36 protein-coding genes and 2 pseudogenes (1 of these 38 cut by a window edge) are annotated in these 44,085 nt (G+C 64.0%); 25 read left to right on the top strand and 13 right to left on the bottom strand.

Annotated features, from left to right (window positions below; genetic code table 11):
• Positions 1–163: 163 nt before the first annotated feature.
• Both QRN70_RS21915 and aptA read right to left on the bottom strand, forming a co-directional pair.
• Complete coding sequence (locus tag QRN70_RS21915) at positions 164–1,657, bottom strand: CoA-acylating methylmalonate-semialdehyde dehydrogenase (protein WP_011332326.1); 1,494 nt, start codon at positions 1,655–1,657, stop codon at positions 164–166.
• 77 nt (positions 1,658–1,734) lie between these two features.
• Complete coding sequence (gene aptA / locus QRN70_RS21910) at positions 1,735–3,084, bottom strand: omega-aminotransferase AptA (RefSeq protein WP_285419977.1); 1,350 nt, start codon at positions 3,082–3,084, stop codon at positions 1,735–1,737.
• A 137-nt stretch (positions 3,085–3,221) separates the two neighbouring features.
• On the opposite strand from aptA, the gene QRN70_RS21905 reads away from it, so the two are divergent.
• The 7 genes and pseudogenes from QRN70_RS21905 (at position 3,222) to QRN70_RS21875 (ending at position 11,184) form a co-directional block, all read left to right on the top strand.
• The gene (locus QRN70_RS21905; RefSeq protein ID WP_285419976.1) at positions 3,222–4,142 is read left to right on the top strand and encodes a LysR family transcriptional regulator; all 921 of its coding nucleotides are present in this window, start codon (positions 3,222–3,224) and stop codon (positions 4,140–4,142) included.
• 122 nt (positions 4,143–4,264) lie between these two features.
• Positions 4,265–5,653: a uracil-xanthine permease family protein gene (locus tag QRN70_RS21900; protein ID WP_285419975.1), complete on the top strand. Its 1,389-nt coding sequence runs from the start codon at positions 4,265–4,267 to the stop codon at positions 5,651–5,653.
• Between the two features lie 88 nt (positions 5,654–5,741).
• Positions 5,742–6,392: a TetR/AcrR family transcriptional regulator gene (locus QRN70_RS21895; RefSeq protein ID WP_285419974.1), complete on the top strand. Its 651-nt coding sequence runs from the start codon at positions 5,742–5,744 to the stop codon at positions 6,390–6,392.
• A gap of 7 nt (positions 6,393–6,399) precedes the next feature.
• Positions 6,400–6,978 (top strand): annotated as a pseudogene (locus QRN70_RS21890) (IMPACT family protein); the annotation flags it as partial.
• Positions 6,979–7,589: 611 nt separating this feature from the next.
• Positions 7,590–9,140: an ABC transporter ATP-binding protein gene (locus tag QRN70_RS21885; protein WP_285419973.1), complete on the top strand. Its 1,551-nt coding sequence runs from the start codon at positions 7,590–7,592 to the stop codon at positions 9,138–9,140.
• Between the two features lie 11 nt (positions 9,141–9,151).
• Complete coding sequence (locus QRN70_RS21880) at positions 9,152–10,258, top strand: ABC transporter permease (RefSeq protein WP_285419972.1); 1,107 nt, start codon at positions 9,152–9,154, stop codon at positions 10,256–10,258.
• On the top strand, positions 10,258–11,184 hold the full coding sequence (locus QRN70_RS21875; protein ID WP_285419971.1) for an ABC transporter permease: 927 nt from the start codon (positions 10,258–10,260) through the stop codon (positions 11,182–11,184). The genes QRN70_RS21880 and QRN70_RS21875 overlap by 1 nt, the downstream gene beginning before the upstream one ends.
• A 64-nt stretch (positions 11,185–11,248) precedes the next feature.
• On the opposite strand, the gene QRN70_RS21870 is transcribed toward QRN70_RS21875, so the two are convergent.
• Positions 11,249–11,674, bottom strand: a complete 426-nt coding sequence (locus QRN70_RS21870) for a hypothetical protein (RefSeq protein WP_285419970.1) — start codon at positions 11,672–11,674, stop codon at positions 11,249–11,251.
• Between the two features lie 83 nt (positions 11,675–11,757).
• On the opposite strand from QRN70_RS21870, the gene QRN70_RS21865 reads away from it, so the two are divergent.
• The 3 genes from QRN70_RS21865 (at position 11,758) to QRN70_RS21855 (ending at position 14,434) form a co-directional block, all read left to right on the top strand.
• Entirely contained in the window at positions 11,758–12,108 is a 351-nt protein-coding gene (locus QRN70_RS21865) for a MerR family transcriptional regulator (protein WP_285419969.1), read from the top strand.
• Positions 12,109–12,133: 25 nt separating this feature from the next.
• Positions 12,134–12,820, top strand: a complete 687-nt coding sequence (locus QRN70_RS21860) for an SDR family oxidoreductase (RefSeq protein ID WP_285419968.1) — start codon at positions 12,134–12,136, stop codon at positions 12,818–12,820.
• 255 nt (positions 12,821–13,075) lie between these two features.
• On the top strand, positions 13,076–14,434 hold the full coding sequence (locus QRN70_RS21855; protein ID WP_285419967.1) for an 8-oxoguanine deaminase: 1,359 nt from the start codon (positions 13,076–13,078) through the stop codon (positions 14,432–14,434).
• Positions 14,435–14,669: 235 nt separating this feature from the next.
• On the opposite strand, the gene QRN70_RS21850 is transcribed toward QRN70_RS21855, so the two are convergent.
• Positions 14,670–15,761, bottom strand: coding sequence for a calcium:cation antiporter (locus QRN70_RS21850; RefSeq protein WP_285419966.1), 1,092 nt, complete (start codon positions 15,759–15,761; stop codon positions 14,670–14,672).
• A gap of 286 nt (positions 15,762–16,047) precedes the next feature.
• Between QRN70_RS21850 and QRN70_RS21845 the strand changes: the two genes are divergently transcribed.
• From QRN70_RS21845 to QRN70_RS21835, 3 genes are all read left to right on the top strand, one after another.
• Positions 16,048–17,121, top strand: a complete 1,074-nt coding sequence (locus tag QRN70_RS21845) for a BMP family ABC transporter substrate-binding protein (RefSeq protein ID WP_285419965.1) — start codon at positions 16,048–16,050, stop codon at positions 17,119–17,121.
• Positions 17,122–17,319: 198 nt separating this feature from the next.
• Complete coding sequence (locus QRN70_RS21840; protein WP_285419964.1) at positions 17,320–18,285, top strand: 2-oxoglutarate and iron-dependent oxygenase domain-containing protein; 966 nt, start codon at positions 17,320–17,322, stop codon at positions 18,283–18,285.
• An 80-nt stretch (positions 18,286–18,365) separates the two neighbouring features.
• On the top strand, positions 18,366–19,319 hold the full coding sequence (locus tag QRN70_RS21835; RefSeq protein ID WP_285419963.1) for an adenosine deaminase: 954 nt from the start codon (positions 18,366–18,368) through the stop codon (positions 19,317–19,319).
• A gap of 59 nt (positions 19,320–19,378) precedes the next feature.
• Here the strand turns inward: QRN70_RS21835 and QRN70_RS21830 are convergent, their stop codons facing one another.
• The 3 genes from QRN70_RS21830 to vimR form a co-directional block, all read right to left on the bottom strand.
• Positions 19,379–20,761: an MFS transporter gene (locus QRN70_RS21830; RefSeq protein ID WP_285419962.1), complete on the bottom strand. Its 1,383-nt coding sequence runs from the start codon at positions 20,759–20,761 to the stop codon at positions 19,379–19,381.
• Between the two features lie 128 nt (positions 20,762–20,889).
• A complete protein-coding gene (locus tag QRN70_RS21825) occupies positions 20,890–21,624 on the bottom strand; it encodes an ArsR/SmtB family transcription factor (RefSeq protein WP_285419961.1) in 735 nt (244 codons plus the stop codon).
• Positions 21,625–21,939: 315 nt separating this feature from the next.
• Positions 21,940–22,869: a transcription regulator VimR gene (gene vimR, locus QRN70_RS21820; protein WP_285419960.1), complete on the bottom strand. Its 930-nt coding sequence runs from the start codon at positions 22,867–22,869 to the stop codon at positions 21,940–21,942.
• A gap of 115 nt (positions 22,870–22,984) precedes the next feature.
• Here vimR and QRN70_RS21815 point away from each other — a divergent pair, with 115 nt between their 5' ends.
• From QRN70_RS21815 to QRN70_RS21805, 3 genes are all read left to right on the top strand, one after another.
• On the top strand, positions 22,985–23,278 hold the full coding sequence (locus QRN70_RS21815) for a putative quinol monooxygenase (RefSeq protein WP_285419959.1): 294 nt from the start codon (positions 22,985–22,987) through the stop codon (positions 23,276–23,278).
• A gap of 31 nt (positions 23,279–23,309) precedes the next feature.
• Entirely contained in the window at positions 23,310–24,323 is a 1,014-nt protein-coding gene (locus QRN70_RS21810) for a zinc-binding alcohol dehydrogenase family protein (protein ID WP_285419958.1), read from the top strand.
• A gap of 165 nt (positions 24,324–24,488) precedes the next feature.
• Positions 24,489–24,662 (top strand): hypothetical protein, encoded by a 174-nt coding sequence (locus QRN70_RS21805; protein ID WP_285419957.1) that lies wholly within the window; start codon positions 24,489–24,491, stop codon positions 24,660–24,662.
• Positions 24,663–24,673: 11 nt separating this feature from the next.
• Here the strand turns inward: QRN70_RS21805 and QRN70_RS21800 are convergent, their stop codons facing one another.
• Both QRN70_RS21800 and QRN70_RS21795 read right to left on the bottom strand, forming a co-directional pair.
• Positions 24,674–25,876 carry a multidrug effflux MFS transporter gene (locus QRN70_RS21800; RefSeq protein WP_285419956.1) on the bottom strand — a complete coding sequence of 401 codons (1,203 nt, stop codon included), beginning with the start codon at positions 25,874–25,876 and terminating at the stop codon, positions 24,674–24,676.
• Between the two features lie 106 nt (positions 25,877–25,982).
• Complete coding sequence (locus tag QRN70_RS21795) at positions 25,983–26,180, bottom strand: heavy-metal-associated domain-containing protein (protein WP_285419955.1); 198 nt, start codon at positions 26,178–26,180, stop codon at positions 25,983–25,985.
• A gap of 148 nt (positions 26,181–26,328) precedes the next feature.
• Here QRN70_RS21795 and QRN70_RS21790 point away from each other — a divergent pair, with 148 nt between their 5' ends.
• From QRN70_RS21790 to cueR, 3 genes are all read left to right on the top strand, one after another.
• Positions 26,329–26,712 (top strand): hypothetical protein, encoded by a 384-nt coding sequence (locus QRN70_RS21790; protein ID WP_285419954.1) that lies wholly within the window; start codon positions 26,329–26,331, stop codon positions 26,710–26,712.
• Positions 26,713–26,847: 135 nt separating this feature from the next.
• Positions 26,848–29,241: a heavy metal translocating P-type ATPase gene (locus QRN70_RS21785; protein ID WP_285419953.1), complete on the top strand. Its 2,394-nt coding sequence runs from the start codon at positions 26,848–26,850 to the stop codon at positions 29,239–29,241.
• Entirely contained in the window at positions 29,238–29,651 is a 414-nt protein-coding gene (gene cueR / locus QRN70_RS21780) for a Cu(I)-responsive transcriptional regulator (RefSeq protein WP_285419952.1), read from the top strand. The genes QRN70_RS21785 and cueR overlap by 4 nt, the downstream gene beginning before the upstream one ends.
• Here cueR and QRN70_RS21775 read toward each other — a convergent pair.
• Both QRN70_RS21775 and QRN70_RS21770 read right to left on the bottom strand, forming a co-directional pair.
• Positions 29,605–30,846 carry an MFS transporter gene (locus QRN70_RS21775; RefSeq protein WP_285419951.1) on the bottom strand — a complete coding sequence of 414 codons (1,242 nt, stop codon included), beginning with the start codon at positions 30,844–30,846 and terminating at the stop codon, positions 29,605–29,607. The two genes, cueR and QRN70_RS21775, sit on opposite strands and share 47 nt — an antisense overlap.
• Positions 30,847–31,033: 187 nt before the next feature.
• Positions 31,034–31,930 carry a PA4780 family RIO1-like protein kinase gene (locus QRN70_RS21770; protein WP_285419950.1) on the bottom strand — a complete coding sequence of 299 codons (897 nt, stop codon included), beginning with the start codon at positions 31,928–31,930 and terminating at the stop codon, positions 31,034–31,036.
• A 440-nt stretch (positions 31,931–32,370) separates the two neighbouring features.
• Here QRN70_RS21770 and QRN70_RS27870 point away from each other — a divergent pair.
• Positions 32,371–33,459, top strand: a pseudogene (locus tag QRN70_RS27870) (cache domain-containing protein); the annotation flags it as partial.
• 90 nt (positions 33,460–33,549) lie between these two features.
• On the top strand, positions 33,550–34,317 hold the full coding sequence (locus tag QRN70_RS27865; RefSeq protein ID WP_502941653.1) for a methyl-accepting chemotaxis protein: 768 nt from the start codon (positions 33,550–33,552) through the stop codon (positions 34,315–34,317).
• A 76-nt stretch (positions 34,318–34,393) separates the two neighbouring features.
• On the opposite strand, the gene QRN70_RS21760 is transcribed toward QRN70_RS27865, so the two are convergent.
• Positions 34,394–35,671, bottom strand: a complete 1,278-nt coding sequence (locus tag QRN70_RS21760; RefSeq protein WP_285419948.1) for an acetyl-CoA C-acetyltransferase — start codon at positions 35,669–35,671, stop codon at positions 34,394–34,396.
• A 182-nt stretch (positions 35,672–35,853) separates the two neighbouring features.
• On the opposite strand from QRN70_RS21760, the gene QRN70_RS21755 reads away from it, so the two are divergent.
• From QRN70_RS21755 to QRN70_RS21740, 4 genes are all read left to right on the top strand, one after another.
• Positions 35,854–37,206 carry a 3-oxoacyl-ACP reductase gene (locus QRN70_RS21755; RefSeq protein WP_285419947.1) on the top strand — a complete coding sequence of 451 codons (1,353 nt, stop codon included), beginning with the start codon at positions 35,854–35,856 and terminating at the stop codon, positions 37,204–37,206.
• A 2-nt stretch (positions 37,207–37,208) separates the two neighbouring features.
• The gene (locus QRN70_RS21750) at positions 37,209–38,063 is read left to right on the top strand and encodes a MaoC family dehydratase (protein WP_285419946.1); all 855 of its coding nucleotides are present in this window, start codon (positions 37,209–37,211) and stop codon (positions 38,061–38,063) included.
• 310 nt (positions 38,064–38,373) lie between these two features.
• Positions 38,374–40,041: a collagen-like triple helix repeat-containing protein gene (locus QRN70_RS21745; RefSeq protein ID WP_285419945.1), complete on the top strand. Its 1,668-nt coding sequence runs from the start codon at positions 38,374–38,376 to the stop codon at positions 40,039–40,041.
• A 132-nt stretch (positions 40,042–40,173) separates the two neighbouring features.
• Positions 40,174–41,841 carry a ShlB/FhaC/HecB family hemolysin secretion/activation protein gene (locus QRN70_RS21740; RefSeq protein ID WP_285419944.1) on the top strand — a complete coding sequence of 556 codons (1,668 nt, stop codon included), beginning with the start codon at positions 40,174–40,176 and terminating at the stop codon, positions 41,839–41,841.
• Between the two features lies 1 nt (position 41,842).
• On the opposite strand, the gene QRN70_RS21735 is transcribed toward QRN70_RS21740, so the two are convergent.
• Positions 41,843–44,085 carry the 3' portion of an autotransporter family protein gene (locus QRN70_RS21735; protein WP_285419943.1) on the bottom strand. 115 nt of this gene lie beyond the right edge of the window, so the window shows 2,243 of its 2,358 coding nt (coding positions 116–2,358); its start codon lies beyond the right edge, outside the window; its stop codon occupies positions 41,843–41,845.

The following is a 44,085-nucleotide window of genomic DNA, read 5'->3' as shown; positions in this document are numbered from 1 at the left end:
TCTCAAGGAGTTTTCCGTTTCGACTGCGCCGGAAGTGGGGCGAATTATAGACCTCCAGAATCTGCCGTCAACACCTTTTTTCATATTTCTGTCATATCGGTCAAAAACGCCCGAAAACAAGAAGGCCGACCTCAAGAGGTCGGCCTTCTGCACTCCCTGCTACTTACAAGCTGGGGAATGCGAACTGCGAAGCTTCATGGCTCGCACGCTGTGGCCAGCGCTGAGTGATCGCCTTGCGCCGGGTATAGAAGCGCACGCCATCCGGGCCATAGGCATGCAGGTCGCCGAACAGCGAACGCTTCCAGCCGCCGAAGCTGTGGTAGGCCACCGGCACCGGCAGCGGGACGTTGACGCCGACCATGCCGACTTCGATCTCGTCGCAGAACAGACGCGCCGCCTCACCATCACGGGTGAAGATGCAGGTGCCGTTGCCGTATTCGTGATCGTTGATCAACTGCATCGCCTCTTCCAGGCTGTTCACGCGCACCACGCACAGCACCGGGCCGAAGATCTCTTCTTTATAGATGCGCATTTCAGGGGTGACGTTGTCGAACAGGCAGCCACCGAGGAAGAAGCCCTCTTCGTGACCGGCAACGCTCAGCCCGCGACCGTCGACCACCAGGGTCGCGCCCGCGGCCACGCCGTCTTCGACATACCCGCTGACCTTGTCGCGCGCCTGACCGGTCACCAGCGGCCCCATGTCCAGGCCGCAGGAAGTGCCGGCACCGATTTTCAGTGCTTTGATCTGTGGTACCAGTTTGGCCACCAGCGCATCCGCCACCTGATCGCCGACGCACACCGCCACCGAGATCGCCATGCAGCGTTCGCCACAGGAACCGTAGGCCGCGCCCATCAAGGCGCTGACCGCGTTGTCCAGATCCGCATCCGGCATCAGCACGGCGTGGTTCTTCGCCCCGCCTAGTGCCTGGACGCGTTTGCCGCGCTTGGTGCCTTCGGCATAGATGTATTCGGCAATCGGCGTCGAACCGACGAAGCTCAGCGCTTTGACTTCCGGCGCTTCGATCAGCGCGTCCACTGCAGTCTTGTCGCCATGCACTACGCTCAGCACACCTTTGGGCAGGCCGGCTTCCAGCAGCAGTTGCGCGATCAGCAGAGTCGAGCTTGGATCACGCTCGGACGGCTTGAGGATGAAGCAGTTGCCGCAGACGATCGCCAGCGGATACATCCACAGCGGCACCATTGCCGGGAAGTTGAACGGGGTGATCCCGGCCACCACGCCCAGCGGCTGGAAATCCGACCAGGCATCGATGTTCGGGCCGACGTTGCGGCTGTACTCGCCCTTGAGAATTTCCGGGGCAGCGCAGGCGAACTCGACGTTCTCGATACCGCGCTTCAGCTCACCGGCGGCATCTTCCAGGGTCTTGCCGTGTTCTTCACTGATCAATTGCGCGATGCGTGCTTCGTTCTGCTCCAGCAACTGCTTGAAGCGGAACATCACCTGGGCACGTTTGGCCGGCGGCGTGTTGCGCCAGGCCGGGAAGGCAGCCTTGGCGGCGTCGATCGCGTGCTGGATGGTTTCGCGGCTGGCCAGCGGCAGCTTGTGGATCGCCTGGCCAGTGGACGGGTTGAACACATCGACCGCGCGACCGTTCTCGGTCACCAGTTCGCCGTTGATCAAATGCGGGATAACGCTCATCGAAAACTCCTGAATTCTTGTGCGCAGACGCCCGTCAGGGGGCGCCTGCTATTGGCGTATCTATATAGAAGGAAAAATCAGTCGAGCTTGTTCAGCACTTCGCCGACCGCGTCGAACAGACGATCGAGGTCCTGCGGCTTGCTGTTGAAGGTTGGGCCGAACTGCAGGGTGTCGCCACCGAAGCGCACATAGAAACCGGCCTTCCACAGAGCCATGCCGGCTTCGAACGGACGCACGATGGCGTCGCCGTCACGGGCGGCAATCTGGATCGCACCGGCCAGACCGTAGTTGCGGATGTCGATCACGTTCTTCGAGCCTTTCAGGCCGTGCAGCGCGTTTTCGAAGTGCGGCGCGACGTCGGCCACGCTCTGCACCAGGTTTTCCTTTTGCAGCAGGTCGAGGGCTGCCAGACCCGCGGCGCAAGCCACCGGGTGCGCCGAGTAGGTGTAGCCGTGGGGGAATTCCACGGCGTATTCCGGCGTCGGTTGATTCATGAAAGTCTGGTAGATCTCGGAGCTGGCAATCACCGCGCCCATCGGGATCGCGCCGTTGGTGACTTGCTTGGCGATGCACATCAGGTCCGGGGTCACGCCAAAGCTCTCGGCGCCGAACATCGAGCCCGTGCGGCCGAAACCGGTGATCACTTCGTCGAACACCAGGAGGATGTTGTGCTGGTCGCAGATTTCGCGCAGACGCTTCAGGTAACCCTGCGGCGGCACCAGGACACCGGCGGAACCGGCCATGGGCTCGACGAACACCGCGGCGATATTCGATGCGTCATGCAGCTCGATCAGCTTCAGCAGTTCATCGGCCAGAGCGATACCGCCCTGCTCCGGCATGCCGCGGGAGAAGGCGTTGCTGGCCAGCAGGGTGTGCGGCAGGTGATCGACATCCATCATCGCCTGACCGAACAGTTTGCGGTTGCCGTTGACGCCACCGAGGCTGGTGCCGGCAATGTTCACGCCGTGGTAGCCACGGGCACGGCCGATCATTTTGGTCTTGGTCGACTGACCCTTCAGGCGCCAGTAGGCACGGACCATTTTCACCGCGGTGTCGGCGCACTCGGAGCCGGAGTCGGTGAAGAACACGTGGTTCAGGTTGCCCGGGGTCAGCTCGGTGATTTTCTCGGCCAGCTGGAACGACAGCGGGTGACCGTACTGGAAACCCGGCGAGTAATCGAGGGTGCCCAGCTGCTTGGCCACCGCCTCCTGGATTTCCTTGCGGGTGTGGCCCGCGCCGCAGGTCCACAGACCGGACAGCGAATCGTAGATCTTGCGACCCTTGTCATCGAACAGCCAGCTGCCTTCGGCACCGACGATCAGCCGCGGATCGCGCTGGAAGTTGCGGTTGGCGGTGTACGGCATCCAGTGCGCGTCCAGCTTCAGTTGACTGGCCAGCGGCGACGGCGCGTTTTCAGGCATGTTCATCGACAAATCCTCGCAAAGCAAAAGCGGCAGGGAGATAAAAAGCGTTGTTGCAGCTAAGTTGCCACGCGAATAAAGTCGGTGAAATCCAACTCTTCTAACCTTCAGTTAGATCATTACTAAACTTTGAGCTGACCACCATGAGCACCCGCCGCCCCGATCCCCTGGCCCAGGTCAGCGACTTCGATATCCGCCTGCTACGGATCTTCCGCAGCGTGGTCGAGTGCGGCGGCTTTTCGGCCGCCGAAACCGTGCTCGGCATCGGCCGCTCGGCGATCAGCCAGCAGATGAGCGATCTGGAGCAACGCCTCGGTCTGCGTCTGTGCCAACGCGGGCGCGCCGGATTCTCCCTGACCGAAGAGGGCCGCGAGGTCTATCAGTCGGCACTGCAGCTGTTGAGTGCACTGGAAAGTTTCCGCACCGAGGTCAACGGTCTGCACCAGCATTTGCGCGGCGAGTTGATCATCGGCCTGACCGACAACCTGGTCACCCTGCCCCACATGCGCATCACCCACGCGCTGGCGCAATTGAAGGAACGCGGGCCGGACGTGCAGATCCAGATCCGCATGATCGCCCCCAACGAAGTCGAGCAAGGTGTGCTCGACGGGCGCCTGCATGTCGGCGTGGTGCCGCAGGCCAGCGCCCTGTCGGGGCTGGAATACCAGCCGCTGTACAGCGAGCGTTCGCTGCTTTATTGCGCGGTCGGTCATCCGCTGTTCTATGTCGATGACAAGCAGCTCGATGACGAACGCCTGAACAGCCAGGACGCCATCGCCCCGACCTTTCGGTTGCCGGCAGACATCCAGGCGCATTACCAGGCGCTCAACTGCACCGCCAGTGCTTCCGACCGCGAAGGTATGGCGTTTCTGATCCTGACCGGGCGCTACATCGGTTATCTGCCGGATCACTACGCCAGCCTTTGGGTACAGCAGGGGCGCCTGCGTGCGCTGAAATCGACGACGCGGTTCTACGACTTGAGCCTCGCATCGGTCACGCGCAAGGGGCGGCGCCCCCATTTGGTGCTGGAGAGCTTTCTGGAGAGCCTGGCGGCGACCCGTTGAAATAGCGCAAAAGCCCAGCCACGCTGGGCCTGAGCAAGAAAATCAGCGAATAACCTGAGCAAGTGGACAGCTTTTTGCAAAGCAGGGATCAACCTCGATCCTTCAAAAAGAAGCCTAAACCCATGCAGCCAGATTCTGAACCGTCCAGCGAACTGATCTACGGCCTCGACGACCGCCCCAAACCGCTCGCGGCCGTGCTTGCCGCACTGCAACACGTGCTCGCCAGTTTCGTCGGCATCATCACCCCGCCGCTGGTGATCGGCTCGGCCCTCGGCCTGACCGCGCACTTGCCGTACCTGATCAGCATGGCGCTGATGGTGTCCGGGGTCGGCACCTTTATTCAGGCGCGGCGGCCGTTCGGCATCGGTGCGGGGATGATCTGCCTGCAAGGCACCAGTTTCGCCTTTCTCGGCGCGGTGCTGTCGGCCGGATTTCTGGTCAAGCAACGCGGCGGCACGCCGGAGGAGATTCTGGCGATGATCTTCGGTGTGTGTTTTTTCGGTGCCGTGGTGCAGATCGTGCTCAGTCGCTGCATCGGTCAGTTGCGCCGGGTGGTGACGCCGCTGGTGACCGGCATCGTCATCACTCTGATCGGGGTGAGCCTGATCAAGGTCGGCATCACCGATCTGGGTGGCGGCTTCAACGCAGCGGACTTCGGCGCCCCGGGCAATCTGGCGCTGGGCCTGTTCGTGCTGCTGACGATCATCCTGCTCAACCGCTCGAACACACCGTGGATACGACTTTCGGCGATCATCATCGGTCTGCTGCTCGGCAGCCTGGCCGCCTGGTGCACTGGCAAACTGGTGCCGCAGGCCTTGCCTGACCTGCCGCTGGTGAGTCTTCCTACGCCATTCAAGTTCGGATTCAGTTTCGACTGGACGGCTTTCCTGCCGGTCGCGCTGATTTATCTGATCAGCACCATCGAAACCGTCGGCGACCTCACCGCCAACTGCATGCTCGCCCGCCAACCGATCACCGGCCCTTCCTATATAAGCCGGTTACGCGGCGGAGTATTGGGTGACGGCGTCAGCTGCATGATCGCGGCGACGTTCAGCGCCTTTCCCAACACCACTTTCGCGCAGAACAACGGGGTGATTCAGTTGACCGGCGTGGCCAGTCGCTACGTCGGCCTGTACATCGGCGTGATCCTGTTTGCGCTCGGCCTGTTTCCGCTGATCGGCGCGGTGCTGCAGCAGATCCCCAAACCGGTGCTCGGCGGCGCTACCCTGGTGATGTTCGGCAGCGTCGCGGCGGCCGGTGTGCGCATCCTTGCGCAGTCGCCCCTGGACCGGCGCAGCATGCTGATCATCGCCACCTCGTTCGGCGTCGGCCTGGGTATCGCCGCGCAACCGAACCTGCTGCACCTGCTGCCGAAACTGGTGCAGAACCTGTTCGACTCGGCCATCACCAGCGGTGGCCTGACCGCGATTATCCTGTGCCTGCTGCTGCCGGAGGCAAAAACCGCGAGCAGCACAGCCCACGCTCCACTGGACAAGATCGAACAGGCGTAACGGTTTTATTGTCGCGGGACTTGTCGGATGCCTGTGGGTGCGCTATCAACGCAACTGGTTGCACCCACAGACAAACCCGGAAGTGCCTATGACCTTTGAAGTCCCAGCCCATGGCGGCAAACCCGCCAGCCGCATTCGTCAGAAAAACGAAGAGACCATCATCAAAGCCGCCGAGGACGAGTTCGCCCGTCACGGGTACAAAGGCACCAGCATGAACACCATCGCCGTGAAGGCCGGGTTGCCCAAGGCGAACCTGCATTATTACTTCACCAACAAGCTCGGCCTGTACGTCGCGGTGCTGAGCAACATCATCGAGCTGTGGGACAGCACCTTCAATACGCTCACCGCCGAGGACGATCCGGCCGAAGCGTTGACCCGCTACATCCGCGCAAAAATGGAATTCTCCCGGCGCCAGCCACAGGCCTCGCGGATTTTCGCCATGGAAGTGATCAGCGGTGGCGAATGCCTCACCGAGTATTTCAACCAGGACTACCGTGCCTGGTTCCAGGGTCGGGCGGCGGTGTTCCAGGCGTGGATCGACGCCGGCAAGATGGACCCGGTGGATCCGGTGCACCTGATTTTCCTGCTGTGGGGCAGCACCCAGCACTACGCCGACTTCGCCACCCAGATCTGCCGGGTCAGCGGTCGCAGCAAATTGACCAAGCAGGACATGGAAGACGCCGGCAACAACCTGATCCGCATCATTCTCAAAGGCTGCGGCCTCACTCCGACTATTTAAGACGTTTATGCCCTTCACCCTCAGCGGTTTTTGCGAGTACCGCGAAGATATTCGCAAGAGCCGCTTCATCACGTTCGCCACGCCGATCAGCAGCCCCGCCGATGCGCAGGCGTTTTTCGCGCAGCACAGCGACTTGAATGCCTCGCACAATTGCTGGGCGTGGAAACTCGGCGATCAGTACCGCAGCAACGACGATGGCGAACCCGGCGGCACTGCCGGGCGGCCGATCCTGGCGGCCATCGAGGCCCAGCACTGCGATCAGGTCGCGGTGCTGGTGATCCGCTGGTACGGCGGCATTCAACTGGGCACCGGCGGCCTGGCCCGGGCCTATGGCGGTGGCGCCAACAAGTGCCTGCAGGCGGCAGCCAAAGTCGAATTGATCAGCCGCGTGCCGGTGCACTGTGCCTGCAGCTTCGCCGAACTGGCGCTGGTGAAGTTGCGGGTGGCGGATCTTGGCGGCCTGGTGGTGGACGAGCACTTCACGGCCAATGGTGTCGAGTTGCAGCTGGCGCTGGGTGCAGCGCAGATCGATCTGTTGCAGACGCAACTGGCGGATTTGAGCCGGGGACGGATTGTGTTGCAGCGTCAGACGGGCAAAAGCGCCCGAACACGTCCTGAGCCTTCTCCAGCCCCTGCGCCGCAACGCATCACCCGCTGCCGAGGGCTGCGATCTTTTAGGGCATTGGCCATTGCGCTTATTCCGCAGAGTTGCCCACACCGGCTGTGCACCCGACTGTGGATAACCTGAGCACATACCGCTGTAACCCTTCTGTCACGTGGCTTTGCGCGGTTTGTTCATTTTTCGTTCAATTTTCCCCAGCCAGCGAAAATTTCAAGCAGGAACAAGTAGTTAGCACGGTTTATCACCATTAGAAGAAAGCACGCGAGTGCTTATGCCCGCGATTGCCGCTTGCACACAAATACTGTGGAGCAACCTGTGGATAACCCGTTCATGGCTGGCGCAGTCGCAGGTGCTGCATAGCCCCCAGACATTTGCTCGTTTTTTGACCAATTGCCGACGGGCAAAACTGGAGCCTGATCAATGGCTTTGCTCTCTATTGGTGCCGCGCGCCAGGGCCAATTGCTCTGCGCGGCTCTGCGCCAGCGGCTGCTGCGTCGGGGCTGCAGCGGTTCCTGACTCAATGGCCAGGAAATTGCTTTATCCACAGGCACAACTCCAAGCCAGTCGAGCCTGTCATGCCCAGCCCAGATTCAACGCCGCGCCTGCAACTGCGCCATATCAGCAAACGCTACCCCGGTTGCCTGGCCAACGATGCCATCGACCTGAACATCGCCAGCGGGGAAATCCATGCCCTGCTCGGGGAAAACGGCGCTGGCAAAAGCACCCTGATGAAAATCATCTACGGCGTGACCCAGGCGGACGCGGGCGAAATCCTCTGGCAGGGGCAGCGCATTCATGTCCGCAGTCCGGCCCAGGCGCGGCAGTTGGGCATCGGCATGGTGTTCCAGCATTTCTCGCTGTTCGAAACCCTCAGCGTGGCGCAGAACATCGCCCTGGCCATGGGGGCGGGTGCCGGTACACCGAAACAGCTGGAACCGCGGATTCGCGAGGTCGCACAGCGCTATGGCATGGCGCTGGAACCGCAGCGACTGGTCCACAGTCTGTCGATGGGCGAGCGGCAACGGGTGGAAATCGTCCGCTGCCTGATGCAGGACATTCGCCTGCTGATCCTCGACGAGCCGACCTCGGTGCTCACCCCGCAGGAGGCCGACGACTTGTTCAGCACCCTGCGCCGCCTCGCTGCCGAGGGCTGCAGCATCCTCTTCATCAGCCACAAACTGGCGGAAGTCCGCGCCCTGTGCCACAGCGCCACCGTGTTGCGCGGCGGCCGCGTCGCCGGGCATTGCCGACCGGCAGAATGCTCCGACCCGCAACTGGCGCAATTGATGGTCGGCGAGGCTGCCGCGTTGATCGGCGAGTATCCCAAGGTCAGCGGCGGCGTTCCGTTCCTGCAGGTCCGCGACCTGAGCTGGCGCAACCCCGACCCGTTCGGCTGTTCGCTGAGCAGCATCGACTTGCAGGTACGCAGCGGTGAAATCGTCGGCATCGCCGGGGTCGCCGGCAACGGTCAGGATGAATTGCTGGCGCTGCTCAGCGGCGAACAACCGCTGCCCCGCGCGGACGCGGCAAGGATTGCCTTTGCCTCACGTGCCGTCGGCGATTTGCGTGCGGATGCACGGCGCAGACTCGGCCTGGCCTTCGTCCCGGCCGAACGCCTGGGCCACGGCGCAGTGCCGGAGCTGAGCCTGGCGGACAACGCGCTGCTCACGGCCTTTCAACACGGGCTGGTCCGCCATGGCCTGATCGAGCGCAGCAAAGTCCAGGCACTCGCCGAGGCCATCATCCAGCGCTTCGCGGTGAAAACCCCGGACACGCAAGCGGCCGCCCGCAGTCTGTCCGGCGGCAACCTGCAGAAATTCATCCTGGGCCGGGAGATCCTCCAGCAACCGAAACTGCTGGTGGCGGCGCACCCGACCTGGGGCGTCGACGTCGGCGCAGCGGCGATCATCCACCGCGCGCTGATCGCCCTGCGCGATGCCGGCGCGGCGATCCTGGTGATCAGCGAAGACCTCGACGAACTGTTCCAGATCAGCGACCGCCTCGGTGCGTTGTGCGGCGGCCGTCTCTCGGCACTGCACGCGACGGCGGACACCCGGCTCAGCGATGTCGGCGGCTGGATGGCCGGCCAGTTCGAACGCCCTCAACCTTCCCACGCCACGGTTTAACGGAGTTTTCCATGCTGCTTTCCCTCGAACCCCGTGGCCGCCAGTCGCGCCTGATGCTGTGGTGCTCGCCGCTGCTGGCGGCACTGCTGACCCTCGGCTGCGGCTCGCTGCTGTTCATCGCCCTCGGTCACGATCCGCTGCAAACCCTGCACACCTTGCTGATCGCCCCGGTCAGCGACCTGTACGGCGTGTCCGAGCTCCTGGTCAAGGCGTTGCCGATCCTGCTCTGCGCCCTGGGCCTGGCGGTGGCCTATCAGGCGCGGATCTGGAACATCGGCGCCGAAGGCCAGTTGCTCCTCGGCGCGCTGGCCGGCAGCGCGCTGGCGGTGCACATCATCGATATGCAGAGCCGCTGGGCGCTGGTGCTGATCCTGCTCACCGGCACCCTCGCCGGTGCCGCGTGGGCCGGGCTCACCGCGTGGCTGCGCACGCGCTTCAACGCCAATGAAATCCTCACCAGCATCATGCTCAATTACATTGCCCTGAACCTCTTGCTGTTCTGCGTCCACGGGCCGTTGAAGGACCCGGCCGGGTACAACTTTCCCGAGTCGGCGATGTTCGGCGACGCCAGCCGCCTGCCGTTGCTGCTGGAGGATGGCCGGGTACACGCCGGGGTGTATTTCGCCCTGCTCGCGCTGGTGGCGGTGTGGGTGTTGCTGCAGAAAAGTTTTATCGGCTTCCAGATCAAAGTGCTCGGGCTGGACAAGCGTGCGGCCGGTCTGGTCGGTTTTCGCGAGAAGCGCCTGATCTGGCTGGCGCTGCTGATCAGCGGCGCACTGGCGGGCCTGGCCGGGGTCTGCGAAGTCACCGGGCCGATCGGCCAACTGGTGCCGCAGGTCTCGCCGGGCTACGGCTACGCGGCGATCACCGTGGCGTTCCTCGGGCGCCTGAATCCGCTGGGGATTCTGTGCTCCAGCCTGCTGATGGCACTGCTCTACATCGGCGGCGAGAGCGCGCAGATGACCCTCAACCTGCCGCAGGCAATCAGCCAATTGTTCCAAGGGATGATGCTGTTTTTCCTGCTCGCCTGTGACGTGCTGATTCTCTATCGCCCGCGCCTGAACCTGCACTGGGCGCGGCGTACTTCAACCACCGCCGTAACCGCCGGAGCGCTGTGATGGATATCGATCTGCTGAGCAATATTCTCTACGCCATGGTGCGTTGCGGCACACCGCTGCTGCTGGTGGCACTGGGTGAACTGATCTGCGAAAAGAGCGGCGTGCTCAACCTTGGCCAGGAAGGCATGATGCTGTTTGGCGCGGTGATCGGGTTTATCGTCGCCTTCAGCAGCGGCAATCTGTGGCTCGGCGTGTTGCTGGCGATGCTCGCCGGGATGCTACTGTCGGCGCTGTTTGCCGTGGTCGCGCTGCTGTTCAATGCCAATCAGGTGGCGACCGGGCTGGCGCTGACGATTTTCGGCGTGGGCCTGTCGACCTTTGTCGGCGCGGCGTGGGTTGGCAAGCCCCTGGCCGGGTTCGAGCCGGTGGCGATTGCGTACTTGAGCGAGATTCCGCTGCTCGGGCGCATGCTGTTTGCTCAGGATCTGCTGGTGTATCTGTCGTTCGCCCTGTTTGCGCTGGTGGCATGGGTGATCGTCAAGAGTCGGATCGGCCTGATCATTCAAGCGGTCGGCGAGAACCCGGACGCGGCCAGTGCCATGGGCCTGCCGGTATTGACCGTGCGCACCCTGGCGGTGCTGTTCGGCGGGGCGATGGCCGGGCTGGCCGGGGCTTACCTGTCGCTGGCGTACACGCCGATGTGGGCGGAAAACATGACCGCCGGGCGTGGCTGGATCGCCCTGGCGCTGGTGGTGTTTGCCAGTTGGCGGGTGTGGCGCCTGTTGCTCGGGGCCTACCTGTTTGGCCTCGCCAGCATCCTGCACCTGGTGGCGCAGGGCCTGGGGCTGGCGATTCCGTCGAGCCTGCTGGCGATGCTGCCGTACGTCGCGACGATTGTGGTGCTGGTGCTGTTGTCGCGCGATGCCGTGCGGACTCGGTTGTATGCACCGGTGTCGTTGGGGCAGCCATGGCAGTCAGGGCATTGATTGGCGTTGGGGCGAGCCTTTTCGCGAGCAGGCTCGCTGCCACGGGTTCAGCGGCGGTACGTCATCAACACGGTGCGAGCGATCCAGCGCGCGAAGGCGTCCGCACAGGCAACAGCTGTGCAATGCCCCACGCCAACTCGAAGACCAGAAAAACCACCAGCAACGAACTGGCACCATGCACCAGGGCATACGCCTGCCAGGTCGCAAACAGAAACCGCGCCAGCGCGTCATACCGTCCATAACGCGCCTGCGGATGACGAATCCGCAGCAACGCCCACACGCACACCACCGAGCCCAACAGATTCGCCATGAGCATATGCACAGGCGCGAAGGGCGGCAGTTCACCGGGCAACGCCAGCGCCTGACTCAGCGCCGTCAACGCCGCATGCACCGCGGCGAAACTCCACGGCGTGGCAAACGCTGCCGTCACGATCAGGTCATACCAGGCGCTACCGCGCACCACGTTGCGATACTGCGTCGAAGTCCACATCGTCCAGGCTCCAGAAATTCGAGGAGCACGCACGGTAAAGCCTGGAGTATGCTCCAGGGTCAACAGCTCTCTTGAGATCCCACATGCGCATTGGTGAATTAGCCCGGGCCAGCGCCGTCAGCCGTGACACCCTGCGCTTCTACGAGCAGCGCGGGTTGATTGCGGCGCAACGCAGCGCCAATGGCTATCGCGACTATCCGCCGGAAATGCTGCAACTGGTGCTCTACATCAAGACTGCGCAGCGCCTGGGTTTTACCCTCGGCGAAATCGGCAACAGCGTCGCTGCATTGTGGAACGCGCCCGACCCGGAAAACGCCGTGGCGCAGTTGCTGCGCGACAAGCTGCAATTGATCGAAACCCGCATGAGCGAACTCGATGTGCTGCGACGAGAGTTGCAACAACGGCTCGGTCAGGCGTGTCCATTGAATCCGTGAACCGTAACTTTCAAGGAATCCCGTCATGTCCCAGGCAAAAAACGCACTGATCATCGGCGCCTCCCGTGGCTTGGGCCTCGGGTTGGTGAAAACCCTGCTGGCCGATGGCTGGCAGGTGACCGCCACCGTGCGCAATCCGCAGAAGGCTCAAGCGCTGCAGGCGCTGGGCAACGTGCGGATCGAGAAACTCGACATGGACGACCAACAGGCGGTGATCGCCCTGAGCCAGCAGCTCAAGAGCGAGACCTTCGACCTGCTGTTCGTCAACGCCGGAGTCAAAGGCCCCGAGGTGCAGACGCCAGGTGCGGCGACACTGGCCGAAGTCGGCCAGTTGTTCTTCACCAACGCCGTGGCCCCGATCAATCTGGCGCAACGCTTTGTCGGGCAGATCCGAGACGGCAGCGGTGTGCTGGCATTCATGAGTTCCGGTCTGGGCAGCGTCACCGTACCTGACGCCCCGGAACTGGCGCTGTACAAGGCGAGCAAGGCTGCGCTGAACTCGATGACCAACAGTTTCGTCACGCAGTTGGGCGAGCAGAAACTCACCGTGCTGTCGCTGCATCCGGGATGGGTGAAGACCGATATGGGCGGTGAAGGTGCCGACCTCGACGTAGACACCAGCACCCGCGGCCTGGTCGACCAGGTGAATGCCTATACCGGCAAGGGTGGCCATCACTTCATCAACTACAAGGGCGAAACCATTCCCTGGTAAGCACCACAATCCCCTGTGGCAGCGGGCTTGCTCGCGAAAGCTGTATGTCAGGTCACTGATCCATTGACTGACACGACGCTTTCACGAGCACGCCCGCTGCCACAGGAACAGTTATGTTGGCTGTCGGGTCGGGCTTGCCCGCCGCCGCAATTTGTTTGAAACTGCGCGCCTCGTCCTTCGCGGCGACCCTGGATCAGCAGACAGGGCAACACTGAGCTGGCAACCCTGAACCCACTTTCAGAGGAGCCGGCCACAATGCCTGCGACCCGTACCTGGTTGAAAAACCCCCTCGCCATTTTCACTGCCAATGCGCTCGATGCCCGTGGCGGCCTGGTCCTGCAAGACGGCGTGATCGTCGAAGTGCTCGCTGCCGGCCAGCAACCGTCCGCGCCGTGCACTGAAGTGTTCGATGCCCGTGAACATGTGATCCTGCCGGGCCTGATCAACACCCATCATCACTTCTATCAGACCCTGACCCGCGCCTGGGCGCCGGTGGTCAATCAGCCGTTGTTCCCCTGGCTGAAAACCCTGTACCCGGTGTGGGCCCGGCTGACCCCGGAAAAACTCGCCCTCGCCACCAAGGTTGCGCTGGCCGAGTTGCTGCTCTCCGGTTGCACCACCGCCGCCGACCACCATTACCTGTTCCCCGACGGCCTGGAAAACGCCATCGACGTGCAAGTCGAAACCGTCCGCGAACTGGGCATGCGCGCCATGCTCACTCGTGGTTCGATGAGCCTCGGCGAGAAGGACGGCGGCCTGCCACCGCAGCAGACCGTGCAGGAAGGTCAGGTGATTCTCGATGACAGCCAGCGGCTGATCCACGAGTACCACGAACGTGGCGACGGCGCGCAGATCCAGATCGCCCTGGCGCCGTGCTCACCGTTCTCGGTGACGCCGCAGATCATGGCGGCCAGCGCCGAACTGGCGAATCAGCTCGACGTGCGCCTGCACACGCACCTGGCGGAAACCCTCGACGAAGAAGACTTCTGCCTGCAACGCTTCGGCCTGCGCACCGTGGATTACCTGGACAGCGTCGGCTGGCTCGGCCCGCGCACCTGGCTGGCCCACGGCATCCATTTCAACCCGGACGAAATCGCCCGCCTCGGTCAGGCCGGCACCGGGATCTGCCATTGCCCGAGCTCGAACATGCGCCTGGCGTCCGGCATCTGCCCGAGTATCGAACTGACCGACGCCGGTGCGCTGTTCGGCCTGGGCGTCGACGGCTCGGCGTCCAACGATGCCTCGAACATGATCCTCGAAGCACGCCAGGCCCTGTACATCCAGCGCCTGCGTTACGGTGCGGAAAAGATCACCCCGGAACGCGTGCTGGGCTGGGCGACCAAGGGCTCGGCGAGCCTGTTGGGCCGCACCGACATCGGCGAACTGGCGGTGGGCAAGCAGGCCGACCTGGCTTTGTTCAAGCTCGATGAGCTGCGCTTCTCCGGCAGCCACGATCCGATTTCGGCATTGCTGTTGTGCGGTGCGGACCGGGCGGATCGAGTGATGATCGGCGGCAAATGGCGCGTGGTTGACGGGCAGGTAGAAGGGTTGGATCTCAAAGGCCTGATCGCCGATCACAGCCAGGCGGCTCGGCAGTTGATCGCGGGCACCTGATTGCCTCTTCTCAACGATCGTTCCCACGCTCTGCGTGGGGATGCATTTGACTGATCGCTTCTACGCTCTGCGTGGGAATGCATTTGACTGATCGTTCTTACGCTCTGCGTGGGAATGCCGCCATGGACGCTCTGCGTCCGACGTTGGCACGCAGAGCTTCCCGGGATGCGTTCCCACTTACGAGCGTGGGAACGATCGGTCAGCCGTGATTTCGATCGGTCAGCGGCGGTTCCTCTCAAAGCCCGAGCAGCGACAGCATGATGAACGTCGCAAACAGCACAAAGTGGGTCATGCCTTCGATGGCATTGGTTTCACCGTCGTTGAGGTTGATCGCGCTGACGATCAGGGTGATGAAAATCATCACGGTCTGCACCGGGGTCATGGCCATCTGGAACGGCTGGCCGGTGTAGAGCGCCATTGCTTCCATCACCGGCACCGTGAGGATCACGGTCGACAATGATGCGCCCATGGCGATGTTGACCACCGACTGCATGCGGTTGGCCAAGGCGGCTCGCAACGCCGTCAGAATCTCTGGCGCCGCGGAAATCGCCGCCACCAGAATCGCCGTGATCACCGGCGGCGCCCCGGTCCCTTCCAGGCCCAGATCGAGGGTCTTCGACATCACTTCGGCCAGCGCGCCGATCACCACCACGCCGAACACCAGAATGCCGATCGACAGGCCCAGGCTGAGCGGTTTCGGCTCCTGCTCCAGCGGTTCCTTCCTGCGTCGTTTGTCCGGGTAGCTGTAGCTGAAAAAGTAACTGTGCGGGCCGACCTGCATGCGCAGGAACAACGCGTACAGCACCACCATCGCACCGATGGTGAACGCCGAATAAATTTTCCAGTTGGCCTCGGGAATGAACTCCGGCACGACCATCGACACGCCCATGGCGGTGAGGATCATCACGCTGTAGCTACGCGCCGAATCGTCGTTGTAGGACTGCTCGCCATGCTTGATCCCGCCCATCAGCGCGGCGAGGCCGAGGATGCCGTTGATGTCGAGCATCACCGCCGAGTAGATCGTGTCGCGCACCAGCGTCGGCGAGGCTTCGTTGCTCATCATGATCGCCAGGATCACCACTTCCACCAGCACCGCCGCGAGGGTCAGGATCATCGTGCCGTAAGGGTCACCGACCTTTTCCGCGAGCAGTTCGGCGTGATGGGCAACGCGCATCGACGCGGCGACGATGAACGCGATCAGCACCAGCCCGCAGATCAGCGCGACGACCTGGCCGCTGTGGAGCATCCAGTGTTCCAGCGGATAGGCGATGCACGCGGCAATCACCGCCAGCAGCAGAAAGCTTTCTTGCTTGAGAATCGTGAGCATGGAGGGCCTTTTGCCGAGAGATTCGAATGAGCTACTGACTGCGGCGCGCCGCTAACGTTTCGTTACACCTTAGCGCACCAGTGGATGGCAGCTTTATCTACGCCTGCACTTTTATAGGCCTTTGCGGCCTCTCCGCGAGCAAGCCCGCTCCCACAGGGATCGCGGCGTTTTTGTGGGAGCGAGCTTGCCCGCGAGGCGCGCGCCTCGGTTTCAAGCCAGATTGTTGTCCGCTTGGTCAGTCTTTTGCATTGCCCTGACCACACACAACAAAACGGAGCTTCAATTCATGCAAATTCGTCCGCTGCACAAACTGCTGTGCGCCGCCATCGGCGTCGGTCTGAGCCTGAGCGCCAGCGCCGCCGAGCCGCTGAAAGTCGGTTTCGTCTATATCGGCCCGATCGGCGACCACGGCTGGACGTATCAGCATGAACAGGGGCGCAAGGCGCTGGCGGAAAAACTCGGCACGCAGATCAGCACCAATTACGTGGAAAACGTCGCCGAAGGCGCCGACGCCGAGCGGGTCATCCGCAACATGGCCAAGGACAACTACGACCTGATCTTCACCACCTCCTTCGGCTACATGAACCCGACGGTGAAAGTCGCCAAGCAATTTCCCAAGGTGACCTTCGAACACGCCACTGGCTACAAGCAGGACAAGAACCTCGGCACCTACCTCGCGCGAACCTATGAGGGCCGCTACGTCGGCGGCTTCCTCGCAGCGAAGATGACCAAGAGCAAAAAAATCGGCTACGTCGCCTCGTTCCCGATCCCGGAAGTGATCCGCGACATCAACGCCATCCAGCTGGCCCTGAACAAGTACAACCCCGGCACCGAAATCAAAGTGGTGTGGGTCAACTCGTGGTTCGACCCAGGCAAGGAAGCCGACGCCGCCAACGCGCTGATCGACCAGGGCGTCGACGTGGTGTTCCAGCACACCGACAGCCCGGCACCGATCCAGGCGGCCGAACGCCGCGGCGTGTATGCCGTGGGTTATGCCTCGGACATGGCGCACTTCGGGCCGAAAGCGGTGCTGACCTCGATCGTCAACGACTGGGCGCCGCACTACATCCAGGCAACCCAGAGCGTGATCGACCACAGCTGGAAATCCCAGGACTACTGGGGCGGGCTGAAGGAAGGCACGGTCGAACTGCCGATCAGCGACCTGGTTCCGGCGCCGGTGAAAGCCGAAGCCGAGCAGATCATCGCCGACATCAAGAGCGGCGCCCTGCAGCCGTTCACCGGGCCGATCAAGGATCAGGCCGGCGTCGAGAAAATCCCCGCCGGCACCAGCGCGAGCAATGCCGAACTGGCGTCGATGAACTACTACGTCGAAGGCATGAAAGCCGAGATGCCGAAGTAATTTTTACTACCGACACGGACCCTGTGGGAGCTGGCTTGCCAGCGATGAGGCCCTCACATTCGACATCATTGTTGCCTGTGAGACCGCTATCGCTGGCAAGCCAACGCCCACATTGCAGCCCGGGACGCTCCGCGTCCATTGAGGCATTCCCACGCGGAGCGTGGGAACGGTCCCCCTTATACCTTTCAAGGATTGTGTATGGATCAGCTTCCAATCATCGACGTCAGCCCGCTCTACTCCGCCGACCAGAACGCCTGGCCCGCCGTCGCCGCACAGATCGACCACGCCTGCCGCGAATGGGGCTTCTTCTACATCAAGGGCCACCCGATTGCGGCGCAACGCATCGATGCCCTGCTCGCCCACGCCCAGCGCTTTTTTGCGCAACCGGCAGAAGAAAAACTCAAGATCGACATCACCCAGACCCGCCACCATCGCGGCTACGGCGCCATCGCCACCGAACAGCTCGACCCGGACAAGCCCAGCGACCTCAAGGAAACCTTCGACATGGGCCTGCACCTGCCGGCCGATCATCCCGACGTGCTGGCGGAAAAGCCTCTGCGCGGGCCGAACCGCCATCCGCCGCAAGCGGGCTGGGAGGCGCTGCTGGAGCAGCATTACCTCGACATGCAGGCTCTGGCGCAAACCCTGCTGCGGGCGATGACGATTGCGCTGGGCATCGAGCGCGACTTCTTCGACAGCCGCTTCGTCGAGCCCGTCTCCGTGCTGCGCATGATCCATTACCCGCCACGTCACACCGCCAGTTCCGCCGAGCAACAGGGTGCCGGTGCGCACACCGATTACGGCTGCATCACCCTGCTCTATCAGGACCGCGCCGGTGGCCTGCAAGTGAAGAACGTCAACGGCGAATGGATCGACGCGCCGCCCATCGATGGCACGTTCGTGGTCAACCTCGGCGACATGATGGCGCGCTGGAGCAACGACCGTTATCGCTCGACACCGCATCGGGTCATCAGTCCGCTTGGAGTGGATCGCTATTCGATGCCGTTCTTCGCCGAACCGCACCCCGACACCCGCATCGAATGCCTGCCCGGCTGCCAGGACGCCGAGCATCCGGCGAAGTATCCAACGACCACCTGCGCCGAATTCCTGCTGTCGCGCTTCGCCGATACCTACGCGTATCGCCGGGAGCCGCAAGCCGTGTGATGGATCGCTTGGTCAGGTTTTGCCAATAGTTTCAGCGGGCATCTGTAGAATGCCGCCATTGCACCTGATGAGAAAAGAATATGTACGACTGGCTCAATGCCCTGCCCAAGGCCGAACTGCACCTGCACCTCGAAGGTTCGCTGGAGCCCGAGCTGCTGTTCGCCCTGGCCGAACGCAACAAGATCGCCCTGCCGTGGAGCGACGTCGAGACCCTGCGCAAGGCCTACGCCTTCAACAACCTGCAGGAATTCCTCGACCTGTACTACCAGGGCGCCGACGTGCTGCGCACCTCGCAGGATTTCTACGACCTGACCTGGGCCTACCTGCTGCGTTGCAAAGCGCAGAACGTGATTCACACCGAGCCGTTCTTCGATCCGCAGACCCACACCGACCGCGGTATCCCGTTCGAAGTGGTGCTCAATGGCATCGCCGCCGCGCTCAAGGATGGCGAACAGCAACTGGGCATCAGCAGCGGCTTGATCCTGAGTTTCCTGCGCCACCTGAGCGAAGACGAAGCGCAGAAAACCCTCGACCAGGCCCTGCCCTTCCGTGACGCGTTTGTCGCCGTCGGCCTGGACAGCTCCGAGATGGGCCACCCGCCGAGCAAGTTCCAGCGCGTGTTCGAGCGCGCGCGTGGCGAAGGCTTCCTGACCGTCGCCCACGCCGGCGAAGAAGGTCCGCCGGAGTACATCTGGGAAGCCATCGACCTGCTGAAGATCCAGCGTATCGACCATGGCGTGCGCGCCATCGAAGACGAGCGGCTGATGCAGCGGATCATCGACGAGCAGATCCCGCTGACCGTGTGCCCGCTGTCGAACACCAAGCTCTGCGTGTTCGATCACATGTCGCAGCACAACATCCTCGACATGCTCGAACGCGGTGTGAAGGTTACCGTCAACTCCGATGACCCGGCGTACTTCGGCGGCTACGTCACCGAGAACTTCCATGCGCTTTACGAACACCTGGGCATGACCCAGGAGCAGGCCCAGCGTCTGGCGCAGAACAGCCTGGATGCGCGCCTGGTAAAACCGTAAGCACCAGCGCATGACCCAATGGGGGAGCAGCCTGCTGGCTCCCCCATTGGGATCGGTATTCAGCCTGCCACTTGCGCGTCAGTCAGCTCTTCCAGGGTCTTGCCGCGCGTCTCCATGCCGAACAGCCAGACCACGCCCGCCGCAATCGCGAAGCACAGCGCACCCAGCGCGAACACCCCGCCCTGCCCGGTAATCGGGAACACCAGCCCGGTGACCAGCGGACCGAGCAGTGAACCGACGCGACCGATCGCCGAGGCGAATCCGGAACCGGTGGCCCGCGCCGACGTCGGGTAGAGCTCTGGCGTGTAGGTGTAGAGCACCGCCCACATGCCGAACAGAAAAAACTGCATCAGCAACCCCGAGCCGATCAGCAATGCGACGTTGCCGCCGAACACCGCGCTCTGCCCGTAGAGAAACGCCATCACCCCGCCGCCGAGCAACGTCACGATGCACACCGGTTTGCGCCCCCAGCGCTCCACCAGCCACGCGGCCATGAGAAACCCGGGAATCCCGCCCAGGGAAATCAACACGGTGTAATACACCGACTGGGTCACGGCGAACCCGGACTGTTGCAGCAACGCGCTGAGCCATGACGTCAGACCATAGAAACCCAGTAGCGCGAAAAACCACAGGCTCCAGATCATCGTCGTGCGCTGACGGTATTGCGGCGACCAGATCTGCCGCAGCGCCGAGAAGAAGTTGCCCGGTGGCGTCACGGTCCGCGGCAGGCGCAGCGGCGGCGGCAGGGTTGCCACCCCGAGCGAACGCCGCACCCGCTCTTCGATGCCGCTCAACACCCGGTCCGCCGACTCATGTCGACCGGCCTGCTCCAACCAGCGCGGCGACTCGGGAATGAAGAAGCGGATCGCCAGGACAAACACCGCCGGCACCGCCAGGACCAGGAAAATGTCCCGCCAGCCGATCAGCGGCAGCAGGAAGTACGACAGCACCCCGGCGGCCACGAAACCCAGCGGCCAGAAACCGTCCATCAAGGCGATGTAGCGCCCGCGCCGGCTGGCCGGGATCAGCTCGGACAGCATCGACTGGGCAATCGGAAACTCCATGCCCATGCCGATCCCCAGCAGGATGCGGAACAGCGTCAGCGTCTCCACGGTGTGCGCCGTCGAACACAGGTAACTGGCCACGCCCCACAGCACGATGCTCCACTGGAACACCGGTTTGCGCCCGAAGCGGTCGGCGAGCATCCCCGACAGCGACGCACCGAGGACCATGCCGAAGAAACTCGAACTGGCGAGCAGCCCGGCCTGGGCACTGCTCAAGCCGAACTCGGCTTTGATCGAACCCAGCAGGAACGTCATCATCGCCAGGTCCATGGAGTCGAAGAAAAACGCCAGGGCGATGATGATGAAAATGATCCGGTGATAACCGCTCAGCGGCAGCCGCTCCAGGCGTTCTGCCGCGCTATAGCCTTGCATGTCCATGTCACGTCCCCCAATCGGCAAAATCCCCGGATCGAGTGTGCGCGATAGCCGTGGCGGCTCGATGCTGGATGCGACCTGTTCGCAGTCGTGGACGACGCCGGTGTTGCCCAGACCGGCCGGCAAGCGCTCTACAACGCCATTTCCAGCTCGGTTTCGTGGGCAAACCGATGGATTTCCCGTTGCCCGGCGGCCGTCAATTGCAGCGCCCGGGAATCATTCGGCAGGGTCAGCCAGCCGGATTGCATGAACAACTGCAACAATGCCGCGCCCAGCGAGCCGCCCATGTGCGGGCGGCGCTCGCTCCAGTCCGGGCAGGCGCAGGCCACCTGCACGTTGCGATGGGCCAGGGCCTGGATGAACACCCCGCGCCGGGCCAGCTGGGTCGCGCCCTTGTGGGTGACCGCCACGCGCTGTTCGATCTGTTCGATCCAGCCGGCGTCGAGCAGACGCTGATACAGATCCGCCGCCAGCGTGCCACCGAGGTGGTCATCACAGAAGCGCGCACGCAACAGCGATGACGGCGCCGCCGATGCGCGGGCGATGGGCGTGCTGCGCTTGAAGGCGTCAGGGATGGCGCGCGGCGCGCTGGCAATTGTCGCGCTGGCGAGAGCCTCGATGGCGGCCCCGACTTCCGGGGCGGCCAGGCGGAAAAAGCGTTTGCGCCCACGAGCCTCGACCTTCAACAGACCGCCAGCGGAGAGGCGCCCCAGATGGGCGCTGGCCGAGGATGGCGACAGCCCCGCCAGCAACGCCAGCTCCTCGGTCTGCCGGGCCGAGCCGTCCATCAACGCCCACATCATCGCGCTGCGCTTGGGATCGGCCAGCAACGTGGCGATCTGGCTGATGCAAGGTGCATGTTCCATGTATTCACTCCCTGTTGAATCGTATCGTCTACTGCTCACGGACATCTTGACCAGTAATGGGTCGTCGGCCAAGGCGCGCAAATCGCCACAGCCGTGGTCAGGCAGAGCCCGGCCGGCGTGCGTTGCGGGCAAAATGCCAGACCTTGACGCGGCCCTCGTGCGCGTCCGCATGCCCCGATCCGGGCGTGCCCGGTGCAGCGTGTCGGGACCGGCATGCGGCGGGCGCTAGTATAAGCGGGTTGCTCGCCGCTTCCTGCGTCCGGGCCGCTGCGGTTGGTGATTGTTCCTGAGAGAAATTTCGCTATTTAACTGCGACTAATGCGCAGCCTTGGCGAAAGCGGGAAATCGGCTACCCAATTCGGCGCATCGGCTGGCGAGCATCTCCCGCAACAGGTTCACCGGCTTACTCAATTGAGCGCGATGGGCGCACAGCAGATTCAGCGGAGCGCGTTCGCACAACAGCTCCGGCAACAGCACTTTCAGGCGCCCGGCCAGCACATCGGCAGCGACGTCCAGCCACGATTTGTAGGCGATGCCCGCGCCGGCCACGGCCCACAGTCGCACCACATCGGCATCGTCGCTGAACCGGTCGCCGCTGACGGTCAGGCCGACCTCGCGCTTGCCGTCGTGGAAACTCCAGTAGTCGTGAACCCGGCTGCCGAGCATGTACAGCAGGCAATTATGCTGCGTCAGCTGCTCGAGCTGCTGCGGCTCGCCGTGCCGGGCCAGATAGTCGGGCGATGCGCAGAGTACGCGGCGGTTGTGCGGGGCGATCGGCAGCGCGACCAGGCTGGAATCTTCCGGCTCGCCATAGCGCAGGGCAACGTCCACCGGTTGCCGGAACAGGTCGGCGATGCGGTCGCCGAGCAACAGGCGCACCGCGAGTTTCGGATGCTCGCGCTGAAACTCGTCGAGCCATGGCAGCAGCAGATTGCGACCGAAATCCGACGGTGCCGACAATTGCAGGATACCGCTGACCTGATCCTGACCGCTGGCCAGCAGGCGCCGCCCCTCTTCGAGATTGCCCAGCGCCGCCCGGGCGTATTCGAGAAAGCCCTCGCCCTCCGCCGTCAGCCGCAGGCTGCGCGTGGAGCGCGCCAGCAGCCGTGCGCCGAGCTGAAGTTCGATGCGCTTGAGGGCGGCACTGGCCACGGCGGCGGACATGTCCATGACCCGCGCCGCGGCCGACAGACTACCGAGGTCCGCGGCCCGGACGAACAACTGCAGGTCATCAAAACGCAGCATCTTTGCCTCGATTATCAAAAAAATATTGAAAGAGACTGCTCTTTTAGCGGGTTTTATCCGCCAGAGAAATAGCCAATCATCTGGCCCATCGCATTCATCCGCTCCGGAGTCGTCCATGTCCCAGGCATTCACCGCTATTGCCACCCTGATCGCCAAGCCCGGCGCGCAGGCCACCCTTGAACGCGCCCTGCGCGCCCTGGTTGAACCGAGCCGCGCCGAGGCGGGTTGCAGCCAGTACGACCTGCACCGGGATCTGAGCGACCCACAGGTGTTCTATGTGATCGAACACTGGGCCAGTGAAGAAATCCTTCAGGCGCACAACGCCAGCGCGCATTTCCAGCACTTCCAGGCCAGCGCCGGCGATTGCATCGAGCACTTCGAACTGAAACGCCTGGGCGCCATTACCTGAGCCTGCATTCATTACCGTTGAGGAGTCATCCATGAAAGCCATCGCCTATTACGCCTCGCTGCCGATCAGCGACGAAAAATCCCTGCAGGACATCGAACTGCCGGAGCCGGTGGCCGGCCCGCGCGACTTGCTGGTGGAGGTCAAGGCCATCTCGGTCAACCCGGTCGATACCAAGGTGCGGCAGAACGTGGCCCCCGAGGGCGGCGCGGCGAAAGTGCTGGGCTGGGACGTGGCGGGTGTGGTCAAGGCCGTTGGCAGCGAAGTGAGCCTGTTCAAGGCGGGCGACAAGGTGTTCTACGCCGGCTCCATCGCCCGCGCCGGCGGCAACAGCGAACTGCACGTGGTCGATGAGCGCATCGTCGGCCATATGCCGAAAACCCTCGGTTTCGCCGAAGCCGCCGCCCTGCCGCTGACCGCCATCACCGCTTGGGAGCTGTTGTTCGATCGCCTGCAGATCCGTGAAGGCAAGACCGATGAACAGCAGAGCCTGCTGATCGTCGGCGCGGCCGGTGGCGTCGGCTCGATCCTCACCCAACTGGCCAGCCAGCTGACCGGGCTCAAGGTGATCGGTACCGCGTCGCGGCCACAAACCCGCGACTGGGTCAGCGCCCTGGGTGCCGACCTGGTGATCGACCACAGTCAGCCGTTGAGCGCGGAACTGCAACGCGCCGGGATCGCCAACGTGACGCACGTCGCCAGTCTGACCCAGACCGAGCAGCACCTCGATCAACTGGTCGAGGCCCTGGCGCCGCAAGGCAAACTGGCACTGATCGACGATCCGAAAGCGCTGGACGTGACCAAGCTCAAGCGCAAGAGCCTGTCGCTGCACTGGGAGTTCATGTACACCCGTTCACTGTTCGAAACCGCGGACATGCTCGAACAGCACAAGCTGCTCAACCGCGTGGCCGAGCTGATCGATGCCGGCACCTTGAAGACCACGGTCGGTGAACACTTCGGCCGCATCGACGCAGCCAACCTGCGCCGCGCTCACGCGTTGCTGGAAAGCGGCAAGGCCAAGGGAAAAATTGTTTTAGAAGGTTTCTAAAACGCGAAAACAGCGCCGCCGGTGCCAGCCTCTTTATCGAGCTGGCGCCGGCGGCGCTGTTTTTTTGCCGTCAGTCAGCTGGCTGAGCCTTGTCACAATTGCGATCGTATTCAGGTCTACAATCGAAGCCTCTGCGGTACATCTTTTACGCAAGGGAGGTCAGCAATGAAGATCCTGATAAAAGAAGTGGCAAAGTCCCAGTGGCAAGTCCGTCTCGACCAGCACGCCGTGACATTCCGCAGTGAAGCCGAAGCCTTGGCCTTCACCCGCACCCTCGAAGCGCGCCTGCACGCGCCCCACCAGATTCCCCAGCCCGACCAGCAACGCGCCGTCGGCTGAACACGCTTTGTTCAGGCCCCGGCCTGCGCTTGCGCCAGCGCCCGGGCATTTTGCAAGCGTCGGGTGAACATCGCGACGCTCACCACCAGCAATCCACACAGGCTGATGACCATGGCCATCGGCATGGCGCTGCCGTCGTGCAGCACGCCGACCAGTGCCGCCGCACCGGCCGCGACGCTGAATTGCAGGCAGCCGAGCAACGCCGAGGCGCTGCCGGCCCGCGCGCCCTGGCCGTTCATCGCGCAGGCCGAGGCGTTGGGGATGATGCAGCCCAGGCTGGCGATGCACACGAACAACGGAATCAGCAGCGGCCACAGTGCGCTGGTGTGCAGCGCACTGACGGCCAGCAGGGTCAGGCCGGCGCCCAAGTACACCCAGACCGCGCGCGCCAGGAGGAACGCCGGGCCGCGCTTGGCCAGCAGGCGCGCATTGACCTGCGCCACCAGAATGAACCCCGCCGCGTTGGTGCCGAACAGCCAGCCGAAGTGCTCGGCCGGCACCCCGTAGAGCTTGATGAAGACGAACGGCGAACCGGCGATATAGGCGAACATCCCGGCAATCGCGATGCCGCCGGTCAGCGCGTGGCCGAGGAAGATCGGATCCTTGAACAGCCGCCCGTACTGGCGCAAGGCCCCGGACAGCGGCTGGCGCGGCACATAGTCGGGCAGGCTTTCCGGCAACCCGAGGGCCACGGCGAGGCCGGCCAGGGCGCTGAAACCGGTCAGCACCAGGAAAATCGACTGCCAGCCGCTGGTGTTGACCAGCAGCCCGCCGAGCATCGGCGCAAGAATCGGCGCCAGGCCCATCACCAGCATCAGCTGCGAGAAGACTTTCGCCGAACCCACCGCATCGCATTTGTCGCTGACCACCGCCCGCGAGATCACCATCCCCGCGCAACCGCCCAGGGCCTGGACGAAGCGCGCGCCGATCAGCCACTCCAGGTTCGGCGCGTAGGCGCAGGCCAGCGACGCAGCGGTGAACAGACCGACGCCGCTGAGCAAGGGAATGCGCCGGCCAAAGCGGTCGGCCACCGGGCCATAGAGCAATTGGCCGATGGACAGGCCGAGGAAATACGCCGCCAGGGTCAGCTGCACGTGTTTTTCATCGGTGCCGAATGCCAGCGCCATGGACGGAAACGCCGGCAGGTAGAAGTCGATCGCCAAAGGACCGAAGGCGCTCAAGGCGCCGAGAATCAGAATGGTACGGAAGTTCATCAGGCATCCAGGTTGGGCATGCAGTGGAGCATGGGTTGGCAGCCCCACAGTCTAGCCGCGCCGGGACGCCTTGAACATTCCGATAGCTCGCTAACTATTAAAAAGATCAGGCCACCTTGACCGCATAACCTTCTGCGCTGATCGCGGCGATCACCTGTTCGGCGCTCAGTGTGCTCTGCACGCCGACCTCCTTCGCCGCCAGGTCGACCCGCACGCTGGCGGCGGGATCCCGCGCCTGCACGGCGTTGGTGATGGCTTTGACGCAATGACCGCAGGACATGCCCTGGACTGTGAACACTTGCATGGAATGACTCCTTTGAGTGAGGTTGCCGGCAGTCTCGAGCTTGCCACGATGGCAAGGTCAAGTTCTGCGAAAAACTGCCGGGCTGGCAATCGGCGCCGTGCTCGGCCAAGCTGCGTGCATCAATGACTCGAATTCAGGAGATTCAGCCATGCGCTGGTCAGCTTTCAGCCTGTTTGGCTTCCTCAGCCTCTTTGCCGCCATCCCTTCGGTGCACGCCACCGGCGAGGATTACGGGGTGCTGATCATTTCCCGCGAGCGCCTGGAAGTGGCGACCTCCTGCGAGATCGGCGTGTACATCCAGGATCAACTCTCGGCGCGCCTGTATCAGGAGCAGAGCACCTCGTTCAACCTGCCGCCGGGCACCGTGTCGCTGCGCCTGAAACTGCTGCCGGGACAGATGCCGGGCTGCAACCCGGGCATGCTCGCGCCGGGCTCGCAGGAGATCCGACTGCATGCCGGCGATGTGCTGAAATTCCGCATCGCGATGAACCAGGAAGGCATGTACCTGAAGCCGGCCGGGCTCGGTTACTGATTCGCCGCACCCGCCGATCCTGAGCGTTGCCACACCGAGCGTGGCAACGCCCGGAGCCGACAAAGGGATTGGCGCTTGACCTTGCCCGCATGGCAAGGTTGATCCTGTAGGCATCTTCTACAGGGAGTATGACCGATGTCCGATTCCACCACTTTCGACCTGCCGATTGCCGGCATGACCTGCGCCAGTTGCGCCGGGCGTGTCGAGCGGGCCTTGCGCAAGGTCAGTGGCGCCAGCGCCGTGAGCGTCAACCTGGCCACCGAACAGGCCCGGGTGCAGGCCCCCGGCGACAGCCTGCCGGCGCTGATGGCGGCGGTCGAACAGGCCGGCTACCGCGTGCCGCGACAAACCCTGGAACTGACCATCGACGGCATGACCTGCGCCTCTTGCGTCGGTCGCGTCGAACGCGCCCTGAGCAACGTGCCGGGGGTGAACCAGGTCAGCGTCAACCTCGCCAATGAACGCGCCCACCTCCAATTGCTCGGCGCAGTCGACGTACAAGACCTGATCGCGGCGGTGAGCAAGGCCGGCTACTCGGCCAGCGTCGTTGACGCCGATCACCGGCAAACCAACAACCGCGAACAACGCCTGCACCACGAACGCTGGGCACTGATCTGCGCCATCGTCCTGGCCTTGCCGCTGGTGCTGCCGATGCTGCTGCAACCGTTCGGTGTGCACTGGATGCTCCCGGCCTGGGCGCAATTCGCCCTCGCCACCCCGGTGCAATTCATTTTTGGCGCACGCTTCTACGTCGCCGCGTGGAAAGCCGTGCGCGCCGGGGCCGGCAACATGGACCTGCTGGTCGCTCTCGGCACCAGCGCCGGCTACGGCCTCAGTCTCTACGAGTGGGCCACCGCCGCAGGGCGCATGCCACACCTGTATTTCGAAGCCTCGGCGGTGGTCATCGCCCTGGTGCTGCTCGGCAAATACCTGGAGAGCCGCGCCAAGCGCCAGACCGCCAGCGCCATCCGCGCCCTGGAGGCGTTGCGTCCGGAACGCGCGCTGCAAGTGATCGATGGCCGCGAGGTGGACGTCGCCATCAGCGCCTTGCGCGTGAATGACGTGGTGCTGGTCAAACCGGGCGAACGCTTCCCGGTGGATGGCGAAGTACTGGAGGGTCAGAGCCACGCCGACGAAGCGCTGATCAGCGGCGAAAGCCTGCCCGTGCCAAAGCAGCCGAGCGACCAGGTCACCGGCGGCGCGATCAATGGCGAAGGGCGGTTGCTGGTACGCACCCGCGCGCTCGGTGCGGAAAGCGTACTGGCGCGGATCATCCGCCTGGTGGAAGACGCCCAGGCGGCGAAAGCACCGATCCAGAAACTGGTGGATAAAGTCAGCCAGGTGTTCGTACCGGCCGTGCTGTTGCTGGCGCTGGCGACACTGCTCGGCTGGTGGCTGTACGGCGCGCCCCTGGAAACCGCGCTCATCAATGCCGTGGCGGTGCTGGTCATCGCTTGCCCCTGTGCCCTCGGTCTGGCCACGCCAACCGCAATCATGGCCGGCACCGGTGTGGCGGCGCGTCACGGGATTCTGATCAAGGATGCCGAGGCGCTGGAACGTGCCCATGCCGTCAGCGAGGTGGTCTTCGACAAGACCGGCACGCTGACTTCCGGTACCCCGCGCATCGCCCATTTCAGTGCGCTGGATGGCGATGAAAACAACCTGCTGACACTGGCCGGTGCCCTGCAACGCGGCAGTGAACACCCGCTGGCCAAAGCCGTATTGGACGCGGTCGCCGAGCGCGACCTGAGCGTGCCGGATGTCAGCGACAGCCAGGCCCTGACCGGACGCGGTATCGCTGGCACGCTCGACGGTCGGCGCCTGGCGCTAGGCAATCGGCGTTTGCTGGAAGAAAGTGGCTTGAGCGCGGGCCCACTCGCCGAGTCCGCCCAGGCCTGGGAGAGCCAAGGCCGGACGCTGTCCTGGCTGATCGAGCAGGCTCCCGAACCGCGCGTGCTCGGCTTGTTCGCCTTCGGCGACACGCTCAAGCCCGGCGCCCTGCAAGCCGTGCAGCAACTGGCCGCACGCGGTATCCACAGCCACCTGCTGACCGGCGACAACCGCGGCAGCGCCCGGGTGGTCGCCGAGGCGCTGGGCATCGCCAATGTCCACGCCGAAGTGCTGCCGGCGGACAAGGCTACGACCGTCGCCGAACTGAAAAAAACCGGCGTGGTGGCCATGGTCGGCGACGGCATCAACGATGCCCCGGCACTGGCGGCGGCAGACATCGGCATCGCCATGGGCGGCGGCACCGACGTCGCCATGCACGCGGCGGGCATCACCCTGATGCGCGGCGATCCACGCCTGGTACCGGCAGCACTGGAGATCAGCCGCAAGACCTACGCGAAGATTCGCCAGAACCTGTTCTGGGCCTTTGTCTACAACCTGATCGGCATTCCGCTGGCGGCATTCGGCTTCCTCAACCCGGTACTGGCCGGGGCCGCGATGGCGCTGTCGAGCGTCAGTGTGGTGAGCAATGCGCTACTGTTGAAAACCTGGCAACCCGAGGATCTGGAGGAACACCGATGAACATCGGCCAAGCGGCCCGCCACAGTGGCCTGAGCGCGAAAATGATCCGCTATTACGAGTCGATCGGCCTGCTCAAGGCCGCTCATCGTACCGACAGCGGTTACCGCGTCTACGGTGCCGACGACCTGCACACACTGGCGTTCATCAAGCGTTCGCGCGACCTCGGCTTCTCGCTGGAGGAAGTCGGCAAGCTGTTGACCCTGTGGCAGGATCGCCAACGCGCCAGCGCCGATGTGAAGGCACTGGCGCGCCAGCACATCGACGAGCTGAATCAAAAGATCCGCGAGCTCGGCGAACTGCGCGACACCCTGCAGGACCTGGTCGAGCACTGCCACGGCGACCATCGCCCGGACTGCCCGATCCTCAAGGAACTGGCGTCGGGCTGCTGCGTGCAACCCGCCCGCGCCTGAGCGCCAGGCCCTTGACCAGCAGCAACGTCGCCAGCGGGATACCGTGGAACAGCAGCACCACGGCGTCCGGCGTCCACCATTCATAGAACGGCGCGGCGAGCAGCATGCCGACGCCGAACCCGGTCATCTGCAGCAAGGTCAGGAAACTGAAAATCGGCAGGCGCAAACGCTCCGGTTCGCGTTGCAGACGCGACAGCAGACTGACCTCCGAGACACCGTCGCCCAGCCCGGCCGGCAGGGAAAACAGCAGCAGGGCATACAGGCTGTGCTGCTGGAACATCAGGATAAAGCCGCACGACATCAACGCCACACCGAAGAAATAGCGCCGTTGCAGATCACCGTTGTCGGTGCTCTTGAGGCGACTGGCGATGCGCGCGCCGAGCAGTTTGCCGCTGGCCCACACCGCCAGCACCAGGCCCAGCGTGGTGCTGGCCGAGTCGGGTGTCAGCAGTTTGGCGATGATCGGGAATCCGACGTTGTGCGCAGCGCTGCCCAAGGTGTCGGCCATGGTCACGGCGAGCATCGCCGCGATGACCGGAGCGCCGCGCAGGCCTTGCCTGAGGGCGGACCATTCACCGCGTTCGCGGGTTGATTGTTCGCTGCCCTCGGCAGCGGCGAAGCGCAACGGTGCAATCAACAGCGCCGCCAGCGCATAAGTCAGTGCGTTGAGCGCAAACACCGCTTCGAAACCGAAGGCCGCCACCAGCAAACCGGAGACCAGGCTGCCGCCGACCATTGCCGCGGATGACGCCGAGGTGATCCAGGCATTGGTTTTCAGTAGCTGCGCCGGTTCGATCAGCCTCGGCAACTGGCTGTTGAGGCCGATGGCGAACATCGAATTGCCAAACCCCAGGCCGAAGGCAATCACCGGCAACAGCAACGCCTGCTGGCTGACGGGCACGATCAACAACAACGCCAGCACGCCGGCGCGCAGCAGGTCGAAGGCGATCAGCGGCGCGCGACCGCTGCAACGACGGTAAAACGCGGTGCCAATCAGGCTGGCCACAATCCCACCGCCCACACGGCTGGCGAGAAAGATCCCCACGCTGATGGCGCTGTTGCTCAGCAGGTAGACGTAGGTGGCCAGCGCCACCATGTTGAGGAAGGCGCCGAAGTCGGAGATCAGCCTGGCGGTGACGATGAGGCGAGCGTTCACATTCAATCCTTGAGTGTGCGAAGGCGGACACGATCCCATACACCTTTGAAGAACACCACCCACACCCTGTGGGAGCTGGCTTGCCAGCGAAGAGGCCAGTACAGCCGATAGAAATTTTCAGGCTGAACCACCGCTATCGCTGGCAAGCCAGCTCCCACAGTGATTTGTGGTGTATGAACATACGGGCACAAAAAACCCGGCCGAAGCCGGGTTCCTGTTCAAGCGCTCACTGCATCCACGGTGGCGGCGGTGGTTCTTCGGACTTGCCCTTGGGCGCGTCCTCGGCCGCACGGATCGCCTGCTTGCGCTCTTCGTCGAGACGCGCCGCTTCGATCTCGCGCAGCACGCCGCCGACATCCGCCAGATCCTCGGGATCGTCGAACTCGCCGGTCAGCACGCTGCCCGGGTGCAGGGTGCCGGCTTCGTACAACGCCCACATTTCCTTGGCGTACTTGGTCTTCTTCAACTCCGGGGCAAACCGACCGAAGTACGACGCCATGTTGCCAACGTCGCGCTCGAGCATGCTGAACGCGTGGTTGTTGCCCGCGGCGTCCACCGCTTGCGGCAGGTCGATGATGACCGGGCCGGTCGGGGTCAACAGTACGTTGAACTCCGAGAGGTCACCGTGCACCAGACCAGTACACAACATCAGCACGATCTGCGAGATCAGGAACGCGTGGTACTCGCGGGCCTGATCCGGCTCCAGCACCACGTCGTTCAGACGCGGCGCGGCATCCCCGTATTCGTCGGCCACCAGCTCCATCAGCAATACGCCTTCGAGGAAGTCGTATGGCTTGGGCACCCGTACCCCGGCACCGGCCAGACGGAACAGCGCCGCGACCTCGGCATTCTGCCAGGCGTCCTCGGCCTCTTTGCGACCGAACTTGGAACCCTTGGCCATCGCCCGGGCCTGGCGGCTGTTGCGCACCTTGCGACCTTCCTGATACTCGGCCGCCTGGCGGAAACTGCGTTTATTCGCCTCCTTGTAGACTTTCGCGCAACGTAACTGATTACCGCAGCGCACCACATAAACAGCTGCTTCTTTGCCACTCATCAGTGGGCGCAGCACCTCGTCGACCAGACCGTCCTCGATCAGGGGTTCAATGCGTTTTGGAGTCTTCATCAGCTTTTATTGTGGGTCCTTTATTACCAAACACGCGAATGTCACTCGTTATACGGCAATCCTCGCACCACGGGGAGGGGTCGCCGACCTGTGAACCTGTGGATGCACACACTGTGCCGGATTAATCGGGCCAGGCCTTCGCTGATTTTTCGAGCGCAACGAATCATAGCCGAGCCACTGGCAGATGTCGGTGACTGGACGCGAGGGCATTTGCGACAGAATCTGACATGCCAATGCCACCGCGCGTAAGTTTTTTGCCGGCAAGCCTCAATTTCCCCGCCCGCCAGCCGAATTCCTCTGTGACAGAGGAATTTGTCCGACAATCGTTCAAAAAAAAACGATGCCGCACTCACGGAGCGAGTGAGCACAACGTTTTCGGCTGCCAATAAGACCGCGAGTCATCTGCACTGCGTGGGCCTACAAGAAAATCTGGAGCGCGGATGAACATCAAACAGAAGTTGACCTGGGCGTTTGCAATCATCGCCTGCTTGCCGGTGGTGCTGGTCGCCACCCTGGTGGTACTCAACCTGCGCAGCGATGCCCGGGACGATTTTGTCGACGGCAGCGGACGCGAGATCCGTCAGGTCAGCAATGCCATGCAGCTGTTTTTTGACGGCATCAGCCAGAACGTCGATTACCTGGCGGCGCAACCGCTGGTGAACAGCGCCGACGGCACGGTGCGCAGCCGCATGAGCGCCAACGCCGCCGACACCAGCGACGGTGAAATCGACAAGCAACTGTTCAGCCTCTTCGAAGGCCTGGCCAAGTCGCATCCGGCCTACTCCTACGTGTCCTACGGCCTGAGCAGCGGCGGCTACGCCTTCTGGCCGGGCGACCCGAAAATGGCCAACTACGACCCGCGCACCCGTCCCTGGTACAAGACCGCCATGGCCAACCCGGGCAAGACCCTGCGCACCGAGGCCTACTACTGGGCCGGCGACGACGCAGTGCTGGTCAGCACCGTACGCGCGGTGGCCAACCAGTTGGGCGCCCAGGGTGGCGTGGTCAACATCGACGTGTCGCTCAAGCAGCTCACCGAGATCGTCAAACAGATCAAGCTCGGCGAAAGCGGTTACCTGATGCTGATGGAAAACACCGGCACGGTGCTGGTCGATCCGAAACAGCCGGAGCACAACTTCAAGCGCCTCGACAGCCTCGGCGACGGCTACGCGCAACTGGCCAAGGCCGGCAAGGGCCTGGTCGAAGTCGAACTCAACGGCGAGCGCTACATGGCCAATGTCTGGCCATCGGAGCAACTGGGCTGGACGTTCATCGGCCTGATCAAACAGAACGAAGTGATGAGCTCGGCGACCCAGCTGACCTGGCTGATCGCGATCATCGCCGCCGTTCTGGCCGTGTTGTTCGCCGTGGTCGGCGCGAGTTTCGCCAGCCTGATCGTGCGCCCGATCCGCAGCGTTGCCAGTGGCCTGGAAGGCATTGCCCAGGGTGAAGGCGACCTGACCAAGAACCTCGACGTCCGCGGCAGCGACGAAACCGCGCAACTGGCCAGCTGGTTCAACCAGTTCCTCACCGCGATTCGCAGCCTGATCCAGCACATCGGCGGCGCGGCCGGAAAAATCCTCGCCACCTCGCAGAGTTCGACCCGGGTTTCCGGCGACATGGCCGAAGCCGCCGGACGCCAGCGCGAAGCGGTGGACATGGTGTCGACCGCGTTCCACGAAATGGTCGCCACCGCCAACGAAGTCGCGCGTTCCTGCAGCCAGGCCGCGGAGTCGGCCGACAGCGGCCAGCGCCAGGCGCGCCAGGGCCAGCAGCAGATCGATGCGGCGGTGCACAGCGTCGATCAACTCAGCCAGGAGCTGGAGCAATCGGCGCAGTCGATGCAGCAACTGGAGCGCGACAGCAACGATATCCAGTCGATCCTCGGCACCATCCGCTCCATCGCCGAACAGACCAACCTGCTCGCGCTCAACGCCGCCATCGAGGCCGCGCGGGCCGGCGAGCAGGGGCGCGGCTTTGCCGTGGTCGCCGACGAAGTGCGCGCACTGGCCAAACGCACGGCCGATTCGACGGCGGAAATCGACGGCCTGCTGGGCAACCTGGCCAAGCGCACCAGTGCTGTCACCCAGCAGATGCGCGCCAGCCTCGATGTGTCGCAGCAGTCGGTGGCACGCATCGGTGAAGCGCGGGCCAGTTTCGGCCAGATCCGCGAGTCGGTGGATGTGATCCGCGACATGAACACACAGATCGCCACCGCTGCCGAAGAGCAGCATCAGGTCGCCGAGGACATCAATCGGCACATCAGCCAGATCCATGGCGATGCGCAACTGGTGGCGGAACTGGCCAATTCGGCGCGGCTGGATTCGCAGAGTCTGGCAGGGTTGTCGAATGAGCTGGATGGGTTGGTGCGGCGGTTCCGTACCTGAAATCGGCGCTAGCCTGGAAAGCCCCTCACCCTGACCCTTTCCCTGCGGGAGAGGGTCAGGGAAATCGTTTGCTCTGCTAGCGCTCGATGATCGCCGTCACCCCCTGCCCCCCGGCCGCACAGATCGAAATCAACCCGCGCCCCTGCCCCGCCGCATCCAGCAGTTTCGCAAGGTTCGCCAGGATGCGCCCGCCGGTTGCGGCAAACGGATGCCCCGCCGCCAGCGAGCTGCCCTTGACGTTCAAGCGGCTGCGATCGATCGAGCCCAGCGGCGCGTCCAACCCCAGTCGGGTCTGGCAGTACTGCGGATCCTCCCAGGCCTGCAATGTGCACAACACCTGAGCGGCAAATGCCTCGTGGATTTCGTAGTAGTCGAAATCCTGCAGGGTCAAACCATTGCGCGCGAGCAGGCGCGGCACCGCGTACACCGGGGCCATCAGCAGGCCCTCGGCGCCGTTGACGAAATCCACCGCCGCCGCTTCGCCGTCACGCAGGTAGGCGAGGATCGGCAGGCCGCGCGCATTGGCCCATTCCTCGCTGCCGAGCAGCACCACCGAGGCGCCATCGGTGAGCGGCGTGGAGTTGCCGGCGGTCAGCGTGCCCTTGGCACTTTTCTCGAAGGCCGGTTTCAGGCTGGCGAGTTTCTCCAGGGTCAGGTCCGGGCGCAGGTTGTTGTCACGGGTCAGGCCGAGAAACGGCGTCATCAGGTCGTTGTGCCAGCCTTCGCTGTAGGACGCCGCCAGTTTCTGGTGGCTCTCCAGCGCCAGTTGATCCTGCGCCTGGCGAGAGATGTTCCAGGTCTGCGCCATCAGTTCGCAGTGCTGGCCCATCGACAGGCCGGTGCGCGGCTCGCCGTTGCGCGGGAACTCCGGAATCAGGTCCTTGGGACGCAGTTGCAGGAAGGTCTTGAGCTTGTCGCCGGTGGTCTTGGCGCGGTTGGCCTGCAGGAGCACCCGGCGCAGGCCTTCGCTGACGCTGATCGGTGCGTCGGAGGTGGTGTCGACGCCCCCGGCAATGCCGCAATCGATCTGGCCGAGCGCGATTTTGTTGGCCACCAGCAACGCCGCTTCCAGACCGGTGCCGCAGGCCTGCTGGATGTCATAGGCGGGCGTGGCGGGTGACAACCGCGAGCCGAGCACGCATTCGCGGGTCAGATTCATATCCCGTGACAATTTCAGCACCGCCCCGGCCACGACCTCGCCGATGCGCTGGCCATGCAGGTTGTAGCGTTCGATCAGGCCTTCGAGGGCGGCGGTGAGCATCGCCTGATTGCTCGCGGTGGCGTAGGGTCCGTTGGAGCGGGCAAAAGGAATGCGGTTACCACCGATGATCGCGACGCGGCGCAGCTGACTCATGAAAAGCTCCTTGGGTAATCGAATGGGCACAGGTTCAGCGATGTCGTTGAGAGGCAGTCCGGCCACACAACCGCCGGGGGCAAACTACTCTGCTGTTCTAGCGTAGGCCCAATTGCGTGGATCGAACGATTGATTGCCCGACGCAGTCCACACTTTGAACCCCATCTTCTGGAGAGCGTTCCATGTCTGACCGCTATATCGACTTCGCCAACTCGTCCATCGGCCATCGCCTGGTCGGGGCCCTGGGCCTGCCGTCGCCGGTACGCCTGGAACGCTGGCAGGCCGGGCGCCTGCGGCCGGTGGACGGCGCCCTGCTGCTCGGTGGCGGGCCGCTGAGCGAACATGTCGGCGCATTCGCCAACCGCCTGACCGACGCGATTTACAGCTATGGCGCCGAGCCGTCACTGGCCACCGCGTGGATCCCCGGCCACGGCCCGAAACTCAAGGCCGTGGTGTTCGATGCCAGCCACCTGCAGCACACCGATCAGCTCAAGCAGCTGCGCGAATTCTTCCAGCCATTGATGAAGAACCTCGCCAGCAGTGCGCACCTGGTGATTCTCGGACGCGCCCCGGAGACCTTGCGCGAACCGTTCGCCGCCAGCGCACAACGCGCGCTCGAAGGCTTCTCCCGCTCGCTGGCCAAGGAGCTGCGCAGCGGCAGCACCCTGCAACTGCTCTATGTCGGCGCAGGCGCCGAGGATCAGCTCGAAGGACCGCTGCGGTTTTTCCTCTCGCCAAAAAGTGCCTTCGTCTCCGGCCAGGTGATTCGCCTGAACGCCTGTGCGACCCAGGTCACTGACTGGACGCGGCCGCTGGCCGGACGCAAGGCACTGGTCACCGGGGCCGCACGCGGCATCGGCGCATCGATTGCCGAAACCCTGGCCCGCGATGGTGCCGAGGTGATCCTGCTCGACGTGCCGCCGGCCAAGACCGACCTCGATGCCCTCGCCGCCCGCCTCGGCGGGCGCAGCATCACCCTCGACATCTGCGCCGAAGACGCCGCCGCGCAACTGATCGAGCACCTGCCGGACGGCCTCGACATCCTCGTGCACAACGCCGGCATCACCCGCGACAAGACGCTGGCCAACATGACCCCGGAATTCTGGGACGCGGTGCTGGCGGTCAATCTCAACGCGCCGCAAGTGCTGACCCAGGCCCTGCTCGAGCATGGCACCCTGCGCGACAACGCGCGGCTGGTGTTGCTCGCTTCGATCAGCGGCATCGCCGGCAACCGCGGGCAGACCAACTATGCGGCGAGCAAGGCTGGCCTGATCGGTCTGGCCCAGGCCTGGGCGCCCACCCTGCTCGAACGTGGCATCAGCATCAATGCCGTGGCACCGGGCTTCATCGAAACGCAGATGACCGCGCACATTCCTTTCGCCCTGCGCGAGGCCGGACGGCGCATGAGCTCGCTGGGCCAGGGTGGCCTGCCGCAGGACGTCGCCGAGGCCGTGGCCTGGCTGGCGCAACCGGGCAGCGGCGCATTCACCGGGCAGGCGCTGCGCGTCTGTGGCCAAAGCGTGCTGGGGGCCTAGGCATGAGCATCGAATGGCAAGATCTGCAGCGTGAACCGAGCCTGCCCGGGCTCTACCTCCGGGCGGCGAGCCGGCGCAAAATCACCGGCACCACCCTGCCTGACGAAGGGCTGCGCTGCTGGGTCGATATCGACGGCCAGCGCCTGGCAGCCTATCGCAAGGTCTGCGGCTTCGCAGACGACGGCCTGCTGCCGCCGACCTATCCACACATCCTCGCGTTTGCCTTGCAGATGCAGTTGCTGACCGCCAGGGATTTCCCGTTCCCGCTGCTGGGGCTGATTCACCTGAGCAATCGTATTCGCGTGCTGCGGCCACTGGGCGGGATCAGCCGGGCGCAGGTCAGCGTCCGCGTGCGTAACCTGCGGCCGCATCCCAAAGGCGCGACGTTCGACCTGCTGACCAGCCTCGACGATCAGCTCGGGCCGCTGTGGGAGGCCGACAGCCAGATGCTCTGTCGCGGCGTCAAGCTCGAGGGCGAGGCCATCGAGCAGGACTGGCAGCCGTCGCTGCCGCTGGTGCAGGTGGCGCAGTGGAACGCCCCGGCAGACATTGGCCGGCAGTACGCCAAGGTCTCCGGCGACTACAACCCGATCCACCTCAGCGCGGCGAGCGCCAGACTGTTCGGTTTTCCCACCGCGATTGCCCACGGTCTGTGGAACAAGGCCCGCACCCTCGCCGCCCTCGCCGATCACCTGCCCAAGGCCAACCTGGAAGTCGCCGTGCACTTTCGCAAGCCGGTGCGCCTGCCCAGCGCGGTGACACTGCTCGCCAGCGCAGCAGGATCCAGCGGCGAACTGCGCCTGATCGGCGCGGGTGAGCTGGAGCACATGGTCGGTCACTGGCAGCCCGTTGCCTGAACCCGTGGCGGGCCGCATACACATGTAAATTGTGTATATATAACTTAAGTTCTGCGGCCCCCGAATTGCCCTTGAACAAATCTCCCAGCCTTGATTTTCAAGGCTTTTTTTTGCCCGCCTATACCTTCGGTATTAGTCCTTAGGCAGCACCCGCAGGGGCCTATATAAAGGCGTTAATACCAACTTGAGAATGGTCTGGATCCAAGCACTGGATTGAGATGGACACAACGGACGAAGGCACTGCCGGCAACAGAATCGGCGGGTCATCGAAAACAACGAACGTTGTGACAAGGTGCAAGGAATACCCATCATGAAAACTCAAGTGTGGTGCAAATCGGCAACAGCGCTGGCATTGATCCTCTCCCTCGGCCTCGCCGGCTGCAGCAGCGGCGGTGGCGGTCATCACAGCAGTTCCGGCAGCTCTTCGCCGGACAGCGCCGCCGCAGGTGGCAGTGGCAGCACGGGCGGCACCGGCAGCAGCGGTGGCTCGGGCGACACGGCGGGCACTGGCGGCACGGGTGGCACCGGCAGCACTGGCGGCACCGGTAGCACGGGCGGTACAGGCGGTACAGGCAGCACCGGCGGTACGGCGGGCACCGGCGGTACAGGTGGAACCGGCGGCACGGGCGGCACGACCAATCCCACCGACCCGACCAATCCGACCAACCCGACGGATCCGACCAACCCCACCAACCCGACCACCACACCGACACTGGTCACCACCACGCTGGTGCAGGATGTCGGCAAGACCGTCAGCGGTGTCGGCGATGGCGTCGGCCAGGTCGGCGATTCGCTGAGCACGATTCCCGTGGCAGGTGGCGTGGTGCAGAGCGTCGCCAATACCGCCGGCAATGTCGTCAGCACCCTGGGTGATGGCGTGTCCAACGGCATCGGCAAACTGGCCAGCACCCCCAACGGCATCGGCGTCACCGCGTCGGCCGTGGGTGGCGTGGTGCAAGACGTCGGCAACGGTGTCTCGGATGTCAGCGGCAAACTGGCCACGGCCACCGGCAGCATTCCGCTGGTGGGCGGTGTCGTGACCCGCGTCGCGCCGGTCCTCAATGGCGTCGGCGAACGCGTCACCATGCTCGGCGACACCCTCAGCACCGCCACTACGACCGGTCCGCTGGGCTCACTGACCACTCAGGTCAGCGGCCGACTGGTGCCGGTGATCGCCATGGTTGAAAGCACCACCGACAAGCTCGGCAGCACCACCGGCCTCGGTGCACCGCTCAACGGCCTGGTGCAGAAAGTCGGCAGTACCGTGGATGGCGTCGGCGACAAAGTCACCGCCGCCGGCAATGGCAATGCCCTGACCAACACCGTTGGCGGCGCACTGAGCAATGTCGGCACCGCGGTCGGCAAGGCTGGCGGCCTGGTGGCCAACGGCACAGGCTCGGGCACTGGCTCGGGCACTGGCGGCGGGATCGGCGGCGGCCTCGGCGGCACCGGCCTGCTGCAAACCGTCGGTGGTGCGGTGGCCAATGTCGGCACCGGTCTGAGCGCAGGCAACAGCACGCTGGCCGCACCTGGCGCCACCGTGGCGTCGGCCGGTAACGCCGTCGCTTCGCTGAACACCGTGCTCGGCGGCTCCGGTACACCGATCACCGCAACCACTGCACCGCTGGCCACGCTCGGCACCAGCGTCAGCAGCGCCGTCGCCCCGGTCACCAGTGCCGTGACCTCGCTGACCCAGAACGTTGGCACCAGCACCGGGATCGGCTCGCCAGTGGCCAGCCTCACCGGCCAGGTCGGCGGCGCGGTGAGCAATGTCGGTGGCGCAATCGCCGGCAGCAACGCCAATCCGGTGGTGACGGCCGTCGGCAACACCGTGACCACAGTCGGCAACACCGTCACTGCAGTCGGTGGTCTGGTGACCGGCGGCACCGGCGGAACCGGCGGCACAACCGGCGCCACCGGCGGGCTGGGCGGTGTCCTGGGCGGCCTGACCGGTGCCCTCGGTGGTAGCAGACAGTAATTGCACCTGGCCGATTCGACGGCCTGACCTACAGCGCCTACGCTTGGTTGGAGGCGGAAGATTCATACGAGTCTTCCGCTTTTTTCTTAGGAAAAAACAGCCTTGTGCTGCGACCTGACCATGGAGTGTCCTATGCGCGTAATGGCATCCCTGTTGTGCCTCAGTCTCAGTTCCGTAGCCCTCGCCGACACCCTGCCCAGCTTTCTCAACAGCAACGAAACCATCCGCAATCTGCCGGTACCGAACCTGCCCGCCGACGCCTATCGGCCGAACGCCGCGCCCCTGCAAGTGCCCGAGCCCGGCGCTGCCGCGCAACCGTTGCAGATGAGCACCCAGGTCAATCTGAAAACCGTGCAGATCGAGGGCGGCACGATCTACCCGCTCAACGAACTGGCCGAAGTGTTCAAGCCGCTGATCGGCAGGCAGGCCAGCCTCGCCGACCTGATCGAAGCCACCCGCACCATCACCCGCCGCTACCAGCAGGACGGTTACCTGCTGTCCTACGCTTTCCTGCCGCAGCAGACGTTCGACGATGGCGTGGCGCGCGTGGTGCTGGTGGAAGGCTACGTCAGGGATTACCAGTTGCAGGGTGACCTCGGCCGGGTCAAGGCCCTGCTCGACAAACTGGTGGCCAAGTTGCAGGCCGAACGTCCGCTGACCCGCAAGACTTTCGAACGCTATACCACGCTGATGAGCCGCATCCCCGGCGTGACGATCCAGGCCCAGGTGCCACCGCCCGGCACCACCGACGGCGCGACGACGCTGATCGCCCAGGCGAGCCGCAAACCGCTCACCACCAGCCTGAACATGACCGAAGACAACCGCAACGGCACCCAGGCCCTGCTGGGCGTCAGCAGCAACTCGCAAACGGCGCTGGGCGAGCAGCTGTCGCTCAGCGGCCTGTTCCCGCCGGGGGACGATCACGAGCATTACTATCGCCTGGACTACAACCAGTTCCTTGATGCCGAAGGCACGCAACTGGCACTGTCGGCCTCGCGCTACCGCGCCGATCCTGGCAGCAATGTGGTGCTCACCAATGGCCTGGAACTCAAGCCGCACCGCGAGAACGACCGCTACTCGATCGGCGTCAGCCTGCCGCTGATTGCCTCGCCCAGCGAGCTGCTGAGCGTCGGATCGCGGATCTACGCGGTCAATGACAAGACCCGCTACAAGGTGGTCGGCTATCCGCTGAGCGTCGAAGAACGCAGCGACATCCGCGCCCTCGCCTTCGAAAGCGACTGGCGCGTGGCCGACGCCCGCCAGCTGCGCATTCTCAGCGGCGGGGTCTACCAGGGCTTCGACAGCATGGGCGCGCACACCAACAACAGCGCCATCGACCTCAACTTTTTCCGCCTGCGCCTATCCGGCGTGCAGAGCAATAAATTCCTCGACAACTGGCAGGGCGTGGTTTCCGCCGCGCTGTACTGGACCGACGACAGCCTGCCCGACAGCGAGCGCGCGGTGTTCGGCGGGCAGAACTTCGGTCGCGGCTACCCCGACGACCAGGCCTCCGGCGACAAGGGCTGGGGCGTGGCCTACGAGGTCAACTACAGCTTCAACCGCGATGGCAGCTGGGTGCGCATCCTGCAACCGTACGTGGTGCTGGACCGCTCGAAATCCTGGTTCAACAAACTCGCCGTGCAGGACAACGACCTGTCGTCCGCCGCCGTCGGCCTGCGGTTTGGCGATGCCAAGTACTACAACATCGCCCTGGAAGCCGCCAAGCCGATGTCCGACGAAGCCCTCGACACGTTCAACCGCCGGCCGCGCTACAGCATCAGTTTCAGTTATCAGCTGTGACTCAGAAGGCGTAGCGCACCTTCGCCGTGAAACCGTCGGCGTCGAAACCGCTGGAGGTCAGGTAATTGTAGGAACCACCGAGGCTCCAGGCGCCCATCCGGTAGTTGGCGCCCAGGCCCAGCTCATAGCTGTCACGCACGGGCGTGGTGCCACGGCTGGTGAACGAATCGCCGCCGAGCACGAACGCCGAAGTGGTCGCGACCTTGTCAGCGATGAAGTCATGCCAGGCCATGACTTTCGCTTCCGGCTCGAGACTGCCGCCCCCTACCGCGAACGCCGCCGCGACGCGCGCGCCCACGCCCATCTCGGCGATTTCGTAGCGCTGGCTGCCGACCTTCAGCGCGGCCGAACTGCCCTTCTCGCGATAGCCGTCCATCGCCACATTGGCATAGCGCGCACCGACCTGCGGTTCGATCACCACGGCGGGCGTCAGGCGCAGGCTGTAACCGGCCAGTGCACTCGCGCCAAACACCTGACTGTCGTAGTCGCCCTTGGCCCGGGTGCCGGCGACGTAGCGTTTCGACTCGTTGTCGTTCCAGCCGTACATCAGCGCCGAATCGACGAACCAGTTGTCGTGCACCCAGTTGCCGTAGGCGGTCAGGGCGTGGCCGGTGACGTTGGTTTTGCTGCCACTGTCGGACTTCACATCGCTGTCCAGGTAGCTGTAGGCCAGACCCAGCGTGGTGTCAGCGTTCAACTGGCCATCGGCACCCACCGCGATGCCATGACTGTCGGCGTCATAACCGGCGACGCCACGGCGCGAGTCCTGGTTGGCATCGCTGCTCAGCGCCTGCAACCAGACGCCTTTCTGCGCCGCACCGGCGCTCGTCCGCGCCCGACTGGAGCGCTCGTCGAGCACGCCGGAGACCAGCATCTGGCTGTTGGTGGCGGCATGCAGCACGCCACGGCTGACGTCCGGGCTGAGGGTCGCCGACAACCGCGCCAGTTCGGCATCGGTCGCCGCATTGGCGAAGGCGCGGAACAGCGGATCCTGGTCATCGAGACGCGCCATCAGTGCACTGGACAGCCGCCCCAGTGCCACGCCGGCGTTGTGTGAACCACCGGCATCCACGGTGTTCTGTTCCAGCACCTGCTCCGACTTGGTACTGACCAGCGCCTTCACGTCGTTGCCTTCGACGCCGTAACTCTTCACATCGAGCAGCGCCGAAGTCGACACCACGGTGAGGTTTTCACCGCCGAGCAGATTGCCCGAACGGATCAGGGTGTAGCGGTTGCCACCGGCCGCCGTGCGGAAGTCACTGGAGCGCGCCTGCAGTTGCAGATGCCCGCCGGGGCTGATGTCGGTCGTGCCGGTAACGGTCAGAATCGGCGTGTTGATATCGGTTTCCTTGCCCACGGACATGGCGATCACCGAGTCGGCCTCTTCCATGTCCAGGTCACCGATGATGGTGGTGTGCGGCTTGACCAGCGTCAGCGCCCCTTCCTGCACCGTGACGTAACCGGCGCGGATGAGCGAGCCGTCGAACGTGACCTCGTCATCGATCAGCACGCCGGACAGGCCAAGCAGGTCGCCATGTACATCGCCACCGCGCCAGTAGAAGTAACTCTGTCCATCATCCACCTGGATCGCCGCCTTGCCGCCGGCAATGGAGCCGAAGTCCTGGCTGATGTTCAGCGGCGCCCCCGCGACCGGTTGATCGCTGACATGGATACCGATGCTCTCGCCGGAGAGCACCCCCATGTTCACGATGCTGTTGGTGCGCACGCCAGGATCGGGAATGAAACTCGCCCCCTTCAACGTCAGCGCTTCTGCGCCGTTGCCGGTGGCGGTCAGGCTGCGATAGTTCACCACCGGCATGGTCTGCGTGGTGTTTTCCAGGGACAGACCGCGCGCGCCGTTGCCGCTGGCACTGATGGTGCCCTCGTTGATCACCCCGTAGCGCATTTTCATCCCGGCCAGCGACACGCCGGTGGCGTTGTTGCCACTGACGGCCACCGTGCCCTTGTTGATGAAGTTGCCCCCCAACGCCACGCCGCGCACGGCAAAACCGCTGGACTCACCGCTGTCAGCCAGACCGCTGACCGTGATGACGCCTTCGTTGTAGAGGTTGTAGTTGAGCTTCGACCAGGTCACTGCACCGGGATACATACCGATGCCGACACCGTGCGTCGCCCCCTCGATAGTGATCGTGGCCTTGTTGCTGACATCGTGATTGGCCATGGGCCGCGTGAACTGCGCGGCACTGGTGACGGCCGCCGCAGAGGTCTGCACGACGTTGGCGC

The sequence above is a fragment of the Pseudomonas sp. efr-133-TYG-5 genome (assembly GCF_030209175.1).
Taxonomy (GTDB): Bacteria; Pseudomonadota; Gammaproteobacteria; order Pseudomonadales; family Pseudomonadaceae; genus Aquipseudomonas.
This window is presented reverse-complemented; position numbering and strand designations above follow the sequence as displayed.

Bases quoted from the DNA above. Each gene is read 5' to 3' on its own strand.
- vimR (WP_285419960.1), bottom strand. From the start codon at position 22,869: ATGCTGCGTTTTGATGACCTGCAGTTGTTCGTCCGGGCCGCGGACCTC.
- QRN70_RS21845 (WP_285419965.1), top strand. From the start codon at position 16,048: ATGCAAATTCGTCCGCTGCACAAACTGCTGTGCGCCGCCATCGGCGTC.
- QRN70_RS21785 (WP_285419953.1), top strand. From the start codon at position 26,848: ATGTCCGATTCCACCACTTTCGACCTGCCGATTGCCGGCATGACCTGC.
- QRN70_RS21830 (WP_285419962.1), bottom strand. From the start codon at position 20,761: ATGGACATGCAAGGCTATAGCGCGGCAGAACGCCTGGAGCGGCTGCCG.
- aptA (WP_285419977.1), bottom strand. From the start codon at position 3,084: ATGAACATGCCTGAAAACGCGCCGTCGCCGCTGGCCAGTCAACTGAAG.
- QRN70_RS21755 (WP_285419947.1), top strand. From the start codon at position 35,854: ATGTCTGACCGCTATATCGACTTCGCCAACTCGTCCATCGGCCATCGC.
- QRN70_RS21860 (WP_285419968.1), top strand. From the start codon at position 12,134: ATGTCCCAGGCAAAAAACGCACTGATCATCGGCGCCTCCCGTGGCTTG.
- QRN70_RS21810 (WP_285419958.1), top strand. From the start codon at position 23,310: ATGAAAGCCATCGCCTATTACGCCTCGCTGCCGATCAGCGACGAAAAA.
- QRN70_RS21815 (WP_285419959.1), top strand. From the start codon at position 22,985: ATGTCCCAGGCATTCACCGCTATTGCCACCCTGATCGCCAAGCCCGGC.
- QRN70_RS21775 (WP_285419951.1), bottom strand. From the start codon at position 30,846: ATGGGATCGTGTCCGCCTTCGCACACTCAAGGATTGAATGTGAACGCT.
- QRN70_RS21880 (WP_285419972.1), top strand. From the start codon at position 9,152: ATGCTGCTTTCCCTCGAACCCCGTGGCCGCCAGTCGCGCCTGATGCTG.
- QRN70_RS21805 (WP_285419957.1), top strand. From the start codon at position 24,489: ATGAAGATCCTGATAAAAGAAGTGGCAAAGTCCCAGTGGCAAGTCCGT.
- QRN70_RS21740 (WP_285419944.1), top strand. From the start codon at position 40,174: ATGCGCGTAATGGCATCCCTGTTGTGCCTCAGTCTCAGTTCCGTAGCC.
- QRN70_RS21795 (WP_285419955.1), bottom strand. From the start codon at position 26,180: ATGCAAGTGTTCACAGTCCAGGGCATGTCCTGCGGTCATTGCGTCAAA.
- QRN70_RS21800 (WP_285419956.1), bottom strand. From the start codon at position 25,876: ATGAACTTCCGTACCATTCTGATTCTCGGCGCCTTGAGCGCCTTCGGT.
- QRN70_RS21750 (WP_285419946.1), top strand. From the start codon at position 37,209: ATGAGCATCGAATGGCAAGATCTGCAGCGTGAACCGAGCCTGCCCGGG.
- QRN70_RS21840 (WP_285419964.1), top strand. From the start codon at position 17,320: ATGGATCAGCTTCCAATCATCGACGTCAGCCCGCTCTACTCCGCCGAC.
- QRN70_RS21770 (WP_285419950.1), bottom strand. From the start codon at position 31,930: ATGAAGACTCCAAAACGCATTGAACCCCTGATCGAGGACGGTCTGGTC.
- cueR (WP_285419952.1), top strand. From the start codon at position 29,238: ATGAACATCGGCCAAGCGGCCCGCCACAGTGGCCTGAGCGCGAAAATG.
- QRN70_RS21870 (WP_285419970.1), bottom strand. From the start codon at position 11,674: ATGTGGACTTCGACGCAGTATCGCAACGTGGTGCGCGGTAGCGCCTGG.
- QRN70_RS21900 (WP_285419975.1), top strand. From the start codon at position 4,265: ATGCAGCCAGATTCTGAACCGTCCAGCGAACTGATCTACGGCCTCGAC.
- QRN70_RS21790 (WP_285419954.1), top strand. From the start codon at position 26,329: ATGCGCTGGTCAGCTTTCAGCCTGTTTGGCTTCCTCAGCCTCTTTGCC.
- QRN70_RS21745 (WP_285419945.1), top strand. From the start codon at position 38,374: ATGAAAACTCAAGTGTGGTGCAAATCGGCAACAGCGCTGGCATTGATC.
- QRN70_RS21905 (WP_285419976.1), top strand. From the start codon at position 3,222: ATGAGCACCCGCCGCCCCGATCCCCTGGCCCAGGTCAGCGACTTCGAT.
- QRN70_RS21760 (WP_285419948.1), bottom strand. From the start codon at position 35,671: ATGAGTCAGCTGCGCCGCGTCGCGATCATCGGTGGTAACCGCATTCCT.
- QRN70_RS21885 (WP_285419973.1), top strand. From the start codon at position 7,590: ATGCCCAGCCCAGATTCAACGCCGCGCCTGCAACTGCGCCATATCAGC.
- QRN70_RS21835 (WP_285419963.1), top strand. From the start codon at position 18,366: ATGTACGACTGGCTCAATGCCCTGCCCAAGGCCGAACTGCACCTGCAC.
- QRN70_RS21895 (WP_285419974.1), top strand. From the start codon at position 5,742: ATGACCTTTGAAGTCCCAGCCCATGGCGGCAAACCCGCCAGCCGCATT.
- QRN70_RS21865 (WP_285419969.1), top strand. From the start codon at position 11,758: ATGCGCATTGGTGAATTAGCCCGGGCCAGCGCCGTCAGCCGTGACACC.
- QRN70_RS21825 (WP_285419961.1), bottom strand. From the start codon at position 21,624: ATGGAACATGCACCTTGCATCAGCCAGATCGCCACGTTGCTGGCCGAT.
- QRN70_RS21915 (WP_011332326.1), bottom strand. From the start codon at position 1,657: ATGAGCGTTATCCCGCATTTGATCAACGGCGAACTGGTGACCGAGAAC.
- QRN70_RS21850 (WP_285419966.1), bottom strand. From the start codon at position 15,761: ATGCTCACGATTCTCAAGCAAGAAAGCTTTCTGCTGCTGGCGGTGATT.
- QRN70_RS21875 (WP_285419971.1), top strand. From the start codon at position 10,258: ATGGATATCGATCTGCTGAGCAATATTCTCTACGCCATGGTGCGTTGC.
- QRN70_RS27865 (WP_502941653.1), top strand. From the start codon at position 33,550: ATGGCCGAAGCCGCCGGACGCCAGCGCGAAGCGGTGGACATGGTGTCG.
- QRN70_RS21855 (WP_285419967.1), top strand. From the start codon at position 13,076: ATGCCTGCGACCCGTACCTGGTTGAAAAACCCCCTCGCCATTTTCACT.